The sequence below is a fragment of the Halosolutus sp. DAT137 genome (assembly GCF_059736405.1).
Genome location: NZ_JCAQID010000011.1, coordinates 57,672 through 113,159 on the forward strand (window position 1 = coordinate 57,672; position 55,488 = coordinate 113,159).

The window sequence follows — 55,488 nt, forward strand, 5'->3', positions numbered from 1 at the left end:
AAGTGATTGCCGTCTTCGACGACCAGAAGTTCGATGTCGTGGTCTTCGATGGCGTCGAGATATCGATCGTACGTCTGGCTCGTGTGAGCAACGCCAGAGTCGTAGGCTTCGCCAATGCCGTTCCGTTCGGTTTCGTAATGCTCGATGATCGCATCGTGGCCGCCGATGTGGGCGGCATGCCCGTGTGTTGCGACGAGATGATCGACTCGATCGACATCCTGATCCTCGAGGTACTCAATCACGTCCGAACCTCCTTGACGCCAGTCTCCGGAGTCGATAAGCATCGTCTCACCGGAGGGTTCGATCAGGAGCGTGGCGTCGGCCTGGCCAACGTCGATGTGCTGGATCTCGAGGTCACCGTCAACATCGGGATCATCACCTGGGTCGGGATCATCAGCTTCGCTTTCGTCGGTTTCTTCTGGATCAGTTTCGTCCCCATCGGCTGTGGTATCGTCTTCAGCACCGATCGAATCGATCTCTTCGAGGTCATCATCTGCGTCAACTGTCGGCTCATCACTCCCTGTCCCAGTTCCATCAACACAGCCAGCAAGGACGAGCATCGCCGCGACAAGAGCAATCAAGAGAAGTCGTTACATTACCTTCGTGACTCGGTTACCGCTACATGATCGTTCGGATTTCCATGGAGTGGAACCGAGATACAGACACTGAAAGCCCCTGATGCGATCGAGTCATCTGCTTTGCTATTGTCTGGTAGGCCGTCGGGTTGGGTGTTCATCGACACAATCCTAGGGCAGCTCACATCGTACACACGAAAAGGGCTAAGTAAGCTGGCTCACAATGTACACATAATGAGTAGTGATAAAAAGCGCGTCCAGTTCCGAGCGCCGCACCGGCTCATCGATCGAACCGATGCACTCGCGGACGTCCTCGGGGAGGATCGGACAGATATCCTCGTGACTGCGCTCCGGGAGTACCTCCAGGAAGCCGCTCACGACGACGCGCTCACCCAAGAAATCGCGGCCGCCTACTACGACGACGAGATTTCCTTTGAGCAGCTCAAAGCACTCGTCGGCGCTGAAGAGGCGGCGAATCTCCGGGTGTTGAAACAGCAACTAGAGAAGGACTTCATCGACGAGGTCGTCGACGCATAGATGTCGCAGCTTGTTGCAGACTCCTCCGCCCTCGTCAGTCTCGGGATCGTTGCTGACGACAATCCCAATCCACTCTCGATCTGTCTGACCCAATACGAGGTCGTCGTCCCAGCAGCGGTCATCGAAGAACTCCGGGAGATCGCCTCGTACGATGACGTGCACGGCCGTGCCGCGACTACCGTACTTAACCGAACTGATACGCTTGAGATACGATCGATCGACCTTGATGCTGAGTTTCCACTCGATGACGGTGAGAACGCCGCTGTCACCCTCGCGAACGAACTCAATGCTACACTATTTCTTTGTGATGAGTTCAACCAACTCGGCTTGATTCATGCGTCGCTCGCTGATACCCGGCTCGTGACGACTCCGACCTTGCTCTCAGTCCTCGTTCGAACTGAGCAGCTGTCAGCTTCCGATGCTCAGATGCTCCTTGATGGAATCAGCGACGCTCGCAGCTGGGACTCGAACAGCTACGTGCAGCGAGCCCGCTCATTGCTTGAGGAGCCCTGACTCAACCCCGGTGGAACCGTCTGTGAGACTGTCCCGTCGTTCATCTACTTTCAATACTGGCGCGACTCTTGAGACAGGTATGGACTGTCCTGCGTGTAGTGGTCCGGTTACGCTCGAAGTCGGGCCAGACCAGTCACTTTCGACATCACTTACTGACGCCCTCCTCGCGGCTGATGAAGACGAGTGCATCGATGTCTCACGGAACTGTTGGGATTGTGGCTGGCACGAGGTGCGACAGATTCGCGTCGAATCAATCGATACGACCGACGGGGACGAGGTCGCTGTGAAGCGATCATCTCTTATCGAGGAGATCACCAATGAGCTCGAGGCGATCGAGCGCCTCGCTACACTCGAAGACACGCTCGCTGAGGTCCGACGGCAGCGACGGTTGGAACCATCCACAGATAACACGGAAGACGGCATGACGGAGTGACTATCGATGAGTGATATCGATGCCCTCTACGCTGTTCGCGAACACACAGGAAATCCCGAGCATGCATCGGTGGATGATGTGATCGAACTCATACTCAGCCGAGCACAGAACCCACGGGAAGATCACCAAGACGCTCACATGGACCAAGCGATGGCGACAATCATCGACAGATACGGAGAGGAGCCAGTCCGAACTGTGATCCACCGTATTCTCGTCGAACACTATCCGTTTCGTACTGCCACCGTCGACCTCGAGATGAATAACATCGATGGCGTTCGAATTGGAACGACAGCTGGCTGGTTCCTTGAAGAGCTAAACGCAGACAAGAACAGCTGAATCGGCCATTGAAAGCCCCTGACGCGATCGAGTTCTACTACCTGTTTCCGTCTATGCACAAGCTATGTGCATACTGCGAAAACGTTATTGACCTGTGTGCAGAACTTGCACATATAATGAGTGCAAGTGACGATCCTCGACGTGTCCATTTCCAGTCCCCGGAGTATCTCGTTGAGCGACTCGATGCTGTCGCCAGCCTCTTCGATAAGGACCGAACTGATCTACTCGTAGAAGCCATTCGAGAGTATCTAGAGGACACAGCGGAGAGTGAAACGTTCCAGGACTTGGTTGCTGAACGGTACTATAACGACCAACTTGAGTTCGAGATGGTCAAGCAGCTAGTCGGTACAGAAACCGCACAGCGACTTCGCCTCCTCAAAGCAGATCTGGAGAGTGAGCCATTCGATCTTACACCTCCGGACGACGTCGACATCTATACTGGTGAGACCACAATGGTCGAGCCTACGAACGCGTCTGATACGTCCGGCGAGCAATGAGTAGCGAGTTGCAGCTTCGAACAATAGTCGCCGACACGAGTGCATTGGTGAGTCTGGCCGTACCTCGTGCCGATGAACGATACAATACAGATGCGTCACCGGATCCACTCCAGTATTTGCTTACCTCGTGTGAGGTCTTCGTTCCACCCGAAGTCGTTGCAGAACTCCATGATCTCACTCAGTATCACGATATCCACGGAGCGGCAGCGACGAACGTTCTCGCCGCTCAAGACTATTACGGTGTCGAGGATCCGTACGAACGATCGAACACAACTGAACCGCGTCCGACGTTTGGACTCGACGATGGCGAAACAGACGGTATTGTCCTTGCAAACGCGATCGGGGCTGATGGGTTCCTGACCGACGAGTTCGGCGGAACGAACTTCGCGCTCATACATGCCGTGCTTACCGGTCCACGGATCATCCCAACACCGAGACTCATCTGCGACTACGCCCGCAATGGCCACATGAGCCACGAAGAGGCACGAACGCTTATCGAGTCGATCAGTCCGCATCGAAGCTGGGAAAACAGTCCCTATGTGACCCAGCTTCTCACTCTGTTAGAGTGAACTGTTCAACACATCGGTGACGTCCAATGGTGATTTTGCAGGAAAAGTCGACGAAGAGGTTCGCCAAGAGTGACGAAGAACATCACGAGATTGCCCTCGGAACGGGGAAACTTGACGGATGCCGGCACGCTGAGATCTATGCAACTCTCAAGGACGATTAATTCTCTCCGGACTCTCCCTCTACGTAGAGATTGAAAGCCCCTGACGCGATCGAGTCCCGCGGCTTGCTGTCGTTCGAGAGGGCGGCGCTCTCTCGTGATGACGAAAGACGCTCGCGTCTTTCGAACCACGCTCCTCGCAGGCTGTGGTGCTTGCGTCGCCGGGGTTCCTCGATCGCGCCAGCCCCTTTCGATCCCACCTACGTGGACCGATCGGCAAGTTGGCGGTAGTGGTTGGTTCCGTCTGAGTGGCGGCACGTCCCGCTCGCCGCTTCCGGTCTCCGCTCACTCCCGCTCTTCGGGTGCCAGTATTAAGCGCGCTTTCGGTCTTCGCTGTCGCTCAGACTCGTAAACGGCTTAAAACTGGCCGATCGCTCCGATTGAAGCGTCGCGCGTTACTGGTTAGGGCGGTTATCGGCGCGTCTCGCTCGCGCCCTGACGGGCGCTTACGAAGGCGCGAGCGAGACGCGTGTGATGGATGAGTTGGACAGCGATGAGAGCCAGGGCTGGAGAGTCGTGGTGTTGGGAAAAGACGCCGAGTGAGCGCCTTTGGAATCAATTAATTCCAATGTCTAGTAAGAAGTCGGTTAGTAAGGTCGTTTCGGTCGATGAACAGGCGTACGAGCAGGAAGTGGGTCGAGCAGAGCACGAGGACGTCGTCGACGAGACTCCAGAGTTCCAGGCCACGGTGGAGATGGAAATTCAGGCGAAAGTCGATGCAAACCACCCAGACGGGATCGTTGACACGAACGAAGACCGGATCTACGGCGTGACCCTGTCCCAGGAAGAGCGCATTCGGGCCAGAGAGGAAGAAATCGAGCGAATCAGTGCACAGGCGGCATTCGGTCGACAGGAGGGACGAGCGGAGCGAACGAGAGCGGTGGTTGAACAGGCACGACGTGATCAGCGGCCAGCCAAGGAAGTCGATCCTCGAGAGAAACTTGAACGAGCGAAGCTGGGCCAGGTCAATCGGCAGGCACAGCGGTTGTCAGAGAACGTCACCGGTGGGTACACGCGAGCGGTCATCGCGAAGCGGATCGTCAGTCGGGTTCTCGAGGGCGCGGACATGTTCGAGGCAGTGATGGATACGAAAGAAGAGATGCAACACAGGGCAGGGACGATCGTGCCGATCGGGGCCCTCGAGGAGATCAGGCGAGGCGAGGTCACTGTGGAAGGTCGTGTGCTCGAACTGTGGGAACCCTCGAGTCCGAGTATCCAACAGGTTGGATTGCTCGAAGACGAGACTGGTCGGACGAAGTTCACGATCTGGGCGAAGAGTCGACAAACGATGGTACAGGAGGGTGAGCGAGTGCGGTTCCGGGCGGCGGCGAAGAACTGGTACAATGGGCGGTGTTCGATCGCGCTGACTCACTGGTCGGAAATCGTCTTCCCAGAGCGCGGCCGCTGGTGGGAGTAGCCGAACGAACTCTCTTTTTCTTAGTGCCCGATCACCCACTACCCACCTCCCCTCCCACCTCCACGTTCCGGGCAGCTCACGGCTGGAAGCCGTCTCGCTGCCGGGCTTTCGCAAATATGTCTAAAATCACATCAGCTGGGTTTATTGAACCCCTCAGAAGATGATAGGTGCTGACTGCTGCATAGAGAGCATGGGTTCAGCACGACGGCTTCGTTTGTTTCGCATCGAAGTCAATGAATCAGCCGTTCAGTAGAGAGTGCGTATCGATCGCTGAGGGTTCTGCCAATTCTGATAGTTGTTCAAGTAGTCGTGCAAACCCAAAGTGCGCATTCAGCAGCAAATCGATTACAGGACCAGGTTACTCGTCATGGTCGTCATCGATCTGTTCATGAAACCGACATACCTCGTCGAATTTCATTCCTCGCCGTACCTTGTCTTCGAACCTGTCGAACTCGACGAACCCCTCATCCGATAATTCGGGAAGTAGGACGTGATGGAGTTCGTAACAAATCGTGAGGTACTCCCCGGAGTTGAGAGTCTCTCCCTCACGAAGAATCGGGTCAGCAGATATCGAACTCTCGTCGAGGAGCGCACGTAATACTCGCCGTTGTTGCGCTGAGAGTACCCGTTTGATGCAATCTTGGTTACAGCGTTCGTCACTCACAGGTCAAGTAGTTGCTACCGATCCGGCCACGCTCGTAGTCGTTCACTCCGAATGCTCGTTCTTTTCGACTTCGGTGACGATCACGTCCCAGTCAGGATGTTCGACCCCATTCCGACATTCGAATCCGCCTTCCACATCGATTCCACTCTCGTAGGCCCTGCGAAGGAGGGCTTTCAGCTCCGCGTTCAATTCCTCCGTCGACGTAAGCGCTGTCTCTTCAGACGTCATCTCCCCGCACCCCTTTCGTATTTCTCCACTGTGAGTTCGTGTTCTGGTGTGATAGTAATCACACCGTAGCTGTGTACGGTTATTGCGTGCCCCTCGTGCGTGAATGCAACGTGGGTATCCCCGTTTGTCCCGTTGCGAACGCGAACGAGCGCATCTAATTCGTCGGCGTCAACAGTGGAATGGAGCGGGTCGAGTTCTACAGGATCAGTCTCCATTACGTCCGCCAGCGTTGCGACAACAGCCATGCTCGCTGGTGTCTTCTCCTGATCAAACTGCGTGCGAACAGTCCCAGATTCCTGAGAGTACTCGACCGCTTCGACTCCAACCCCAGATACCGTTGCGTCCATCTCGCCCGATTCTAGCCGTCTGAGTCGGTTCAATAGGTATACTGATTATACAGAGGGTTTAATACAAAGGACCTATCCGAACGATCACACCGAACTACTGAATGTCGCTCCAATGAGGCGTGGATGCCCGCGTCGAAGGCGTGAGGAGAGCGATTGCTGGGTGATGTCGAGCTCGTCAGCGATATCTTCGAGCGACACCTCGCGTGGGGTGTCGAAGTAGCCCCGCTCGTAGGCTAACACCAGCGCCTCACGTTGGGTCTCGGTTAACTCGTAGCCCTCGCCCTGGATCGGAAGCATTGCGTGGACGGCGGTGATTGTTATCGGAATGTCGTTTTCCTGGCAGTACTCTCGAAACTCGCCGATTGTCTCCTGACTCTCGCCGCGCACCTCGAATCGCCACTCGTTTTTCGTACCGATTCCGGAGAGCACGACGACGTTGGCCTTGGCCAGCGCGCTCAGGATGCCGAAGTACTCTTGTTCCCACTCGGCACGCATGAGATACTCGTCTTCGATGCTATCGACCATTCGGATGTTGCTCACGCCGGCGTGTTGTTCGAACTCAGCTTCGATGTCCTCCGTTTCCACATCGCGTACCCAGAAGTAGGGGATAATCAGCGTCTGGTGTGGAATCAGCCGCTCCAGTTCGACCGTCACACCCGGCAAGTTTTTGAACACACTCCCCAGTGGGAACTCCTCTGTCAGACTCGTAAACTCCATCACAGTCGCCATGCGGAACCCTTCGTCTAGCAGACAAATAACCGGCATGGGTGGTGTATCATGGCTTCGAGACGAGCCAACGCACAGTTGTTGGCCGGGATAGTGTATGCTGCGAGCGGGGAGTCCGTTTGATACCCGGAAAGCCATGGTACACCATGTCATCTCCTTTTGTACGACCGGGCAATCTAGTCGCACAAGCGAGCATGAGTGTAATAACGGAGATTCGCATCCCATCCGATGCTTTTGAACTCGGGCAAATCCTCAGTCTCGAGGATACGTCGGCAATCGAACTCGAAACGCTCGTCCCGAGTGGGGACGTCACCGTGCCGCTCTTCTGGGTCTACGAACCGGTCGGAAACGGCTTTCTCGATACGGTCGAGCGCTATCCAACGGTTAATAACGTCACGGAGGTGGACGTATTCGACGACAGGACGCTAATCAGGCTTGACTGGGATGCGAGCCAGGACCACCTTTTTCAGTGTATCTTGGAACACGACGGGCAGATACTGGGTGCGACTGGATCGTCGGAAGGATGGAATTTCGAGATACGGTTCTCAGACCGCGAAGCGTTTAGTCAATGCCAGACTTGTTGTGAGGATGCGCACATCTCCCTGGAATTAACCCGTATATACAATCCGACGGACCCCGATGCTGGTCCGTGGTACGGCTTGAGTGAGCCCCAACGAGAAGCGTTTTCGCTTGCCATCCGAATGGGATACTACGACATTCCACGCGGCTGTACGACCGCGGAGTTGGCTGACGAACTCGGAATTTCCGATCAAGCAGTGACGGAGCGACTGCGTCGTGCCATTGGGACGTTCGGGAGGTACGCACTTCTCACGCCTGAGTCAGCAGCGGAAATGGACTGACTGTTTCCATTATACATCATGGGACAGAGCCAGGGAGTTGAGCGTACGTTATGTGTGTATGGATGAGAGTCGAGAGCTAGGGACACGTGATATCCAGTCAATTGATGAGGTTTCCGGTTCTTCGGGGCATGAAAGACCAATCTCCCCTGATACAATTCTGTCGGTAGTAGCGAACGAACACCGACGTGCCATCCTCAACGCGTTGGACAACGCACCCGATAAGACACTGGCATACGATGCACTCGTAGAGCGCGTTGCAGAACGGGTTGGGTACGAAGACACGGACCGGGTGTCCGACGAACAACGACAACGCCTCCAAATCGCACTTCACCATACCCATCTCCCAAAAATGGAAGAGGCCCGGGTCATCGACTACGGGGCTGAAACGGGGCACGTCCAGTTTGTTGGCGATAAACTGGAACGTGATATCCTGACGTTTGTCGAGCCGTACGAGGCCTACGAGTGACAGAATATCGGATCGACTTCTCCTTCGTTCGACCTAAATCAGCCGTATTGTACGAATATGTATTGTTCGTCGTCTTCATTTTCTGTACTGACCGATTTGACTGACCCGAATTGAAAGTTGGTCCGATACTGTATTCGCGCTGTCTATTCAGCAAGACTCCTAAAATACATCACAGATCAAGGATTTCAACAGAGCGCATCAGTCACAATTCCGTAAATTTACTTGACGACCTCCCATAGAACCGGCCATGTACGACCTGACCGGTTTTCAGCGTGATCTCCTGTACGTGGCTGCTGGACTCAATGAGCCTCACGGACTCGCGATCAAAGACGAACTCGAGGACTACTACGAGAAAGAGATCCACCACGGCCGTCTCTACCCGAACCTTGACACCCTCGTCGAGAAAGGACTGATCGAGAAAGGTGAAGCCGACCGTCGGACGAACGTCTATTCTGTGACCCGTCGAGGACATCGAGAGATCGAAGATCGACGACGGTGGGAAGACCAGTACGTCGACGATACGCTGTAATTTGGGCGGAGTCCGTTCCCCAAGGCTGCTGAGCCTTTTTCCTAACTCGTCCACCGTCTCGACGCTGACCGCACGGTGGTATTTTTGAGACCCGCTGATGGCCAGCGGTCTTCTCGAGTTCGACTCGAGAGACCTGAAGTGAACATGGCTACGAGCAACAGCACCCGCGAAACGTTCGACGATTCGGACTCCCGAAAAGATGAGATGCACAGCACGATCGAAACGTGGCTCGCAGACCTCGTCTGTGAGGTCGACGACGCCGTCTCGAGCGAGCAGTTCAAAGAGTGGCTCGACGTTCAGAGCGAGTTCCACGACTACTCTCCTCGAAATACACTGCTGATCAAGCTCCAGTGTCCGCATGCGACCCAGGTCGCCGGCTACCGAACGTGGCAAAACGAGTTCGATCGGTGTGTGAGCGAAGGCGAGAAAGCAATCTGGATCTGGGCACCGATCATCGCGAAGAAGTGCCCCAAATGTGGGAACTCACCGTCGTATCATGAGCGGAGTGACTGTGGGTACGATGAGACGCCACCAGACGAGTGGTCGAAGGGTCTCGTGGCCTTTCGACCTGCACCAGTGTTCGACGTTTCGCAGACAGAAGGAGAACCATTGCCCGAACTCGATACCGAGGCATTTGGAGACGACGAGTTGGTCCCTGTGCTCCTCCAAGCAGCGTCTTCGATCGGAGTAGACGTATCGACCATGTCACCTGAAGAATGGGCTCATGGGAATGCAAAGGGCGTCTGCCAGTACCATCCAGACGATCGCCCAGTCGTCGAAGTCCTCGATCGGGAAAACCACGCTGATCTCGCTGTGACGATCGTTCACGAGTATGCTCACGCACTCTTGCACGGTGCCGTGGATGAGACCGAACGATCGAAGCGAGAACTCGAAGCTGAAGCTGTGGGCTACATCGTCGGTCGGTACTTCGGACTGGATACGAGCGGCTCTGCGTTCTATCTTGCTGCGTGGGAGGGAGATGATTCGGAGGCCATTCTCGATCGGCTCGATCGGATTTGTTCGACTGCTCAGAAAGTCATTGACGTCGTCGACGGAGCGATTGAAGAATGAGTGATAGAAGTCTCTTTCCAGAACTGCTTCTAAACTAACGATCCTCGAATGCTGGTTGCAAACCTGAACGAGAAGATTTAGGAGACAGTACCCAGACTTACTTGACATGTCTCTCCTCTTCGAGAGTGCGATCGCCGACTTCGACCTCTCGAATGCGACGCTCTCTTCACCGACAGCCGACATCCTTGAGCCAGAACAAGACGATCCGATTCCGATCGATGGAATCGTTGAGTACGCGAGCTACCACGATCGACTCGCACACCCGAAAAAGGACGACTGGGTTGCCGTTCCACTCCACAAACACGATAACGCAGAACTGTCAGGCGAGTACATTGCCTTCACCGAACACGCATTGCACGGTGAAATATTCGTCTACGACGACGGCGACGATTATGCGTCGATCGATCGTGACGTGTTCGCCAAGTCGTCGCTGGCCGAGCGCGTGCGCTTCTGGCACTCGGACTACGCACCCGAAAATCCCCCATCATATTTTGACTCGCCGATCGAAGAACGTGAACCACCTCGGAATCCACTCTCGGAAGACGATACGGATGCATTCTTCGACGAACTCGAGTCGTTTGTTCGGGCGGAGATGGACGCCCAGCGTGAGGAGAACAGAGAGAAAGCGACTGCATCGACTCCCCAATCACTCTGTGCAGAGGGGTTCGGTTCGATTCCATCGCTTTCGTCACTCGGTCGACCGAAAGACGGGAGCTATCGGTTCAGGGTCGACGACAGGGACTCCGATCGACATCACAATAAACACAGCGTCGTCCAAAGCGAGTTCAGTATCTTCGAAGGGAACGAGGTCCTCCTTCACCCACCGAACGAGGACCGTTCGCCAGACGCGTTTCCGATCCCGGCGACCGTCGATTCGATCGACGGACGAACCATCAGTCTCGCGATCGACTGGTACGAAATCAATGACCGATCGACTGTCGGTGGATTCCTCCGACAGAAGCGCCGTGGATTTGCGGTAACGCTGCTGTTGAATCCAGTCCCGTACCAGCGCGAACTCAACGCGATCGATCGCGTTCAAAGTCGTAACGACCAGCGTGATCTCCTCACGGGAGAGACAGCGGTCACGTTTGGAGATACGGCAGGTGTCAAGAGTAGCCAACAAGACGTCGAACTGAATCAAGAACAGGAGCTCGCAGTATCCTGTGCTCTTCTCGCCGATCAGCTGTTCTGTATCCACGGTCCGCCGGGAACAGGCAAGACACGAACACTCGTCGAGGTCGTCAGGCGGTCAGTTGAGGCCGGCGACGACGTCCTCGTCTGTGCAGACTCGAACCAGGCAGTCGACAACCTCGTTGCCGGTTCGAGTACGGTTGATGAAGTCGACGACCGATCGCTTCATGCCTACGCACAACACGGTGCGGACGAGTTTGTTCTCCGGCGGGTGAAAGCCCACAACTCGTCAAATGACGTCATCAGCACGCAATACGCGACCTGTGACGGCCGGGCCGATGTCGTTGCGACGACGAACAGCAGTGCAGCGACCCTCGATCGCGAGTTCGACGTCCTCGTACTCGACGAGGCAACGCAGGCGACGTGTACTGCTTCGTGTATCCCACTCTCTCGATCGAACAAGGTGATTCTAGCGGGCGATCACAAGCAACTGCCACCGTTCAGTGCGACGGAGGAGCCGCCGGAGTCCGCGGCCGGGATGTCTCTGTTCGAGCATCTCTACGCCGACGGTGGGATCTACGAGGGCGTCGGTGTCCAGCTTCGGACACAGTATCGCATGCATCGCGATATCTCGTGGTTCCCGAATCGTCGCTTCTACGATCGAGCGCTTCGCCAGGGGCGTGATGTACCGGCACTCGAGGATCGATCAGCGTTCGTGGGGTACGATATCGGCGGCAGTGAAGAAACAGTGGATCACTCCAAACGCAACGATGCAGAAGTGCGACTTGTTACTCATGTCGTCGATGAACTGCTCTCCGATGCAGATCTTATTCCGTCTGAGATTGGTGTCATTACACCATATACGGCTCAGAGAAATGCGATTCGATCGAACTTGGGGAGACATCTGGATAACGGACACGACGTTGCGGTTGATACGATCGATTCCTTCCAGGGGAGTGAGAAGGTCGCGATCGTAATCTCGATGGTTCGAAGCAATGCAGAGGGGCATACAGGCTTCCTCGGGAGACCACTTGACGGCCCACGACGATTGAACGTCGCAATGACTCGCGCCCAACGGTTCTGTGCGATTGTCGGTGACTGGTACACGTTGCGATCGGAGCCCGGCAATAACGATGTCGACCTGTACGACGACCTCTACTCGTTTCTGGAGAATACCGGGAGGCTGCAACAAGTTGAACCGGAGTTCATCCCAGTTCCCCAGTAGCAGCCGTTTGCGTTGCGGTGTGCTACAGGGACCCAAGGCCGATCGTCTGACGTTGCCGGAGTTCGTGACGAACGGAGTCAGTGATTCGTTGAGTAGCGTTTCGCAGCACGTCGTTGTTTAACACTGCTCTTCCGAGGAGGTCACCCGAAGTTGGTTGTCGACCTCATAGAAGTAGCCCCGGTCGAGCAACCGCGTAAGTGCATACTCGGCATCCTCTCGTTCGAGTTCTAATTCAGGGTTGGTGTCCAGCACGGCGATCGCGTCTTCGTAGTCGATCGATCGGGACCGGAGCTATCCTGGTGACATCGCCTACCTGAACGGACACGAACTCGTCGCGATCGACGAGTGGCTGCCAGGGAAAGCCCCGACACCATACGATATCGAACTCACCGACAGCTACGAGTACCGCACCCGGTACTGGCGTTGCAAGAAATGCGGACAAGAACGCAACGGTCGCGCCGAGTTCGCCACTCCCTGTGATGATCCACAGCCGCCCACTGCCCTCGAGGCAGGCGGGTACTCGATCGACGAGCCACGAACCCGGCGTGCACTCACTGAAGACATGGAGACCACGTTCGTCGAAGTGGGACCCATCTACGACGTCCTCAGCCAGAGTGGCGCAACGTACCTGGTCGATGTCGAGGAGGAGACGTGTACCTGCCCTGATTTCGAGCAGCGCCAACCAGACGGTGGTTGCAAACACCTCCGGCGTACTGACCTCGAAATTCGAACTGGACTCGTTCCTGCACCAGATGGGACGTTCATTCGGTAACCTTTACCTCTCGGATATTACGAACCGCTCTCAATCTATAAGTGCATGGGTCCCATATCCACTCCCAAGACCATGGATGACTGGACTGAAACGATGACTGCTCGGGACCGGATCGAAGCCGTTGCTCTCACGCTTCGTGAGCCTCAATCAGTCAACTGGATCAAAGAGCAAGCAGAGGTTGGATCCTGGGAAACGACAAAATCCCAACTCGAGTATCTCACTGATGCAGGGCAGCTTACGACCGCCGAAATAGACGGCGATACGCGCTACAAGATCGATCCGATGCGAGCGTACCTCGACCATATCCAAGAGCTCGTCGTCGAAAATACGAAAGACGAGCTTCGAGACGAGCTCGAAGCGATCGCATCGGAGATTGCAACGTGGAAGCGCGAATACGGCGTCAATTCACTCCAAGAACTCGAGGCATCACTTGGGGAAGAGCTCTTTCCAGAGGAGGTCCGGGATCGACGAAAGGTGATCACCTATTGGGAGGAAAACAAGCACCATCGGCAGCTACTCACTAACGCACTTGGGCTATACGACGATCTTTCAGCACAGGATTCCGGTTCAAATCCCAGTCATCCTCAGCACGCCGATTAAGATGGGACGGTTCACCACCGGTGGAAACCCGTACGACAAGCGACGTGTCTATCAGCGGATTCACCAGCGGCTGAGCACACAGCCGGAGTTTTCCGATGTCCAGTATCTTCCCTCTCGAAACCGCCCTCGCGAGATTCATGCCGTTGTTGACGTTGAACGGTTTCTTGATCACTCGTATCGATCGACAACTGCTCGAGTCAAAATCGAATTCGTATTCCGTCAAGACTGGAACCACTATTGGATTCAGTGGGTCGAACCAGAACGTGGCTTTTCCTGCGGATGGCATCAGGACAATACTCACATGGACTTAGGCCACTGCCACTTTCAGATCGATTATCCGGATGGTTCAGTGGATCGAGAAGAGGCTGTGTTTCTGGATGCGCATCCATTATCAGTCGTCGAAACTCGTCTACAAAGCCTACCAGAAAAGCTCGCTGAAATGTCTTCCGAGTAGTTCCAAAATATCATTTAGGACTCTCTACGCGTTTGTTCCGACATCCTTGTAGCGATCTTCTTGCCTATCCTATCAACCTCAGTTAGATCTGATACAGGAGCACTTTTGATATCAGCTATTGACTGGTAGCCGTTCTCACTGAGATTCTCGATTATATTTGTCCCTACACCATCGATTTGGCCGTGGTGAATCGCCATCCGGCTCTTGATTTCGCTAGTTGACGGCACGCTTGATGTTGTAGACGACACACATCAGGACGATTTCACGGAACTCACGATACCAGCTTCGCGCACGCACGGCGTTGCCGAGCCTGCGCTTGATCACCGAGAAGACGGTCTCAGACAACGCTCTCTGGCCGTAGAGAGTCTCATGGATCCGCGCGTTATGCGCGTGATCGATGGGACGGAACTCTCGATGTTTGATCAGCGGTCTTACGTCCTCTTCCCGGAGCTTATCACGTAACCGTTGCCAGTCGTAGCCTTTGTCAGCGGCGAGGCTGTGCAACTTGCCCGCGTTGCGGCGGGCGAGTTGCCAGCCGATCTGCGTGTCGTGACGTTTCTCGGTCGTGCAGTGAACGTCGAGGACAGCTTGTGACGCTGTATCGACGAGAGCGGTTGTTTTGAGCGTCTGATCACGATAATTCGTCCGACGACAGTAGTGTTTGCTCGCGTTTTCGCGGTCGAAAAACGTCGCGTCCATCGCAGCGTGACCAGATGGCTCGTGCAGCTGCGCCGACAGGCGCAGCAGCACTCGCCAGACCGCCATCTTGATCCTGTCAAATGCTTCCACTAGCGTCGAGTGATCAGGAAGATCGGCCTTGAGAAGGCCGATCTCCGCCAGTATTTGTGGCATCTCACTCAAGAGATCGAGCGCTTCGCGGTAGGACTTCTCCAAGTAAATCCGCAGACAATGCAGCGAAACGACGGTGTAGTCGGCGAATCCGCCGCCACCCTGCGGGGCGGCGGATTCGCCTCGACCACCAACAGCATTTTTAGCCAACGTCACGACCTTCCCGATGAAGCGGGAGATTTTGGACATAGAGCATCCGCGGTTTCCCGCTTCAACTCCCTAGTTCTGACGGATCAACTCGACGTAGTCTGGCGATTCACCAGAGCCAACTTGGTTAAAATGTCTTATCAGTCACTTATTATTCTTTTCACATAGTGAAGGCCATTATGATATTTATATTATAAATGAAAGAGGTATTCGATTCTACCATGCAACCTCTCTACGACGTCATCAGCCAGAGTGGTGCAACGTACCTGGTCGATGTCGAAGAGTAGACGTACACCTGCCCCGATTTCGAACAGCACCAGCTAGATGGTGGTTGCAAACATCACCGGCGTACTGACCTCGAAATTCGAACTGGACTCGTTCCTGCACCAGATGGGACCTTCGTTCGATAACAGTTGCAGGATGCCATAGACAGTTCGCATACCGCCCCATGGCTACCTGACAAACGGTAAGTACAGACGAAGGCGTTACCGGAGCGGCTACAAATCTCACCAATAGCTGTCAATATCGCCGTGCTGCATACAGAGCGCGAGTTTCTTATTCAGATGAGGTCTCGTTGTCGGTGAGCCGGTATTTCAGGAAGTAGCCTACACCCCCGAGTACACCGAGAGCGCTGCCGAAGCCGAAACCGGGCATGTCGTCATTGTCCGTCTCACTATTCGATTCCTCATCAGAGGTGCCGGGCGATTCCTCATCAGAGGTGCCGGGCGATTCCTCATCAGAGGTGTCGTCCCGTGATCCATCACCTGATAGATCTTCGCCAGACCACTCGTGATGATGTCCGAGCGTTCCAAGTTGAACTCGTGAGTCCTCGCTGGTGCCCGCAAGGCCCGTATCCAGCGCGTATATTGCGTTGTTGTCACTCCCGACATAAACAACCCCATCCACTACTGTCGGCGATGACCGTATTGAATCTCCGAGATGTTGAACCCACCGTTGGTCGCCTGTATTTGCATCTAGCGCATACAGATTCCAATTCAAGGCCCCAATATAGACGGTGTCACCCGCCACCGTTGGCGAGGAGGAACTCAATTCACCCAGCTTGACGCGCCACTGTTGGGCACCAGAACTCGCGTCCAAGGCATACATAGCGCCATCGGGATAATCAGTTCCAATGAATACGGTTCCATCCATTACTGTCGGCGACGACCTTACCCAAGTGGCGTCGGTCTCGAAGACCCACTCTTGATCACCGGTAGCTCTATCGACTGCATAGACATTACCTTCATCATTTCCCACATAGACAGTCTGATTGGCCACCGTCGGGGACGAATTCACCTCACCAGCTGTTTCGAAGATCCACCGTTGATCACCAGTTGCCGTATCCAATGCGTAGACAGCCCCCGTCGCACTTCCGATGTACACAGTACCATCTACCACCGACGGCGATGAATGCATCGCCCAAACCTCAAACGTCCATTGTTGAGTCCCGTCTGCTGCATCCAACGCGTAGAGGTTGCCATCAAAACTACTAACATAAACAGTACCATTAAGGACTGTTGGCGATGAATTTACATTAGCGCCAGTTTCGAAGGCCCACTGCTGGTCTCCGGTTGCCGCATCCAGCGCATATACGTTGTTATCGACACTTCCTACATAGACAGTCCCATCAACAACTGTTGGCGATGAACTCACCCTTTCGCCAGTTTCGAATACCCATCGCCTGTCACCAGTTGTTGCATCTAATGCATAGAGGCTATTGTCGTTACTTCCAACGTAGACGGTATCATCAACCACTGTTGGCGATGAGCGCACCGAACCGTCAGTTCTGAAATTCCACAATCTTTCGCCGCTATCCGCCTCGGCAATTCCGGAAATCATGCTACCGGCACTGGACATTATACCAAGGTTTACAGATATCTTTAGGATTTGACGACGGTTCAAATTAAGGCCAGTCCTTTTAAGTAATTTATTTGATGTTTTCATTCACGTATACTTATTTGACTTCTATACTTACATTAAACCCTGGGAATTGGCAACAACCACTTCATGTTTATGAACTATCATTTTGGCGATATTCAGTTAATTCGATCGCTGCTCTGTTCCCTGCTTCCCTTACAGTGAGCAATTTTTCTCCACTCGATCGGGCACCAGCGACACACTCGCGTGCTGTATTTAACACGATTCGTTGGGCGTAATCTGAACCTGGCAGAAACTCCAGTGCTCACTTCGCACGTGTAGTGAACGGGTAGTTCAGTCCGAATTGGGCGAAAAGAATGCCATACGAATCGTCCTATGACACCCTCAGAATGCCAACCCAACCGATCGTTCCAGCGGGTTTGTAACCCCCAGAAGGGGCGACGGGGAAATCAACCAATTGCCTCGTCGGAGCAATTCATGGCCACAACAAACACGTCCAGCAACAGCTTCGATCGAGAAACAGATACCAATCAGACATCGTGTTCCGAGTGCGGCGGTGCGCTCATTACCGAAAACCGCGAGACACGGTGTCACGAGTGTGGGTTGATCGTCGACGAGTACCAGATCGATCACGGGCCAGAGTGGTTCACAACGTCCGAAAACACGAACCGACTTCGGACAGGCGCACCACTTACAGGAGGACGTCACGATCGAGGGTTGTCGGCCGAAATTGGCTGGCACACTGATGGACACGGAAACGTCCTCCCTGGTCGAAAACGACGCCAACTTAATCGGCTTCGTCGTGAACACCGACGCGCTCGATGGCGATCGAAGCGCGAGCGAAACCTTGCACACGGACTCGGCGAAGTTCGTCGGCTCGTGAGTGTACTCGAACTCACAGACTCGATTTGCGAGCAGGCCTGTCTGTTGTTCCGACAGGCTCACGATCGGGACCTCTGTCCGGGTCGATCGATCGAGGGTGTCGCTGCTGCGAGCGTCTACGCAGTCTGTCGGTGCAACGGCCTTGGACGCACGATCGACGAGATCAGTCAGTATGGGCAGTGTTCGCGAGCGCAGGTCGAGTGTTCCTACGCGGCGATGAACACCGAACTCGAATTGCCAGCATCAATTCCACGCCCACAGACCGTCCTCCCGCGGCTCACGACCGAACTCGCGGTACCAGACGCAGTTCAACATCGAGCACTCACGCTCGCGATAGTCGCAGAGGAGGTAGAGATCACGATCGGGTGCCATCCACACGGATTCGCTGCAGCCTGTCTGTACAGAGCAGGCCAAGAACTGGGGCACTGGCTCACACAACGAGAACTCGCTGACGTGGCCGGTACGTCGCCAACAACAATCCGAGCCCACCGCGATCGCCTGCTCGAACTCCTCGACGATCGGAAGTAGTTACCCCATAAGGTCGAAAGAGAACGCGCCGTGGGGTAACTCGTAGTGACAGCTAGACAAACGCCTCAGCCATTCGTTGATCGGTCCCGGCTTGAGTTTAAGTAGGAGAACGCGGCCTACGAAGAGCATCGGCCGCTCGGAGAGGCACTGCCCGGTGTAGATACCGCCCTCGAGGAAAAACGAGACCGCGACCTCCGTACTAGACAAGTGAGGTATGGAAGCAGAGAAATCGAAGAGCGCGAATCGGAGTCGGACTGTCGCTCATGTGGTGGAGGACGCGTTTCGCGGTGACGATGGCGAAACAAGCGACGACTGGACACTCGACGACGTCTACAGTGATCTTGCCGATTGGGCGACTCCCCGCGAGGAAGAGCACGCTACGAACGTGTCCGCCAACAACACGCCAGTACCGACCGCCAAGAAATATGACGTACGGCGAGTGACGCTGTAAGGAAGAAACGACTATTGGCTAGCGCGCGAGAGTCTCAGAATGTGACTGATGACGTCGCGTATCCTTCGGTCGAGCTCATTCTCGGTCTCCACGAGCAGATCGTTGAAGAAGGTGACGCCACAGAACCCGGAATTCGATCGGAGGACGCAATCGAATCTGCAGTGCAGTACGTCTCTGAAGGATACTTTGGGGAGGTTCCACAGACACTGCATGAAAAAGCGGTGCATCTGATGCGTCTTCTCGTTGCAGATCATCCCTTCGTCGACGGGAACAAGCGGACTGCACTCCGAACGGTGGTTGTCTTCTACATGCTGAACGGACACACGTTCGACTACGGCGACGAAATTCGGGCCTTACTGCACCGCTTTGCGACCGATGAAGCCGCCGTCGACACTGAAACCGCAATGATTTACTTCCGAGCGTGTGCTCGTCGCAACTGATAAAGGGACACAATGAGTACGTTCAATACAGAGATGGCGTCCAGCACCGATTCCTCGGCGACGGTCGACGAAGAAGTCCGCCGACTGTACGAGCGGTATCAGGCGGCCGAGAGCGACGACGAACGTCACGGGATCGCCCTCGAGATGGGGAAGCTTGACGGACGCCGCCACGCAGACATCTACGCAGCGCTCGAAGACGAGTAACTCACCAGGATTCTCAGCGCCTCCTTAGCTATCGGCGGCTGCTTTACGACCCAGTGAACAATTCCCCCTGAAACTGACAAATGTCAGAATTTTCTACCTAATATAATCGATTCACGCTCTCATACGTCCCGCTTCCGAACTCCTCAAGCAATTTCGCTACTTACCAGAACGGTTTCTCATCCCCGGAGGGGTGAGGGGAATATAGACTCCCCTCACTGACTATGAGTTCTGAACCACCAACACCGAAACTGGGGGTCGGCTACAAGACGCCTCGAGAGATAACGGCCACGTCACGGGAGTCTCGTCGACACCTTCCTGTTCCAAACGACCGTAGCAGAGTCTCGATCGTCTCGTACGTGGAGTGGATTCTGATCGAACTCACACATGAAGGCCTCGCTGCCGAGTATCGGTCGTCACATCTCTGGGACACTAGACGCACACAGTATACCGCAGAGAATCCTCGAGGAGAGGTCTTCTCAAAACAGCACTACGATGCTCGAGTTGGTTGGCATACCGAGACACTCGATCGGGAGGAACTTCGAACAGAGCTCGTGAACAGATTGGAACGATCTCGTCCAGAGACATCAGATCCGGATCTCGATGCACTGTGTCGGTGTGACCGTTTCGTGCTCAAACCGATCAGACAACTTCCTCAGCGGGAGAATACGAAATAATTTGGAGGCATACCAAACTATTGGTCCAAGGCGACTTTAGAGCGTCCAATGAGCAATCAATCACGTTCGTGGCCAGCGGAGATGGACGCTGCTGACCGCGTCAGGCATGTTGCGTTGACTCGAACGACGCCACAAAATCAAGCACTCTATGTTGTTTCCAACCACATCACTTATTGTGTTGTGGGACGTAACAACGACCGATGGCAGACGATGATGAGGGTGCTAACCAACTCATCGAAGTGACGAAGGATTTCGGCGAGACGTATGCCGAAGTGCAGGCGTGGGCAGTTCCGCCATCTGACCGGTATCCCGACGGCATAAAATACTCAATGCAGTATGGCACCACCGACGGTAGAACCATCATCCGGTACGACAACTTCCCGGACCACCCCGGGGCAGCACCCCACCACAAACACCTGTCAAACGGTGAAATCGAGGACATCGAGTTCAGCGGTCTCGAAGCACTCTACGACCGATTCAAACAGGAGGTACGTGATCATGGAGAACACTGGTAACCCAACTGACGGCGACCGAACAATGTACATCCGATTCCAGAGCGGCGATGAAGATGGGCTACGAGATGCCCTTCGCGCGCTTGATCGCGGTGAGACACCTGAGCCTCATTTTGAGGTGATCTTCGACGATCCAGACGATATCCACCGCGTCACCCGTCCAAAGAACCTGGAACTACTCCGAACGATTGTACAACATGAGCCAGAGAGTATTCGCGAGGCAGCGCGACTTGTCGATCGGGACGTCCGCCAGGTCCACACGAACCTTGAGGAACTCGAATCGCTCCATCTAATTCACTTCGAAGAGGACGGGCGACGCAAGCGGCCGACGGTTTGGTACGACTCCCTCGAGGTGGATCTCCCGCTGCGCGCTCCGGACGTGGCTCGAGACGAAGCGAACGCATGACTCGAGTGTCGACCTACGCGTTGCGTGAATCTTCTCTGACCGTTATTTCGACAATCTCTCCAGGTTCGAGTTCTACCGGATCTAGAAGCTGGAGAAATTGATCTCCTTCTGTTCCGCTCAACACACGAGCCCTAACTGTCTCCTCGGAACGCTCGAGTTTCGTGTCAATTGCATCGAGTCGAGCCAGGAGTTCTGCCTCAAGAGACTGTTCTTCGAGTGATTCCGTTTCTGCAGGAAGCGTCTCAGTGTCAGATGCCATAGCATCGGAGTTCGTCGACGCATATGGATCTGCCGCAGTCCGTGCAAACGTTTCCTCGAGGGCGTCGAGGTTGATGCCCTCGGCCTCGAGATCGATCGATTCGCACCGGTTGACATCCAGCGAGGCATCAGCCTCAAGAGACTGTTCTTGTACTGCCTCCCAGTGGCGTCTGCGAATCCGTCTCGCAGTTGCTTCCGCGATCCACCCGGGAGCGTTCCAGCGCCCATCTTCGTAGAGTCGGTGGACGTCCTGGTCGTTTGTTCCCCAAGTAAAACACCGATCGAAACGGCGCTGAAATCGGTTGAGTGTATCGCCTCTCGCGTGTTTGATCACGACCTCTATCGGGGCGAGTGAGTGGACGACGTCGTCGATGGTCCCGAGTGTTGGGTGGTTGGACAGTCGGATCGACTGTGTCGTACATTGGGTGTTCGAGATGCCGTCACCATTGTCTGTCGCGAGCTGGATGAACAGTGCCCCTGGATCGTCGTCGATGGCCTCGAGAAGTCGACGAGAGCTTCCGGTCGTTGGCGACTCTGGCCTTGTGATCGTCACGCTTCCATCTTCGAGCACCTCATCAGGTCGCTCGAACACTTCGTGGGGAGTGACCGCTGGCAGATCATATCCAAGTGCACTGTACACTTTGGCAGCCTGTCCGACGATGGTGATCGGCAACTCGCGCTCGAGTTCCGTCACAACGCGGGCGAGTACCGTCGCGTAGTGGACGCCAGTGAGCGAACTCGTTGCGACCACGACCCGTGAGCCGGCAAACGCACGCTCGAGCACCGTCTCGAGTGACTCGTTGAGCGCGGTCGTGTACGAATCATCGCTCGAGACGTTCAGCAACACACAGTCGATATCGAACGGGTAGGAGGTCTCGAGCCCTGAAAAACCGGCACACGGTCGCGTCGTGAAATCACCGGTGACGAGGAGGTGTTGCTCACCACTGAGGGGGCCGTCACTCGAGTTCTCGTCACGAAATCTAAGTATAAATCCAGCTGCACCAGGTGTGTGCCCGGCCGAAATCGGTCGAACCTCAAGTGTAGATAGGATCGACGTCCACTCGTCGATCGGTTCGAGGGCCTCGAGCGCAGTTGAGATGTTGCCAAGGTCGTTATCCTTCTGGGCTTCAGGTAACGCCTGTTCGAGAATCGCCGCCGTCGCGGGCGAGGTGTAAATGGGGGCACTGTGGTGAACGTTTCCCGCGAGTGTTCGGTAGTGATCGATGTGGGCGTGGGTAAGCAAAATGGCGTTCAGATACTCGTCGTCTTCGAGCATGGATTCGACATCGACACCATCACCAGCATCGACAAGAACGCACGCAGGCGTGCCATCGTCGGTGGTGAAGCGCAGGAGCGTCGACTCGTTGCCGCTGTGGACGTTCGCATGTTGATAGGAGACACGCATACGTGGAGGATAACTTCAATTCACAGTTGTATGAAGTTCAGCTTTCACCTTAGATGGAGCGGACATACGTAGAAGTCACTCACTCATGGTGTGAGGATAGACCTGTTCGTGTTCCCATCTGGTGCTACCCTGTGAAGACTGAAAGCCCCTGACGCATTCGAGTCCCGCGCCTGGCGAGACGCACGCGTCTCGCTGGCCTTCGCTCGTTTTACTCACGAAGATCTCGCTGCGCTCCTCACACAGTTCAGTGCTTGCGTCGTCGGGGTTCCCCGAGCGCGCCAGCCCCTTTCGGCCCCACCCACGTGGACCAATCAGTTGGCTGTAGAGGTTGGTTGTTCCCTCCTCAGAGACGGCACGTTCCGCTCGCCGCTTCTGACCTCCACTCACTCTCGCTCTTCGGATGCCAGTATTAAGCGCGCTTTCGGTCATCGCTCGCGCTCAGACGCGAAAACGGCTTAAAACTGGCCGCTCGCTCCGATTGAAGCGCCGCGCGTTACTGGTTGGATCTGTCATCGGCGCGTCTCGCTTGCGCCTTCGTAAGCGCCCTGACGGGCGCGAGCGAGACGCGTGTGATGGATGAGTTGGACAGTGAGAGAGCCAGGGCTGGAGAGTCGTGGTGTCGGAAAGACGCCGAGTGAGCGCCTTTGGATAGGTATCCAATGTCTAGTAAGAAGTCCGTTAGTAAGGTCGTTTCGGTCGATGAACAGGCGTACGAGCAGGAAGCGGGTCGAGCGGAACACGAGGACGTCGTCGATGAGACTCCAGAGTTCCGGGCAACTGTGGAGATGGAGATTCAGGCGAAGGTCGATGCGAACCACCCAGACGGGATCGTCGACAGGAGCGACGGGCAGAGCGAACGAGAGCCGTGATTGAACAGGCACAACGTGATCAGCGGCCGGTCAAAGAAGTCGATCCTCGAGAGGAACTCGGACGAGCGGAGTTGGGACAAGTCAATCGGCAGGCACAGCGGTTGTCAGAGAACGTCAACGGTGGGTACACACGATCGGTGATCGGGAAGCGGATCGCGAGTCGGGTTCTCGAGGGCACGGACATGTTCGAGGCAGTGATGGATACCAAAGAAGAGCTGCAACACGAGGCCGGGACAATCGTGCCGATCGGGAGACTTGAATCGATCAGGAGAGGCGAGGTCAGTGTAGAAGGTCGTGTACTCGAACTGTGGGAGCCCTCATGTCCAAGCATGCAGCAGGTTGGATTGCTCGAAGACGGGACGGGACGAGCGAAGTTCACGATCTGGAAGGCGAGCAGGCAAACGATCGTGCAGGAAGGTGAGCTGGTTCGGTTCAGGGCGGCTGCGAAGAACTGGTACAATGGCCGGTGTTCGATCGCGCTAATTCGATGGTCGGAAATCGTGTTCCCAGAGCGCGGCCAATGGTTGAAGTAACTGGAAGAGGTCTTTTTTTAGTGCCCGATCACCCACTACCCGCCACCCCACCCACCTCCACGTTCCGGGCAGCTCACGGCCTACAACCGTTTTGCTGCCGGGCTTTCGCAAATACGTCCAAAATTACATCAGCTAGGTTTGTTAAACCCCTCAGAAAATGATAAATACTGACTGCTGAATATAGAGCATGGATGCAGCACGACGGGTTCGGTTGTTTCAAGTCAAAACCATTGATCGCTCTACTCAACTGTTCCGCGTATTGACTATAACAGTACGATGAATGAGATGCTGATGGCGTGCGTTTGAACAGCGGGACGCTGAACGTGAACGGCGAGTATTCGCCTACCCCGATTACGGGTTAGAACGGGAGTCCATGCTGAATGCCACGCCCTTCAGGGCGTGGTAGCTTACTAACGGCCCTGTCAGTTCTTTCGTACTCAATTCCTGTGGGTAGAAACGAAAGTGGTCTGAAAGAGAGTGATGAGTCAGTTTTTGTACTCTTCGACCTGAATGACTTTTCTGGTCTCTGTGTGAGTGAGATCACCGTCTCCAGAGACGACAGGCGCGTCCAGCTCGCGACCTACGGCTGCAATCAGCGCGTCTGGCCCATCGAGGTAGGGACCTCCAGGCGCGATTTCGTCTGCAATTTCGCCAGCCATTGTCGCCGTTCGCTCATCAACAGTGTAGACTTCGGCCCAAGAGAGGTCTGCACGTGCACCGTCGACATCGCCGTTCGGGAGATTCCCTTCGCCAACAAGGACCTCTGCGTACGCTGGGACAGGCATTACCCAGCGGACATCAGCACCACCTGCGGATTCATAGAAATCGCGGGTCTCCCCAAGACCATCCAAATAGTCGATCAGAAACGACGCATCAAGGACCTTCATGCGCTGTTCTCGGCTCGTCGTCGCATCCGCTTTTTCCGCTTCTCTTTGGCTTTCTGGCGCGCCTCGCGGACGCTCTGTGCTTCCTCGTCAGACCAGCGACCAAATCCGTCGTAGAAGTCGCCCACGACCTTCTCGCCAAGCACACGCTCAAGGACATCGTTGTAACTCTCGCCTTCGCGCTTCCGTTTCTCCAGTTCGCGTTTCACCGTATTACTCACACGGATCTGCTCATCAGCCGTTCCCATCTTGCGTTGACATTCGCGTTGACGCTATTTCGGTCTTTGGTCAGTCTCGATCGGACAATCTCATCGACAACCGATCGAGGCGCTCCTGTGCAGACTCCTTGCGAGACTGTGTGACTTCAGGAATGTATTCGGCTTCGCAGAGTTCGCTTGCTTCAACAGCGATCTCGAGAACTGCCTCTTCGTGCTGAGCCCCTGGTGGCAACGTCGTTACGTCGACGTCGAGTTGGTCGACGGTCTCGTCGTCCTCTTCGAGCAAGAGCACCGCTGTCTGTCCCTCGACGATCCGATGATCGTCGCGGTGTAGGTTTCGGTCATTAGCCGACTAGTAGTGCTGTAGGCGAGTCAATCCAGTGGGTGAACGAGGCCTGTGTGTCGTCATCGTCTGCTGGTTTCTCCTCAAGAAGATCCGCAGCATCTGTCGAGAATTCGTGTTCCGTCTCGAGCTCGACATCGCTCCCGTCAGTCGTGAGTACGACGTCGCCATGAACGGCGGTCCAGTACGTTTCGATCCCCCGATCGGTTCGAGTTCCTCGGCGACGGTCGTGGTGATCGTACCCCGGTCGATGTCGGCGTCCTCCTCGCGAACGACTTTTAGGCCGAGTTCGATTCGTCCTTCAATATCCTGCATGGCGCGTCTGAACGCCGTCTGTGCGCCGCGAAGGACGTTTCTCAGCTCTGGATCGCCTTTGAATACCATTCCGAACTGCATCGGGATGATCGTCCGACCGCCGTCGTATGCCATGATCTTCCGGAGGACATCGTCGTGTCGCTGCGCGACCGAATCACCGGCTGGCTCGAGGCCGAGCAACTATTTCACTTGATCGAACCGACCGACTGCGGAAAGACAGCACCCTCGAATTTTCGCGTCTAAACACACCCCTGCTGAAGTGATCTCGCGGTTCTCAAGTAACAGCCGACGTGAATCACCTTGGGGTTAATCTACGGGGCGTTCTCCTAGTTCGCTTATAAAGACTTTCTTCGGTTCGCCTTCGCAAGACCGAATACCGTGAAAGTACCAGCACTACGGTTAACCGCCCTACAGGAAAACCAGACCGTGTGAGAGCTACAAATAATGCCAAACGACGTGCTTCTGATCGAGAAAAGAAGCAGCTACTCCCGACCTCCTCGATCGTCTCTCGAGTTTTGGTTCGAGGATTGAAAGGGGGGGCTCATCGCAACAGCCGTCATGACGCTGTATCGGTGGCCGATTTTTCGCGCCCTTCCACCGACAGCCGAGTTTTGGGCCCAATTTGTCGGAGACGGAGAAGCTGATCAGTATCTCGTTCAGGGGTTAGTTCTCCACTTTCTCTACGGCGCCGGTGGCGGAGTGATCTTTGGCCCGGTCTTTGCCGTCCTCGATCGCCGGACACGTCTCGATCGAGAGCGATTAGGCCTCGTTACCGGACTCGTGTACGGCCTCGCGTTATCGATCTTTGGCCATCGTGTCATCTTTCGGTATATTCTCAACCAGGAGCTGGAGGACGATGAGGTGCTCGTATTTCACGTTGGACATGCGATTTACGGAGTAACACTCGGTACGTGGTTCGGATCCCGCGAACGCTTCGGCGAGGTCTACGATTGATCGGATTCGTTCCCTCGCTGAATCATAGATGTCCACGGACATACCAAGACCACTCATCCTGTGGTCCGGATGTGAGTGGTTCCATGCTATTGCACCGTCTAAGCTTATACTCTCAAGAGACCCTATTCAGACGCTTATGACGGACCCGATGAATAAGCTAACAGAAGTCGACGTCCATGACGAACTTCGAGTGGTGCTCCTCAACGGTACCTCAGTTGAAGGTAGAGCCGGACCTGTTGACTACGTGCCTGAAGATCACCTCCGAATCGAGATCAAAAAAGAAGATGAGACAGACACGACTCGATACGAGATCAGCGCGATGTACGTCGACGGTGAATGGGAACGTCCTCAAGTCCGAAGATACAAGCACGATGTTGAAGAAGATGAGTGGATATCTGTAGGGAAGGTTGGAGAGGCCAAGATCACAGAACGCGATCGAGGTAGTGACCACGCTTGATAGAAATTAAGAGTAGTTTTTGACGTTCGTCGAACCTCTTTACTGAGGAACTCGATATCGTTTTCTCGCCTAAGCATATTTATGTAGACGGAGATGGAGTGGAGAAGCGGAAACGGAGCGTGGTAGCGACGGCTAAGAAGTCTGTGTATACCACAAAGCAGGACCAACTCACTTCGAGATGTCTTATTCCAGGGCAACCGCCTCAGTGGGACGAGCTTGGCTCACTTTTCCTTAGGATGGTTGCGGAGCAAGTGTTCCTCGAGTTGTTCGCCATACTCGAGCTCGTCATGGCACACAGGACACTCGAAAGTCAGTTTCGTTGCCACACTAAGGTCAGATTCTACCTTCTCAAAAGAAGATAGCTCGCAATTGTATGCACGAACAATTTGTATTAGCCACCGATGATCGATCACTACGCAAATGATAAATACCAAATTGTGCCGAATTCAGCCCGAATGAAAGGCAGTGACTGCGATAACTGTCTACTTTGGATTGGTTATGACCACACTGTCTAGATAAGTGAAACTGCAAGACGTGAAATCGTGGAGGTGTAGCGAAACCTGTGACATTATTCTTGTCCTCACTTCGTGGGGATGACGTCTCAACAGGCCGTCGAGGCGCCAACCAGTTCGAGCACCCGATGTTGGTGATGGAGGACTTAACGTACACGAGTCCCAAGCGTATAACGGACGGAGGAGAGTTTCCATTAACCACTTTCTCTGTACTGACCGATTCCTACACTACCTGTACTGAGCGATCACCACCTTCGCAAACCGGACCCGATCTCGTACGACATTCGCGCTGTGTATCTCGCACGCCTCGCACAACCCATTCAGAAACTGGTAGAAAGTGCGTGCAAGATACAGAGGTTGGATGCAGCACGCCAACTATGTTCGATTCAGTCTGGATCGGCTGAAACAGCCGTTAGGTACGACTGCGTATTGACCGGGCCGATATCTCAACTGGATCAACTCTCGTGGGACTGTGCTGGGATCTCGTAGGCCGACGCCCACTTGAGCATCGGTTCCAAGGCAGCCTGGAGTTCGTGACCGCGGTCGGTCAGCTCGTATTCGACGCGTTGGGGCACCTCGTTATACTGCGTTCTCGTCGCCAGTCCATCGTCGACGAGTTCATGCAACCTGTTTGAGAGCGTCGAACTGCTTGCTTTCGGGAGGTGCGCTTCGAGTGTCACAAAACGCATCGGGCCGTGGGAGTCGATGACGCTGATCGTCTCGAGAGCGTACTTGTTGGCAAGGAGATCGAGCGTACCGATGAGCGGCTCGTAGTAGGTGATTTCCGGCTCGTCACAGCCACAACCACATCCAGTAGAGTCCATAAACTGACTAAGAGCGGCCGGGAGTATACCTGTTTTCTACCCTTCGCTTTGGCGGATCGAAGCGGCTGTTGGCTGCCGAACCGACTGTGGGACGGGGGACTGGACCTATAATCCGGTCCGTAACCGATTACCTGTCAATGACAGACGATTCGGTTCGCTCGAACGAATCGACCGACACGATACCTCCGACCGAGGACGCTGTCTCGGGTCCGGATCACGACGTTTCGTTCCGCGAGGCGTTCTGGATCTGGGTGCAGGTCGCCGCCTACAGCTTCGGCGGTCCCGCCGGACAGATCGGCGTGATGCACAAACTGCTCGTCTCACAGAAGCGCTGGATTAGCGAACGTCGCTTCCTCCACGCGATGAATTACACGATGTTGCTACCGGGACCGGAGGCACAACAACTCGCGACGTACATCGGCTGGCTGTTGCACCAAACGAAAGGCGGGATCGTCGCTGGAACGCTGTTTATCCTCCCCGGATTCGTCTCGATCCTCGTACTTAGCATCCTCTACGCGGAGTTCAGGGAGGTGACGACCGTCGAGGCGATCTTCTTCGGTCTGCAGGCTGCCGTCCTCGCAATCGTCGTCGAGGCCCTGATCAGAATTGGCTCTCGAGCGCTGGCAAACGCGGCCATGGTCGCCATCGCAGCGGGGGCATTCATCGGTATCTTTGTCTTCGACATCTTGTTTCCGATAATCATTCTCGCCGCGGGGCTCGTCGGCTTCTTCGGCCATCGATACGCACCGGAAGTATTTACCGTCATCACGGGTCACGGTGTCGATGAGAGTGACGAAGACAAGGAGGCTGAAACGTTCAAAAGTGAGGATGAATCGATCCTTGACGATCAAGGCGAACAGATAGCAAGCGATGAGAGCGAAACTGCGGCCGTCATCTCGGACGAGCTCGTTGCAGACCATGAACGACCGTCAACGTGGCGGGCCGCTCGCGTCACCGCCCTCTGGGGGGCGCTCTGGTTCGGCCCGCTATTGGGTCTCTACCTCGTTCTGGGCGCCGGCCACATCTTTACTCAGGAAGGGATCTTCTTCAGCCAGGTGGCGGTCGTCACCTTTGGCGGCGCGTACGCCGTACTCGCCTACATCGCTCAGGAGGCTGTCGCAACCTACGGCTGGCTCCAGCCGGGCGAGATGATCGACGGCCTGGGGATGGCTGAGACGACGCCCGGCCCGCTCGTGCAGGTCGTCCAGTTCGTCGGCTTTATGGGTGCCTACAGAAATCCGGGAATGCTCGATCCGCTCGTCGCCGGTATCCTGGGTTCGGTCGTCGTCACCTGGGTGACGTTCGTTCCCTGTTTCCTCTTCATCTTCCTCGGTGCGCCGTACATCGAGTACCTCCGCGGAAAAGAATCTCTGACGGCAGCCCTTTCGGGGATCACCGCCGCCGTCGTCGGTATTATTCTTAACCTCGCCGTCTGGTTCGGCCTCCACGTCCTCTTCGAGGATCATTGGACATACGACGGGTACGGGATGGACCTCCTCGTCCCCTTCTTCGAGACGCTCGACGTTGCCGCGCTGGTGATCGTTGTTGGCTCGTTCGTAATGATCTTCCGGTTCAAACAGGGAATGCTCCGAACACTCGGTATAGCGATGGCCGCCGGTTTGTTCTATCATCTCGTGTTGCTTGCATGATCGGGCGTGTCCCCGGACTCATGCGGTTGCCTGTCTGCGCTCGCACGATCGGTCTCCCTCTGCGCGTGTAACCGACCGATCCCCACTTCCCGCTCGAGCGAGCCAGAGTCTGTATCGACAATGACTCCGACTCCAAAATTCCAGACGCGAAATCTTGGACGGGTCGTCGACGGCGACCGTCTCCTCGAAGAGGTCTCAGTGTCGATCCCCGAATCGACCGTCCTCGTCGTCGTCGGTCCGTCAGGAGCGGGGAAATCGTCGTTCCTCAGACTACTCAACCGCCTCGACGAGCCTACCGAGGGGACGGTCCTGCTCGATGGCGAGAATTACCAGGACCTGCCCCCGAGAGACCTCCGTCGACGCGTCGGACTCGTTCCACAGGATCCCGCGCTCGTCCCCGGATCCGTCTTCGATAACGTCGCTCGTGGCCCGCTCCTCCGAGACGAGCCGATCGACGAGACGCACCTCGCGGAATTGCTCGAGCGCCTTGGACTCACCGGCTACGAGGACCGCGACGTCGAGGTGCTTTCGGGCGGCGAGAAACAGCGCGTCGCGATCGCTCGTACTCTGCTGAACGAACCCGACGTCCTCCTGCTCGACGAGCCGACCTCCCACCTCGATTCAGAAGCAGAAGAGCGCGTGGAGGCGCTTCTCGTCGATCTCATCCGTGAGCTCGATCTCACCGTCGTAATGGTTACCCACGACGAGGATCAGGCGCGACGAATCGGTGACCATGTACTGGTTCTTCGGGACGGCCACGTCGACCGCGTCGGTCCGGCCGAAGAGGTGTTGGCTTGATGGACGCCGTACTCGAGGAGTTCCTCGAGCAATTCGCCGGTCCAGTTCTCCTCACGGGGCTCGCACAGGTCGCCGTCGCGGCCGTCCTCGCCGCGCTCGTAGTTGGACTCTCACATCTTCGAGGGCTGACGCTCGAGCGCGAACTCGGCGTTGCCCTCGTCAGGGGGCTGGTCCAGATCGTCGCGATGGGATCGATCGTCGGCGTGTTGCTGACAGTGAACTTCGTCTGGAGCGGCGTCATCCTGCTGGGTATGATGCTCGGAGCGACATGGATCTCGAAGGACCGCGGCGAGGGATTGCCAGGTGTCGTCCGGGTTTCGTTCTTTGCGATCGTCTTCGGGTCGGGGCTTGTGATTGTCACGATGACGCTCGCCGGCGCGATCGAGGCGACGGTTCGGAACCTCGTCCCCGTTGGAAGTATGATAATCGCGAACGCTATGCAGATCAACTCGCTCGCACTAGACCGGTTCAAGAGCGAAATCGCATCGAACCGGGCGGAGATTGAAGCAGGACTGGCGCTCGGAGCGTCGCCGACGGCCGTGATCTCTCGGCACGTCGAGACGGGAGTCCAAGCGTCTCTCATCCCGGTGATTGACTCGCTGAAGAGCCTGGGCTGGGTCTGGATCCCAGGAATCATGGCTGGGATGATCCTCGCCGGCGAGAATCCGATCTACGCGGCGCTTTATCAGTTCGTCATTATGGCAATGATTTTCGCCGCCGGCGGGTTGACGAGTATGACTAGCAGCCTGTTGATCGGGAAGTACGCCTTCACCGACGCCGAACAGTTGCGCGACGTCGAGGCGGACTCAAGTAGCTGAACCTCTGGCGCAGACGTCATTTGACATCGTTCTCCTGTACTGAGCGTACAGCCTCTTGGATTGATCGTCCTCGGTTCGTGATGCATTCGCGCGGTCTATTCGGCAAGACTCCTAAAATACGTCACAGATCAATGATTTCAACAGAGCACATCAGTCACAATTCCGTAAATTTACTTGACGACCTCCCATAGAATCGGCCATGTACGACCTGACCGGGTTTCAGCGTGATCTCCTGTACGTGGCTGCTGGACTCAATGAGCCTCACGGACTCGCGATCGAGAGCGTCGACCACGTCGAGAGCAAGGAGAACCAAAGGATGAGGATCGATTACGAAGTGAGACGCGAGGGTCGCGGTATCCGCCCAGGCGTTGGAGCGACAAAAACACGAGGCCAACGGGAACGAACGCGTACTCAGTAGCGAATTGCCGCGTCGAAGATGCCGGCCGTTTGACCGACGCCAACGAGCGCGAGTCCGACGAGCGCGGTCATCTGGACGTTCCAGATCAGGGCGGCAGCGTAGAGCGCTGCACCGAGCAGACAGCCCACAGTACCGGCTGCGTAGATCAGGGTTCCCTCGCTGACCCGCCGCCCGGTCTCGACGAAACCGGCCGCCGGCAACAGCATCCAGCCGAAGAGGGCGGCGGCTGCGAGCGTCGGATTCACCGGCTCGAGCCAGAGCCCGACGACCCCACAGAGTGTGGCGACCGACCCAACGGCGATGATCAGCCACCACGTCCGCAGGACACCATCGCGCATATCGGCGTAACCGGTTGCCGCAAAGCCAATCAGCAGGGTTCCCATCACTACGTGGGCGATAAAGAGCGTGTGCTCGGTGACGACCTCAAGGTGGGCGGCCATCACGAACGTCCAGGCCAGCGGGACCAGCCCGGCCGGGCCGATCTCTCGAGCGCGTCTGAACATGCTGTACCGGTGTTTACCGGCGTTGTCATAAATGCGTATCCGATCCGGTAGCGGACACCCAATGTGTGTCTCGAGTCTGTCGCTCGCTACTACTGTGTCGGTGCCGTCACGACCGTTGCATCCTCGATTCGGAGTGGCTATCGAGCCCGATGGCCAGTTCGACGAATACTAACGGTCTAGATATCGATTTCGGCACTGCCAGATTCCACTTCATTCCTGACATGACTCCAGGGGACAGTCCGAAGAACCTCCAATGGGGTTTCCGACGGCTAGTGGGCAGAAGAGAAAACAGGGACCCACGATCGTCTCACCCCACCCTCTGAAATTCGTCGGCCAGTACAACGGCCCCTGGTGTCCCCGGATCGTCTCCAGAGTGCTTGCAGTCTCGATCGCCACTGGATAACAACGTAAGGGAGCGTCGTTTTGTAAACGGAACTCGTTACCGAAGTATGAGAAATCGTCCGGAGGAACTCGCAGGCGTGAGCCACATGACCTGCCGCGGGCAAACCGCGCTGATTACAGGTTCGACGAGTGGCATCGGGCGTGCTGCTGCCCTTGCGCTTGGCCGACTCGGCGCTAATGTAATCGTGCACGGACGAGATGTGAACGCTGGTAAGTCCGTCGTCAACGAACTGGAGACGATCGGTGTCAAGGCGACGTTCATTCCGGCTGACTTTACAGATATCGACGCCGTTCGAGAACTCGCCAGGACAGTTCGGTCGGAAACTGATAGTCTCGATTACCTGTTCAACAACGCCGGCGGGTATTTCCGGACAGGTCGACTCACGGACCTGGGTGTCGAGTACACGTTTCACATTAATCACGTCGCACCGTATCAGTTGACCACGGCCCTGCTCGACCACCTCACCGACGATGCCTGCGTCGTAACGACATCTTCGGCAGCACATCGCGGTGTCTCACTGGAACTGGATCGTGTCGAAACTTTCGAGTCATATTCCTCGATGTGGGCTTACAGCCACTCGAAACTCGCGAATATCCTCTTTTCCCGGGAACTCGCGCACCGGGTCGAAGCTACGGACCACTCGATCAGATCGAATAGCCTCCATCCAGGAGCCATTCCGGGAAGCAACTTCGCCCGGTTCCTGCCACGACCGCTTCCAGCGCTCATCTCGACACTCGATATGGTTCCCGGTATCACATCGGTTGTCGACGGCGCTGCAGAACTGCTGTACGTTGCTCTCTCATCCGAAGCCGCGGATGCCACTGGCCAGTATTTTGCGAACCAGTCGACCAGAACCCCTTCGCGTGCGGCTCGGAACGACGACGCTGCACGCCGTCTTTGGGAACAAAGTGCAACCCTCCTCGACATCGATGAACCGCTTGCGGCGGTCGGCGAGGACATCAATGCTCCGTCAGAGTGATTGACTCGAGGTGGCGGAGGCGGACCGGGGGGCGATGTCAGGGTCGATCTCGTGGCGATCGTGGCTGTACTCGAGCAGTGCCTGAATGACGATTCGGCGTCTGCGAGTGGTCGCGAAGACATCACTGTCGTTCGCTGCGGCTATTGTTATAAACCCACGTCCGTATGCGATATTCAGATGAATACAGATGCAGTATCCCGAATCAGTAGTCTTCAACCTATAAAGTGAGGTGCCATTTCCGACCTTGTTTCGCCGATTCGATAGTGACCCCGTCGAAGTTAGTGAAGGCTTCAAAAAGAACATACAGCAGTCGCTTCGCTCGAGATGTAACGCCAAAAACGCAGTCGGCAACATCGTGCCTAGGGTGCAGTGGGACACTCGTCGTAGCGAACCGAGAAACACGGTGTCAAGCGTGTGGGTCGATCGTCGACAAAGATTACGACGACTAGTCTGGGCGATTGATGCGGCAAAACGTACAAGTCATTATCGTGCTAATCATTAGATAGAGTATGACCTTTTACGATCGGGACGACGAACTCGATATATTGGAGGCTGCGTTCGATTCTCCCGACTACGAGTTCTATGTCGTCTACGGACGGCGTCGTGTCGGGAAAACAGAGCTCCTCAAAGCGTTCTGTACCGATCGACCACATATCTACTTCCTTGCAGCTCAGGAGGCCGAACACCGCCAGCGTGAGAAGTTCGTTGAACAGGTTGCCAGTACGTTTGGCGACCGAGTCCCGCGCATCGATGGCTGGGATGACGCATTCGAGTATCTCGGTGAAAAGCTCGCATCGGAGCAACGTGTCGTCGTCATCGATGAGTTTCCCTATTTGGTTGGAGAAAACGACTCGGTGCCGTCGTACATGCAGGCGTTCGTCGACGAGCAGCTCCAACACACAGACTCCGTGCTCGTACTCTGTGGGTCGAGTGTGAGCACCATGGAGTCCGAAGTGCTCGGTCACAAAAGTCCGTTATATGGTCGTCGAACAGGCCAGATCGATCTGCAACCGTTTTCGTTCTACCAGGCCCGCGAGGTTATCTCGTACGGTCTCGAAGACGCGATTCGATCGTATTCGATCACGGGCGGCACACCGATGTATCTCACTCTCTTCGACTACGACGAGTCTCTCGCCGAAAACATTCAGTCACAGATCCTTTCACCGACAGCTGTCCTCTACAACGAACCGGAGTTCCTGTTGCGGACCGAGTTGCGAAATCCCGCTCGGTATATGAGCATCCTCGAGGCAATTGCGTTAGGCCATACGACGCCAAACGAGATTTCGGGTGCAACGGGAGTCGATCCGGGCCCGCTATCGAAGTACCTCCAGACACTCCGGCAACTACGACTCATCGATCGCGACGTGCCAGTTACCGCCTCCGGACAGAAATCCAAACGCTCCCGATATCGTGTTGCCGATGAGTTCCTTCGATTCTGGTTCCGATACGTCGAGCCAAACCGTTCGAGCATTGAAGAAGCGCCGGCGGTCGTATTCAGTGGGACGATCGAGCCTGATCTTCCCACACACGTCGCAACTACATTCGAGGATATCTGTCAGGAAGCCATCTGGGAGGCGATCCGACGCGGCATCATGGAGCCATACTCGGAGGTCGGTCGATGGTGGTATGGTAAAGAAGAGGTCGATGTCGTCGGTCTCGCTCCAGAGGACGATCGCATCCTGCTTGCGGAGTGCAAGTGGACCGCAGATCCTGTTGGGCATACACTCGTCGAAAGCCTTCGAACGAAGGCTGAAAACGTTCGGTGGGGACCAGGAAATCGAGACGAACAGTTCGCCCTCTTTTCGAAAAGCGGGTTCGTTGATGGACTTGAAAGTGACCTCAGCGATAGCTGGTCGCTCTTCGATCTCGAAGACCTCACGACGCTTTTTTCGACTACGTGAATCCTGTGTTGCAAGGTCTAGCTCCTCGAGTCGATCGAGACTCGCTCAGACATCGTCGGATCGAAATTCAACTCGAGAGCCGACAGACAGTACCTTAGTTTTTGTTACACGCTAGAAAAGAACCGGCCGTGAAACCCGAACGGGATGGCATGCGGCAGCGGCGCACGCGCTTTCTCGACAAGTGTTTCCGCATCAAACACGAGCAATATGGACCGCTCCCGTCGGGTATCTAGCGCTGGTGCGATCACGACGCCGTCGTCCTCCGCCGACGTGCCCGGGCGTTGAACCATCCGCGGCTCTTCGACGTAGACGCCGCGTTCCCACCACTCCGTTGCGGTGCCGCGCCCGACGTCGAGTTTGACCAGCCCGTTTGCTCCCCGCCTGTCGGTTGCCTGCGCGTACGCGTATCGATACCGGCGGCCCCGGACCCGTTCTGGCACAGTCGGCAACTCCAACCCGCCGTCGTATCGCTCGGCGCTTCGAACTCGTTCGTCACCAGGAGAGAATCGGCATCTGACGAACCGTCCGTCCGGAGCCGCGGCGAAGGCATCTTCCGAGAGGGCGTCGAAGGTGAGCGCTCGGACGATCTCGTCATCTTCGAATGCAACGAGATCGACTACCAGTTCGCCGTCGTCCTCGTAGGCGTTGACGTGGTGAAACGTAAAGAACGGCGACGTTTCGGGCGTTGCAACGACCGTCTCCGCGTCGCGGTCGACGACGATGAACCGGCTTGCGGCCCCCTCATCGTACTCGAGGAGATCGAGAAATCCTTCGTTCCACGGCATCAGTGCCTTCGCGACTGCAATCCGAAGCGGCGTTTCCACGATGACAACGTAGGAGTCGGTGACCGAACAGTCGTGAACGTATCCGGGCCCGGCGGCCGGAACGGTAGCGATGTGCTTTCGATCGGCACGCCCCCAGGGAATCCGATAGAAGTGATACTTCGGCGTGAGACCGAGCTCCGTGCTGTAGCCGATCGTTTCCTTGCGGTTCGGATCGACTCGGAGGTGAGCCGTTGCCAGATGCTCCGGGATGTCGTCGCGCCACCGGAACTCGCCGACAGTCTCGAGCGTCGCTGGATCGAACGCGATCCGTCGCGGTGCCTCGGTGAGCGCGACGAAGTACTCGCCAATCCGGGCGACGTGGACGTTTGCGTTGTCCGTGGGTTCGGGCGGTCCGAGCGACCGAAGCCATCGTAACGTCCGGCGGAGCGAGTTTCCTCCGGTTGCGAACTCCGACGTACCGTGTCCGGCGTCAGCGGCCGCACGCGCGTCGGTCCGCAAAAATCGGTTCGTATACCTAACGGCTCCGTCCTCGAACCCATAGCGACGGAGCATCGCAAGCCCGTCGAACCAGTGGGTCGCACGCTCGCCGCCGAACTCGAACCGTCCCGGTCCGTTCCGGATTACCGCCCCGGAAAGCCACGCCGGGACGGTTCCCTCGACTGGGAGCCGGCGGTCGGCGTACTCTGTCTCGACCGTTCGAAACCCGAGTTCGTAGGCGCGATCAGTTCCGGTCGACATACCGTTAGATTGGGCGGAGAACCAATCAATCCGCGGATAACGGATACGAACGCCGCGGACACGAGTTACAGCGACGCGATCGGTGACCCTCTGACCGATGATTCGGTCAAATTCAAGCATCGCTGAGAATCTGGCCAGGCAATTCGAACCGACACGTTGCCGGACACCGAACAGTTGAGGCCGTGGGCCGCTAATTACGATCGATACCTGTGTCGAACACTGACCGGAAGCACGAACTCGTCGTCTGGGGTGCAACCGGCGTCGCTGGCCGCCTCGTCTCCGAGTACCTCACTGAACAGTACACACCGGAGACACTCTCGCTCGCGATCGGTGGACGCAACGAGACCCGACTCCGCGAATTGGAATCGACACTCGTACAGCGGCGCGCTGAGTGGGAGAACATCCCGATCGTAATCGGTGATGCGACCGAACCCGATAGCCTGCACACGATCGCCGAAAGCACCCGTGTCATTTGCACGACTGTCGGTCCGTACACGAGATACGGAACGCCCCTTGTCGAAGCATGCATCGCGGCCGGAACGGACTACTGCGACCTGACTGGAGAGGTAAACTGGGTGCGGGAGATGATCGATCGATACCACGACGACGCGATCGATGCGGGCACTCGTATCGTCCACAGTTGCGGCTTCGATTCGATCCCCGCGGATCTCGGCACGAAGCTCGTGCAGTCGTTTGCCATCGACGAGTTCGGTACACCGTGTGACCTGGTTCGAGTCTATCTGGAAGACGGCCGCGGAGGGGTGAGTGGTGGGACGTTGGCCAGCATAATCGAAGTGTTTCAGGCTGCGTCTACCGACCCAATAGCCCGGCAGACCCTTCGAAATCCGTACTCATTGGCACCGCCCGGCGAGCGTCACGGCGTCGACCGCGGCGCACAGCCCGTCCCGAGAAAAGACCCACTGCGGGGGGAGTGGACGGCTCCGTCACCGATGGCGATCGTGAACGAGCGAGTTATTCGAAGAAGCAACGCCTTGCTCGGGTATCCGTGGGGCCGCGAATTCGAGTGCACGGAGGTCGTCCCCACCGGACCGGGTCTCATCGGTATGATGGGTGCAGGCGCCGTCTCAGCCGGACTCGGGCTAGCTACTGCAGGAATGGCCTTCGGTCCGACGCGGGAAGGGCTCCGTCGGTTCGTGTTCCCCGATCCGGGTGAGGGACCGACGAGAGAAGCGATCGAAAACGGGTATTTCACGATCCGCGTACTCGGCCGCGGGACCGCCACCGATGGCCCGTTCGTAGTGGAGAGTCGAATCAGCGCCGACCAGGACCCAGGGTACGGCGCGACCGCGAAGATGCTCAGCGAAGCTTCGATGTGTCTCGTGCGCGACCAGATCGATTCACCACTCGAGGGCGGCATCCTCACACCGGCATCAGGCATCGGTGATCCGCTTGCTGACAGGCTTCGTCAGGCAGGACTGGTTGTGGAAGTTGGCGAGTGGGACCGTCGCGCCGCCTAAATCAGAGCGAGCCGTATCAACGACGCCAACCCACCATCAGCAGTGAATATCTGCTCATCACGACACACAGACTTATTGTACGATAACGTAACCTCTGTCCTGTGTCAATTAACCGATCGAAACCGATCGATCGACTCTACAGGGAGGTGGCAGGGTACGATCTCGTCGTCGTTCCAGACGCACCGTTAGCGAGTGCGCTCAATCGCCGGCTCGAGCGTTCTCACTTTGGCCCGTTCGCAATCACACCACGTCGACTCGCCGCACGTCGTCGAGAAACGGCAGAAGACCGACTCGCCTTTCTCGAGGTAATCGAGCAAACGACGCTCAGCTGGAAGCACGCATCCGAGGCGATCGGAAACGTGTTGCAGTGCTGGGAGTACGAGGGACGTCCGGACGCCGTTCTCGAGTATGATGGGTTCGATACACCAGTGACACGGTCCGTCGTGAACTGTATTGCACCGCTAGAGACGACATCGCGAAAACTCACCGACTATCGGATCGCCCGCGAGGACGACGAGTCGGTCGCCGTCATTGGCGAGCGACAACTGACGAATCTCGAGCGATCGATTCTCCCCGAAGAGTACGACACAGTCGATCGGTTCTGTAGTGACGGGTTCGACCTTCCACCGGTTCGAATCTTCGACTCTCCTGGGGCGATCGTCGACGCAGTGCTCGATACGGTTACACCGGGGAACGCCGAGGATATTGCGATCGTTCTCGATGCGAGTAGCGAGTATTCACCCCTCGTCGAATCAGCGTTCGAAGCTGCGGATATCCCGTATTATGGCGGGCCAGCGTTCATCGACGAACGGGACCATCGGGGCTTCATTCAGCTCCTCCGATGTACTGTTGCGGGGTCAGATACCCGCGTCGGGACCGTGAAACCACTCCTCACGTGCCTGGGTGCAACAGTCGCTATCGATCACGACGAAAAGCGTCTCTTCGAGGTCGAAGATCCCGAACTCGACTGGCTCTGTGACTTCTGTGATCGAGCGTCGACGCTGACGATCGGGGATGCGCTGGATGCATACGAAGAGCGAGCACAGTGCTCGCTCGAGACGTTCCGTGACGAACTCGAGTTGATCGGACTTCTCGACGAGCCGATCACCGAGGGCGTCATCGATCGACTCACGTTCTACCTCGAGACCTACGACGTCCCGATCGATCGGGAGAACGAGGGGGTCCTGCTCGCAGATGCGAAATCGGCCTCGTTCGTCGATCGGCCGGTGATTTTCTACCTCGGACTCGACGAAGGCTGGACGCACGACTCACCACAGCGGCCCTGGGTCGATCAGGACGACGCGTTCGACCGGAACAGAGACCAGTTCCAGTCACTTCTCCAGAGCGGCGGCGAACAGTACTACCTCGTCCAAGACACTGCTGGTGGAACAGCCGTTACACCCTGTTTGTACTTCGAGGATCTCCTCGAGAGAGAAGTCGAGCGATTCAGTGATCTGGAGTCGATTCGATACTCACGGACGTTCCGATCGACCGGCGATGGATTCGAGGCGGAACCGATCGGTATCGACGCTAAACAGGAAACGACGGTGAGCCAGTCGAGTCTCAACTCGTATGCAAACAGCCCACGAGATTATTTCTTTGGACGGCTGGTAGACAACCCCGAGAAGGATTACTTCGTCGAAGGGAATCTGTTCCACGACTTCGCGGAGTTCGTCGTCAACCATCCAGCGTTCGTCGACGAGGACGTTATCGAGGACGTCGTCGACGTTATGCTCGAAGAAACGCGACCGTTCCATCGCACCGTCGATCGTCCCATACGCAAAACGACGTACCGTGTCGGACTCGAGACGATTGTCGAGTATCTCGAAGAGAATGCGCCCTCGGAGACCGACTTTCTTACGCCCGCGAGTGGCTGGAGTGACAATTTCTTCGAGGACTATTTCGATCGACCAGTCGACTCTCCAGCGACTGAGCGCTGGTTCGATGACGAGGCTCTCGGCGTCAAGGGGAAAATCGACCTCGTGCAGTCACCGACACAGCTCGTCGATTTCAAAAGCGGACGCAAGAAGTCGTCTACACAGATCACGAAACACGCAGCGATCGATCCACCCAGCGATCAACCGAACTTCCAGGCGTTGTTGTATCTAACCTACTATCGAAGTCAGCAGCCGGACGAACGTCTCGAGTTCACCTTCTTCCATTTCCTCGAGACCCTCGACGATGTTGTTACTGGGAACGGAACGCTCGACGATTGCCTGACCACGGTTACGTACCATCCGATCGCGTTCGACGAATTCGTTGGGTCACGGGACATCTTCGACGAACTCTGTGAAGACGCGGCGAACGATTGCAACAAGACGTTCTCCAAGACGAGCTACGAGGAGTATCACGCTGTTCTTGACGCTCACGAGGTTCCGAGAACGCGAGATGCAGACGAAATGGCTGAGTCTTCGTTCGGGGACGCACTCCGTGAACGAATGGTCGCAGACGTTGGGGACTACAAGTACGTCACGAACGGCTGTATGCAGGCGTTCAGACACCTATGTGGCTACCGGAAAGACGGGTTCTTCGTCGAGGACCTCGACGAGTTCGAGCGCTTTCTCGACGAGCAACTCGAGGAACTGAACCGATACCGGCGTGGTGAAGACCGCTTCCCCGTCGAGGGACGAGCCGGTGAGCCGAACTACCGGTACGTGAACAACCGTGACATGATTCTAACCGAAAGGCGTGCAGTCGACAAACAGGAAGACACCACGGAGGTGAGCCGATGACATCGCCGAATTCGAAACAGCGAGAACTCATCGACGGCACCGACGGGCTATACCTCGTCGATGCTGGCGCTGGAACCGGAAAAACGTTCACCGTCACGCGTCGCTACGCCGAAATCGTCGCCCAAGACGACATCGAGCCGGACGACGTCCTTCTGATCACGTTCACCCGGAACGCAGCGACGGAAATGAAAGACCGCATCGTCGCCAACTGTGAGTACAGCATGCGAGCGCTGAAGGACGCACCAATTCAGACGTTCCACAGCCTCTGTAACGATATCCTCGAGGAACATGGCTTCGATGCGCCGACTCACCTGGGTATCGACGATGCGATCACCGGCTCGACACAGATCCTCGAAAACGAGACGATCGAGCGCGAGTACTTCCGGGAATTTATCGCCCAGTTCAGCGATGCGCATTCGGAATACGACGACCTGTTCAGGTGTGTTTCGGATCCGGCCGAACTGCTCGATCTCATCAAGAATCTCGCATCGAAAGGCGTCTTTCCGACTGCCGATGGCTGGTATCGCGATTGTGAACGATATCTCGAAGGCGACTTTGCTGCGTTCAAAGCGGTGTTTGACGAGCTGAATCAGCCTCGAAACGGCGGCAGTAAACAGTCGAAGCTGCGATCGAAACTCGGACGATACGGCAAAAATAAGTGTTATCTTCCGGCGGCCCCCGATCGATCGGCGGTGCGAGGAGACCGTGGCACGAAGGCAGTTCCTGCAGAGGTAGCCGAACGCGTATTCGATGAAGATCGCGAGCACCTCATCGAATTCGTCCACGACGTCTACATCGAGTACCTCGAGTTTGCACTTCGGCGAAACTATCTGAACTTCTCGTTTCTCCAGTTGTTCGCGTTCGTCCTTCTCTGTGAGGACGACGAACTCCGACAGTCACTGGCGTTCGAGTACGTGACGATCGACGAGTTCCAGGACTCGAGTGAGATCCAGTTCAAACTCGCGCTGTTGCTCGCTGGAACGGACAATATCTGTGTCGTCGGGGACTGGAAACAGAGCATCTACTCGTTCCAGTATGCAGCCATCGAGAACATCACCGAATTCGAATCGCGTCTCGAACGGTTCGCAGCCGAATTGAACGACGATGCAGAACGCGTTGGATTCCCGGTCTCCCCCGTCAGAACGATCGAACTCGAGCAAAACTATCGATCGACCCAGGAGATTCTCGATTTCGCCGAACATGCACTCGTGACGCCGGCGAGTAGCCGCGAATCGATCGATCGAGAGTCGATTCTCGATCGAATCGTCTCGCTGTTTTCGAACACCGAGCACGAACACTCACGAATCGAAGCGTTCCAGCACGACAACGAACACGAGGCAATCCTGACGAAAGCCCAGTCGATCGTCGGCAACGATGACTACCTGGTCGAAGACGATGGTGAACTCCGCACGCCGGAGTACGGCGATATCGCGGTGTTGACCCGAACACGTGATTTCGGTCGAAACTTGCTTTCTGTTGTCGAAGAATACGATCTGCCGATGGCCTACGAGGGTGGCATCGAACTCTTCCGTACTGATCAGGCGAAACTCCTGCTCGCCTGGCTTCGTATCCTCGAAACCGATGCGGACAGAGGCTGGGCGGTTGTTCTCGAACGTGCTGGCTATACGCTCGACGAAATTGCGCACATCCTCGAGAACGACGCATATCCCGACAACATCGCTATATTCCGGACAGAGCTTTCGGAACTCGAAACGACGAACGCCATCGCACGGCGCGTATTCGATCGCTACGGGTACGACGGCTCGACAGCAGACGTCATTCTCACGACGATCCAGTCGGTTCACAGCGCGACGACGATGACGCTCGGTGATCTGATTCGCGTCATCGAACAGGGGATCGAGTCCGGATACACCCAGGAGGTGAACACTGCTGCTGGAACTAACGCGGTCACCGTCCAGACGATCCACTCGGTGAAAGGCCTCGAGCACCCGATCGTGATTCTCGGGAATATGAACAGCGGGAAGTTCCCTCCCGCAGGAGGCCGTGGAGGGACGATTACGTACTCCGAACTCACAGGAGTTCGTCAGCGAACGTGCTACGCAGCGGTACACGGTGACCCCCATCTCTACGACAACTGGCGATGTGATGTCCTGAGACGGTGTCAACCGACTGGGTCCGACGAAGAGCGTAGATTGCTCTACGTCGCGATGACACGAGCGAAAGATCACCTGCTGTTTTCGGCGGGAGAGGAACCGAATGCGTTCATCGAGGAGTTACCCGTCGAGCTGGAATCGATCGAGCCAGCAGTTGAGCCAGATCGTGCCAGCGATACCGTCCAGTCTCAACTCTCCGTGTCGATTCCACAGCCGGACGGACCTGACGGCTACTCACCGCACTCACTGATGAGTGACGACGTCTACGAGGACGTAGCTGATGGCAGGGGAATGGATTTCGGTTCGTCAGTCCACGAGTTCGCCGAGCGGTACGCCCTCGGAGAGGACGTGACTCCCCGAACTGACGAGCCGGACGAACGGAACCTCAAAGCACTTCTCGATTCCCTCGAAGGGACCGTCAGAGTTGAAGAACAGGCCTATCTCTCACTTGCAGTCGACGGTGATCGAGTAACGATCGCAGGCGTTGTCGACCTCGTCCATGTGACGCCCGATCGTGTCGAGATCATCGACTACAAAACCGACCGTGGACGGCACGCAGAATCGGAGTATCGAACACAGCTCAGCGTGTACTATCATGCGCTCGACGACTGGTTTGCCGATCGAACTGTGAGTGCCTCGATATACTATACAGTGACAGACGATCGAGTCGAGATCGAACCGATCTCACGGAAGAAGCTTTCCACGTTACTGAAAAGGCAGGGAGAGTAATCCGGTAGACTGGTTCAGAGTCGACCCAAACACCACCCAGTTACCGTTCTTGAACTAATTCAGCAGTGGCTTTGGGTAGTTACCCCACCCGTCTCAATAGTCGAGGCCATGGGGTAACCCTGTGGCTCGCCCGGAAAAGCTCCGCTCTTTTCGAGACTGGACTGTGACAGCAGACGCCGCAAGTCGTTTTTTGTGCGCCGACAGGCGTGAGGCGCAACCAGTGTGTCTCGAGGTTACTGATGAGTACAGATCATCCACCTCAGAGCGAGCCGCAGCGAGAACACCGAACCAAACAGAAGCACACGATCGATCGAGATCGCAGCTATTCAGGTGACATCGCCAACCTGAACGGACACGAACTCGTCGCGATCGACGAGTGGCTGCCAGGGAAAGCCCCAACACCATACGAGATCGATCTCACCGGCAGCTACGAGTACCGCACCCGGTACTGGCGCTGCAGGAAATGCGGACAAGAACGCAACGGTCGAGCCGAGTTCGCCACTCCCTGTGATGATCCACAGCCGCCCACTGCACTCGAGGCAGGCGGGTACTCGATCGACGAGCCACGAACCCGTCGTGCACTCACCGAAGAGATGGAGGTGACGTTCGTCGAGAGAGGACCAATCTACGACGTCCTCAGCCAGAGTGGTGCAACGTACCTAGTCGATGTCGAAGAGGAGGCGTGTACCTGCCCTGATTTCGAGAAGCGCCAGCCAGACGGTGGTTGCAAGCATCTCCGGCGTACTGACCTCGGAATTCGAACTGGATTCGTTCCCGCACCAGATGGGACCTTCGTTCAATGACAGAAGCAGGGTGTCACAGAACAGTTCGCATACCGCCCCGTGGCTACCTGACAAACGGCAAGTACAGAGTACCTACCTTCCGCTGGCTCGTTCACCGGCGTTTTGGATTTTACCGTAGGCAGGTGCAAGCACATAATCCGCTACACCGAGCACGACGATCAATCCCGCCAGTCGGAGTCCGCTGAAGCCGGCGTCGGTCCATATCTCCATGAGAGCGACCAGTCCAGCCACCCCGATTCCGAGCCCGATCCCGACAGTCAACTCGCTTCGATATTCGCCCCACCAGACGATGATACCAGCACCCAGCAGCACGATACCACTCACAACCGCATCAACACCGAATGACAGCCCACCGAAGGCGAGCCCACCCAGTATCAGGCCGATCCCAACCCGTCGAAGTTGTTCGACTGGATCGAGTTCTTGTTCACTCATTGCAGAAATTTCAGCGGGAGATCACAAAGCATTACTGGAATTATAGAACTCTTTGCGGTCAATACGCAGGTATAGTGAACGGGTAGTTCAGTCCGAACCGGGTGAAAAATGCCATGCGAGTCGTTGGCTCTGTTGAAACCCTCAATGGCTGATAGGATTCGGGTGCTGAATATAGAGGATGTATACAGCAAATCAAGCCTGTTTCTACCAATAGAGTAGTGCTATTTCAGTTGAACAATAGACTTGTGAACAGTGTATTGGCATCGGTCCAGAGAAATCCTGTTTGGTCGCTCGCGGACATGAGTTAGTGTGAGCTGAGAACTACGGGTTCGAGAGGGTTTTACCTATACCGACGTAACCCGCGTATGGCCATTGAAGCATCGTTCATTGCCGCGTCAGACGATTTCCCGCTCTCTGAAATATTCTCAATATTCCCCAACGGGAAAATCGAGTTAGATGGCACTGTCTAGTTTAGCACCTCCGCTGGCGTCTGTCCGTTGAGTGACTGGTGTGGTCGCTGTGTGTTGTAGTAGTGTACGAACTGTTCAAGCCATTCTCTGACGCTCGCCCGACTGCCGACCCACGAATTATGGAAGTGGTCGATCCGCATTTTGAGCGTGTGAAACCACTTTTCGATGTGGTTTCGATCAACGTAATCGAGGTGACCGCTCAATCCCAATCGGGAGAGGGCAGTCAGATAGCCAGCACCATCGACGAGAAACTCAGCGTCGGAGAGATCGTGTTTCTCGGTGAGTCCATGCAGAAACGCAGCAGCTGGATCGGTCCCTCGCCGTCCAAAGAGAGCGACGTCGAGAATGAGTTTCGTGTCGGGGTCTATTGCAGCGTACATCCAAGATCGGTCGCCGTTAATCCTGACAACGGTTTCATCTACCGCGACCCGCGACGGCGAAGCCGTCGGCGGGTCTGGCACGCTGTCAGCCAGCCGATGTACCCAGTGCCAGATTGCTTGATGAGAGCGTTCAACGCCGAGTGAGCGAAGAATCGCTTGTATCTCTCGAAGCGAACAACCAGTCGCGTGGAGCTGGACAGCGAACACCCTGACGGGCGTCGCCGTCCGCTCACGCTCCCAACATTCATCAAATTCCGCCGCGTACCTCTCGCTGAGCAGGTCTGCGAGCATTGATCCAAACTAACTCTACGACCTGCTCGTTCCTCAAACTGCGCTAACTAGACGGTGCCGGGGTCGTTTTCTTTACGTTCATCCGACACCAGACCCTCCACAAACACGGTGTCTTCGGGTGGCCGGTTCAGAGAGAACCAGCTGCGAAGTTGTATAACACTCGCGGTGAGTAACCGACGGGACGATAGTTCAGCGCGGCGGTTAAGACGGTTATATCGGCCTCGCTATCGAGAATTGCGGTAGGCGATTGTATGGTTGAAGAGCTACGAGTGCAGGAATTGACAGCGCGCGACGCGGGAAAAGGAATCGTCCGATTGAGCCGAACCGTCATGAAGACACTTGAGCTTACTGCGGGCGATATCGTACAGATCACCGGTCGACGGCGGACGGTCGCAAAGGCGGTCCTTGGCTATGCGGACGACCCGGACGATGTCATCCGGATGGATGGGAACCTGCGCGCAAACGCGAACGTCGGAATCAACGATCGTGTCGAGGTAGTGAAAGCGGACGCGAACCCTGCGAAGTCGATCACGGTCGCACTGCCACAATACGTGATGCTCCGCGGCGCGGAACCGTTCCTCAAGCGCCATCTCGTCGATCGCCCCCTCGTGAGGGGAGATTCCGTCCACATGCACCTCTTAGGTCAACCGATTGTTTTTCTCGTCACACGAACAGCCCCATCGGGTCCGGTCACGATCACGGACCGAACGACGGTCACCATCCGCGACGCGCCAATCACTGAGGAGGACCTCCGCGGCGAGCGGACCGAAATCCCGGATGTGACCTACGAGGATATCGGCGGCTTAGAGCGCGAACTGGAACAGATCCGCGAGATGATCGAACTGCCAATGCGCCATCCCGAACTGTTCCGGCGCCTCGGCATCGCTCCGCCGAAAGGGGTCTTGCTATATGGTCCGCCGGGAACCGGAAAGACGCTACTGTCGAAGGCGGTCGCGAACGAAATCGATGCCCACTTCGAGACAATCTCCGGGCCGGAGATCATGTCGAAGTACTATGGTGAGAGCGAACAACACCTCCGCGATATCTTCGACAACGCTCAGGAGAACGCTCCCGCGATCATCTTCATCGACGAGATCGACTCCATCGCACCCAGTCGAGACACAGTGACGGGCGACGTCGAACGCAGAGTGGTCGCGCAACTGCTCAGTCTCATGGATGGCTTGAACGAGCGCGGCGACGTGGTTGTGATCGCGGCGACTAACCGTGTCGACGCTATCGATTCCGCACTCCGTCGGGGCGGTCGGTTTGACCGTGAGATAGAGATCGGAACCCCCTCGCGGGACGGCCGGATTGAGATCCTTCAGATTCACACCCGGGGGATGCCCCTCGCCGAGGACGTGGCCCTTGAGGACTTCGCCGACAGAACGTATGGATTCACGGGTGCCGATCTCGCGTCACTGACCAAAGAAGCCGCCATGCATGCTCTCCGCCGGGTGCAGGTCGACATCGATCTCGACGTCGAGGTCATCTCATCCGAGGTTCTCGATCGGATCTCGGTCACGGGGGACGATTTTGAACGGGCGCTCCGATACGTCGAGCCCAGTGCGATGCGAGAGGTCTTCGTAGAAATCCCAGACGTCACCTACGACAACGTGGGCGGCCTCGAACCGGTGAAACACGAGCTAGTACGAGCCGTCGAGTGGCCGCTCGCGTACCCGCAGCTGTTCGAGACGCTGCACACCCGCCCGCCGCGTGGCGTCCTCCTGTACGGCCCACCGGGAACCGGAAAGACGCTGCTCGCCCGGGCGGTCGCCAACGCGAGCCAGGTCAATTTCATCTCAGTAAAGGGGCCGGAACTCCTCGACAAGTTCGTTGGTGAAAGCGAACGCGCTGTCAGGGACGTGTTCCAGCGGGCACGACAGAACGCGCCGACGATTGTATTCTTGGATGAGATCGACGCGATCGCGCCGGAGCGGGGTGAGTCGTTTGACTCACGCGTCACCGAACGTGTCGTCTCACAACTTCTAACGGAACTCGACGGCGTCGAGGACCTACAAGGCGTGTTCGTCCTCGGGGCGACTAATCGCCCAGATATCGTCGACCGCGCGCTGTTGCGCCCGGGTCGTCTCGAAAAAAACATCTATGTTCCGACGCCGGACCGTAGCGCCCGACGCGAGATTTTTCGCATTCACACCAATGGCGTCCCGCTCGCCAATGATGTCAACCTCGACGAACTGGCTGACGAGACCGACGGATACACCGGCAGCGACATCGAGGCGATCATTCGCGAGGCGAGCATACTCGCCATGGACGAGGTGGTTGCAACGCTCGAGACCGACACAGCTGACGACATTTCGGCCGCCGCTGACGACGTGACCGTAACTCGCGCGCACCTCGACCGCGCGCTGAACAGGATCACTCGGTCAGTCTCTGACGACGCGCAGGAGTTTTACGACTCCTTGGTCGATCGCCTCGGCGGCGATACAACCAGCGATGCCGACGACTCGATGCTCGGCTTCCAGTAACGGTTTCGGGTACCGACCGTCGCGCTCCGGCCAGATATCAGCCTAATGCTGTCGGATATCGAGCGCCACCCAGCACGCGTCGTACCGGCCTCGTTGGTTGTCGTCCCCGCGTTTCTGCCAGTTGAACTCGAGGACAATTGTCGTAGTCAGTCACAGCTCGTTTTTCGTGAGGGACGACCAGGTCTTTCCGTCGGGATTAGGGTATCGGATCAGTCGTCAGGACGGGTCGCTTCTGGATACTCTCGGGTGATCACCTCGACGACGACCTTCGTGATCCCGAGGAGGATGGGGCCGATGAACAGTCCGACAGGCCCCAACAGGACAATCCCACCGAAGATGCCGACGATCACGAGCGCAGGGTTCAGCTCCGAGCCATGCTGGACGACGAGCGGTCTGAGGAGATTGTCGATCGTGCTGACGACGAGTGCCCCATAGAGCAGGAGGCCGACGCCGGCGACGGGACGGCCGGTCGCGAGCAGGTAGAGCCCGCTGGGCAGCCAAATGATCGTCGCGCCGACCGCGGGGATGAGCGATGCAACGAAGGTGACGACGATCCAGAAGACGACGCCCGAGATGCCGATGATCAGGAAGGCCAGCCCAATGAGCAGCGACTGAGCGACCGCGACGACTGCCGCGCCGGCGAGAACGGACCAGAGCAGGCGATCGATTTCGCTGAGTAGTTCCTCGAGGATCCGCGTTTCAAGCGGGAGTACGGTCCGGAGCCACGTCGCGACGCGGTCGCCGTCTTTGAGCAGGTAGAACAGCACGAACGCAAGGACAATGAGTCCGATGACCAGTTCCGGAATTCCGCCGACAATGCTGAGGACGTTTCCCGCGAGGCCTCGGCCACCGGTCGTTCCGGCCGCAGAGAACGACTCTTTGAGCGAGGCGAAGTCGACGGCGAGCCCGGTTCGGCGCTGGATCGCGTCGTCGAGTTGACCGATGTCTCCCGGATCGAACTGGCCAGCCAGGTCGCGCGCCTGCACCGCCGCGACGCCGAGCAGGAGCGCGATGGGTGCCAGCACCACCAGAATCCCGACGAGCATCGTCGCCGCTGCAGAAAGGCCAGAGCTGAGATGACTTGAGAAACGGGCCTCGATCGGCCGGAGGATGTACGCTAGCAGGACGGCTGCTAAGATCCACTGGATGAACGGGAGAACGAGCAGCGCGGTAACCACGAAGAGGGTCACGGCCAGCAGACTCAGAAAGAACGCGGACCGATCGGAATCCCACCAACGGGGCGTCATGGGTCGATACGGACCCGAGGCAGGAACGTGATCCTTGGTGTGGCAGTCGCAGGGGCACGATTCGAATCAGACCGCCGTCAGTCTCTGGATATCGGTGTTTCGGACGTTCGCGGAAACCACTGAAAGAGATCCGAAACGTGATAGACGAACGCGTTGTTCGTGAATTCAACGCGAGGCGGAGGCCGCCAAAGAGTGAAAGTGGAATTCCGTGGCTCCACTCCAGATTCCCAGGATTTCGTCGAGAAATCCGGGTCACCATCAAAATGCAACGATGCACCGACCACCATTCTGGCGCTCCGTTGGTGTAGTGAGCAAACTCGAACTCAAATCATGGGATCGAAATTGTCCGCGTTGCCCATGCAAGGAGACGGTTGATTGTAGCGACCGCCTATCTACCGCATGGAAGCTGTATCGACAACCAAGTCAGTAGTCAGCCGGGCTCGAGACGAACAAATCAGCCTTCTCGCGGCGAGCATTGCCTACTACGCGTTCTTCTCGATTATTCCGCTCTTGCTACTTGTTTTGGCACTCGGGTCGTTCCTCGGCGGGCAGGCGTTTGCCGATCGGATTGTTGGACTCATCGGAACGCAGTTGTCATCGCAAGGGCAGACGGTGGTTGAACAGGCACTTACCAGTTCCGCTGGTCGAGGCGGCGCATCAGTAGTCGGCATTATCGGCCTACTTTGGGGTGGCCTCAAAGTATTTCGGACGGTCGATGTCGCCTTCGACCAGGTGTATGAGATAGGCGAGGATTCCTCATTACTGCGTCAGGCTGTCGACGGGGTAATCGTTCTCGGGTTGGTCGGCCTCGCGGTGGGTATCATGATCGGTCTCGGAACGGTGATCCGACGGGCCGGACTGCTCGGACTCCCCGGAATCGATCTCTTAGGGTGGATTGGTCTGATCGTCGGACTGTTCGTGGTGTTTCTGCCGCTGTTCTACGTGATGCCACCGGTCGCAGTGAGTCTGCGAGAGGTCGTCCCCGGAACGCTGTTCACGGTCGTCGGCTGGGTCGTCCTCCAGGCAGGGTTCCAGCTGTACGCTACGAACGCAGGAGACTATCAAGCATACGGGTTGCTCGGAGCTGTGCTCCTGTTCCTCACATGGCTGTACTTTGCGGGCGTTCTCGTCCTCCTCGGCGCGACGATCAACGCCGTCCTCGCTGAACGGGGCTCCACAGACCGGTCTTCGAACCCCGAAGCGTCGATGACTCACAACAGTGAACAGCGGTCATAACGCTCGAATCGGCCGATAACAGCGTTGGTTACAGCGAATTTAACCGTATCATCTGGCATTCAGAATGAAATTGAGAGTCTCATTTCGTATCTGCTGCTCTTCGTCGCGATCGTCACCGATTCCGTCTATCGTATCGCCGCCGTTCGACCGCCCGGGCTCGCCGGTCGGTGTCCCACTCCTCGAAGAGGCCGTAGTCGGTCATCGTCTCCATGCCCGCGATCGCTGCGGTGAGTTTGATCCCGATGAGCGGAATTTCCGCGACGGAAACGATCACGTCCGCGCGGACGATTGCTCCGTCGCGGAGCAGGACGTCGAGAACGTCGACGAACGTATCCTCGTTTTTTTCCGGTTTCATGTCACGTATCTTTGTTTCCTAGTTCTGGCGCGAACGTATACGGTGGCCACGGCCCGCTGAACCGAACCTCGACTCCGGGTGTCGCCGCGATGTCGTCCAGTACCGAGCCGACCGCCGTCTCGTCGTCCTTGTGAGCGAGCAGCGTGAGCCGACAGAGCGTTTCACCGTCGTCGGCTACCTCCGAGACGAACCCTTCGACGGCGGCGGTCGGTGACCGGTCGAGCGCGTGTACCTCGCGGACGACGTCCGCGAGCCGCTCATGGAGATCGTCGGCGAGCGACTGCCGGCGTGCTCGTCGAAGGTCAGTCGTGCGCTGTTCGTACTGCTTCTCGAGGAGGAACTTTTGCCCTTCTCCGGCATCGGCGATCTTTTCGTCGAGTTCGCGCAATCGCTCATCCCGCTCGAGCAGCGTCTCCTCGTCGATCGGCTCGGTTTCGACGACTTCAACTCGGTACTCCCAGTGGTCCATTAGTTCCGTCAGCGCTCGCTCAAGCGTCGGAGACTCCTCACGAAGCCATTCGTGAACGTCGTCGTCATTGCCACGAAGGATTGTGTCGAACTGGAAGGGGATCGGCGTGCCGAAGGTGTCGCCGGCTTCGTCGACGACGGTCTGGTGTCGAACGAGCCATCGCCTGACCTCGGTGAGGTCGGCCGAGTCGTAGATTCCGTCGCAAGCATGGGCGACCGCACCGATACCGTCGGCATCGACGACCGAGACGGGTTCGTCGTCGACGCCACTCGTCTCGAAGTCGGGATCGTCACCGACCCGGACGACGCAGTAGAGGTACCGTCCCTCACCGATATCCGGTAACTCGGCCTCGTCCGGCTCATCGAGCACGTCGAGATCCTCGAGGCCGGATCCGGGACCGCCGGAGTCGGCGGTCATTTGTCCTCACCTCCGAGCACCGAGTAGCCGGGTTTTCGGTGTTTGGCCGGATCCGCATCCAGCCGTTCGATCGCGTCGGTAACGAGCCCGTCCAGGTCCCCTCGGAGGTCGTCGACGCTGTCTTCAATCCCCTCGTCGCGCTTGATCTGGTCGATCTCCGCCTCGATGGTCGCCAGCTGGCGACCGAGGCGATCGATCTCCTCGTCTGTGAGGTTGCCTGACTCCATCCGACGGATGGCCTCGCGCTCAAGGGTCTCGAGGAGGATTTCGACGATGCTAACGATGAGGGTCATGAGCCCGTCTCGCGCGTCGTCACCGGAGCCGATGTCGATCGCCGTCACGATCAGTCCTCCTTCGCTTTGGCTTCGGCCGTCTCCTTGTCCTCTTCGTCGGCTACATCCTCGTCGGTTTCGTCGTCCTCCGCCTCGGGATCCGGTGTGACGTTGACGCCGCGCGTCGGATCGATCACCGGATTCGGTCGGTCCATCTCCGCAATTTCGGGGTCTCCGACGGCCTTGGCAAGCCGTCGCATGTCCGTTCCCTCGGGGAACTCGAGGCCGTACTTTGCGGCCGTCTCGAACGAAGCGATGGCAGCTCGGATCTGGATACCGAGGAGCTGCGTGTCGCCGATCGAGACGGCGATGTCCGCGTTGATAACGATCCCTTTGTCGAGCAACATCTCGACGACCTCAGCGAGGTCGGCCTTCTGTCGACTGGGCTGGAAATCATGCGCCACGGCACTCACCTCGGTTCGTCTCACCGGTTTCTCGCTTCGGCCGAGTCGATCCCGGGATGCTTGCACTCGCCGTTCGGGCGGGCCCGATCAATGTGCTCGAAGCGGTCGTTACTTGATTCTGTCGCCGGTCGTGCGTGAAGTCGTTCATTGTTCTTTCTTTCGTCGTTCGCGTTCGACCTCGGGTTCGATCGTCACGGTGAGCACGCCGTTCTTGATCGTCGTGTCGACCGTCCTGTCGTGCCAGGGAACGTCAACCCGCTCGAGCTCGCTCCCGGAGACGGCGACGATGAGCGTCGAGTCATCGAACCCAACGGTGACGTCTTCCGGGTCGGCCCCGCCGACGTCAGCCGCGACTACCAGTTCGTCGTCGTAGACGTACGTCGCGGAGTGGTGCGCGTCCGACGGTGCCCGGCGATGTCGTTTCCGCGGCCGGTCGGCGACGCCGTCTGTCTCGCCGGACCGGATCGAATCGAATTCGGTGCCGATCGAACGATCGAGGCCAGTGTCGACGGAGACGTTGTAATCGACCGTCGTGCGACCGCCGTGTCGGCGTCCCGATAGCCGTTCGTCGTTCTGCTCGAGCGACTCGAGCGCCGACAGCAGCGCCGACAGCCAGTGTTCGTCCTCCGGTGCGTCCGATTGTTCGTTGTTATCGTTGTTCATTATCGTTTCACCCCTACGCGGCCGCTCGAGAACTGTTCGTGAACCTCGCGAGCGATCTCGATCTCTTCCTCAAGTTCTCCCTTCCGACGCCGATACTCCTCTTCGGGACGTCCGCTGAGTTCGTACAGCAGCTGGTTCTCTTTGGCCTGGTCCTCGGGAGCATCCGAGTCGTACAGTTCGTCGATTGCGAGTGAGTGGAGAGCGTCGACAATACCGACGAACGGTCGAAACAAGATGTCGTCGAGGACAAACATGGGTTATCCCTGCGTTCCGATTTTGACGTTGACGAAGCTGTACGGCGCGAACGGCCCGGTGTACTGGAACAGGAGTCCGTCACCGTACTTCTCCTCGAGGCTTCCGATTGCCTCGTCGAACGTCTCCTGATCGTCTTCCTCGACGAGGTACGAGCGGTTGAGCACGAGCCGGTCGCTGAACAGGTCATCCGGGACCGACTGCGCGGCGATCGGCTCGAGTTCCTCGGCGACGGCCGTGGTGATCGCACTCCGGTCGATGTCGGCGTCCTCCTCGCGAACGACTTTGAGGCCGAGTTCGGTCCGTCCTTCAATATCCTGCATGGCGCGTCTGAACGCCGGCTGTGCGCCGCGAAGGACGTTTTTTAGCTCCGGATCGCCTTTGAACGCCATTCCGAACTGCATCGGAACGATCGTCCGACCGCCGTCGTATGCCATGACCTTCCTAAGGACATCGTCGTGGCGCTGGGCGTCCTCGTCGGTCCGTTCCGGATCGGTCGTATCGATGTCGGAGACGATCGCCGCGAACCGGCCGTTGGGCACGGTATAAACGCGA

At 56.8% G+C, this 55,488-nt stretch carries 58 protein-coding genes and 6 pseudogenes (2 of these 64 running past the window's edge); 39 read left to right on the forward strand and 25 right to left on the reverse strand.

Annotated features, from left to right (window positions below; all coding sequences use genetic code 11):
• Positions 1-560, reverse strand: partial view of an MBL fold metallo-hydrolase gene (locus AC6I6L_RS17370; RefSeq protein WP_497919040.1) — the 5' portion only. It extends 142 nt beyond the left edge of the window; 560 of the gene's 702 nt are visible here — the first part of the coding sequence; its start codon is at positions 558-560; its stop codon lies beyond the left edge, outside the window.
• A 249-nt stretch (positions 561-809) separates the two neighbouring features.
• Here AC6I6L_RS17370 and AC6I6L_RS17375 point away from each other — a divergent pair, with 249 nt between their 5' ends.
• From AC6I6L_RS17375 to AC6I6L_RS17410, 8 genes are all read left to right on the forward strand, one after another.
• Positions 810-1,112: a hypothetical protein gene (locus AC6I6L_RS17375; protein WP_497919041.1), complete on the forward strand. Its 303-nt coding sequence runs from the start codon at positions 810-812 to the stop codon at positions 1,110-1,112.
• Complete coding sequence (locus AC6I6L_RS17380) at positions 1,113-1,625, forward strand: PIN domain-containing protein (RefSeq protein ID WP_497919042.1); 513 nt, start codon at positions 1,113-1,115, stop codon at positions 1,623-1,625.
• Positions 1,626-1,704: 79 nt separating this feature from the next.
• A complete protein-coding gene (locus AC6I6L_RS17385) occupies positions 1,705-2,058 on the forward strand; it encodes a DUF8105 family protein (protein WP_497919043.1) in 354 nt (117 codons plus the stop codon).
• A gap of 6 nt (positions 2,059-2,064) precedes the next feature.
• Positions 2,065-2,394: a DUF8158 family protein gene (locus AC6I6L_RS17390; protein ID WP_497919044.1), complete on the forward strand. Its 330-nt coding sequence runs from the start codon at positions 2,065-2,067 to the stop codon at positions 2,392-2,394.
• A gap of 116 nt (positions 2,395-2,510) precedes the next feature.
• On the forward strand, positions 2,511-2,891 hold the full coding sequence (locus AC6I6L_RS17395; protein ID WP_497919045.1) for a hypothetical protein: 381 nt from the start codon (positions 2,511-2,513) through the stop codon (positions 2,889-2,891).
• The gene (locus AC6I6L_RS17400) at positions 2,888-3,460 is read left to right on the forward strand and encodes a hypothetical protein (RefSeq protein ID WP_497919046.1); all 573 of its coding nucleotides are present in this window, start codon (positions 2,888-2,890) and stop codon (positions 3,458-3,460) included. Before AC6I6L_RS17395 ends, AC6I6L_RS17400 begins: the two co-directional genes overlap by 4 nt.
• A gap of 26 nt (positions 3,461-3,486) precedes the next feature.
• The gene (locus tag AC6I6L_RS17405; RefSeq protein ID WP_497919047.1) at positions 3,487-3,621 is read left to right on the forward strand and encodes a hypothetical protein; all 135 of its coding nucleotides are present in this window, start codon (positions 3,487-3,489) and stop codon (positions 3,619-3,621) included.
• 565 nt (positions 3,622-4,186) lie between these two features.
• Positions 4,187-5,035 carry a DNA-binding protein gene (locus AC6I6L_RS17410; RefSeq protein ID WP_497919048.1) on the forward strand — a complete coding sequence of 283 codons (849 nt, stop codon included), beginning with the start codon at positions 4,187-4,189 and terminating at the stop codon, positions 5,033-5,035.
• Between the two features lie 706 nt (positions 5,036-5,741).
• Here AC6I6L_RS17410 and AC6I6L_RS17415 read toward each other — a convergent pair.
• From AC6I6L_RS17415 to AC6I6L_RS17425, 3 genes are all read right to left on the reverse strand, one after another.
• A complete protein-coding gene (locus AC6I6L_RS17415) occupies positions 5,742-5,927 on the reverse strand; it encodes a hypothetical protein (RefSeq protein WP_497919049.1) in 186 nt (61 codons plus the stop codon).
• Positions 5,924-6,274 (reverse strand): HalOD1 output domain-containing protein, encoded by a 351-nt coding sequence (locus AC6I6L_RS17420; RefSeq protein ID WP_497919050.1) that lies wholly within the window; start codon positions 6,272-6,274, stop codon positions 5,924-5,926. The genes AC6I6L_RS17415 and AC6I6L_RS17420 overlap by 4 nt, the downstream gene beginning before the upstream one ends.
• 84 nt (positions 6,275-6,358) lie before the next feature.
• A complete protein-coding gene (locus AC6I6L_RS17425) occupies positions 6,359-7,003 on the reverse strand; it encodes a helix-turn-helix domain-containing protein (protein WP_497919051.1) in 645 nt (214 codons plus the stop codon).
• 191 nt (positions 7,004-7,194) lie between these two features.
• Here AC6I6L_RS17425 and AC6I6L_RS17430 point away from each other — a divergent pair, with 191 nt between their 5' ends.
• The 7 genes from AC6I6L_RS17430 to AC6I6L_RS17460 all read left to right on the forward strand — a co-directional run bounded on the left by AC6I6L_RS17430 (position 7,195) and on the right by AC6I6L_RS17460 (position 13,654).
• On the forward strand, positions 7,195-7,860 hold the full coding sequence (locus AC6I6L_RS17430; RefSeq protein ID WP_497919200.1) for a helix-turn-helix domain-containing protein: 666 nt from the start codon (positions 7,195-7,197) through the stop codon (positions 7,858-7,860).
• 58 nt (positions 7,861-7,918) lie between these two features.
• Positions 7,919-8,326: a DUF7344 domain-containing protein gene (locus AC6I6L_RS17435; RefSeq protein ID WP_497919052.1), complete on the forward strand. Its 408-nt coding sequence runs from the start codon at positions 7,919-7,921 to the stop codon at positions 8,324-8,326.
• Positions 8,327-8,573: 247 nt separating this feature from the next.
• Positions 8,574-8,855, forward strand: a complete 282-nt coding sequence (locus AC6I6L_RS17440; RefSeq protein WP_497919053.1) for a PadR family transcriptional regulator — start codon at positions 8,574-8,576, stop codon at positions 8,853-8,855.
• A gap of 144 nt (positions 8,856-8,999) precedes the next feature.
• The gene (locus AC6I6L_RS17445) at positions 9,000-9,926 is read left to right on the forward strand and encodes a DUF955 domain-containing protein (protein ID WP_497919054.1); all 927 of its coding nucleotides are present in this window, start codon (positions 9,000-9,002) and stop codon (positions 9,924-9,926) included.
• 106 nt (positions 9,927-10,032) lie between these two features.
• Positions 10,033-12,282 carry an AAA domain-containing protein gene (locus AC6I6L_RS17450; protein ID WP_497919055.1) on the forward strand — a complete coding sequence of 750 codons (2,250 nt, stop codon included), beginning with the start codon at positions 10,033-10,035 and terminating at the stop codon, positions 12,280-12,282.
• A gap of 274 nt (positions 12,283-12,556) precedes the next feature.
• A complete protein-coding gene (locus AC6I6L_RS17455) occupies positions 12,557-13,054 on the forward strand; it encodes a hypothetical protein (RefSeq protein ID WP_497919201.1) in 498 nt (165 codons plus the stop codon).
• Positions 13,055-13,099: 45 nt separating this feature from the next.
• Positions 13,100-13,654, forward strand: coding sequence for a DUF7342 family protein (locus AC6I6L_RS17460; RefSeq protein ID WP_497919056.1), 555 nt, complete (start codon positions 13,100-13,102; stop codon positions 13,652-13,654).
• Positions 13,655-14,122: 468 nt separating this feature from the next.
• Here AC6I6L_RS17460 and AC6I6L_RS17465 read toward each other — a convergent pair whose 3' ends face one another.
• Both AC6I6L_RS17465 and AC6I6L_RS17470 read right to left on the reverse strand, forming a co-directional pair.
• Entirely contained in the window at positions 14,123-14,305 is a 183-nt protein-coding gene (locus tag AC6I6L_RS17465) for a helix-hairpin-helix domain-containing protein (protein WP_497919057.1), read from the reverse strand.
• 16 nt (positions 14,306-14,321) lie between these two features.
• On the reverse strand, positions 14,322-15,146 hold the full coding sequence (locus tag AC6I6L_RS17470) for an IS5 family transposase (RefSeq protein ID WP_497919058.1): 825 nt from the start codon (positions 15,144-15,146) through the stop codon (positions 14,322-14,324).
• A gap of 176 nt (positions 15,147-15,322) precedes the next feature.
• Between AC6I6L_RS17470 and AC6I6L_RS17475 the strand changes: the two are divergent.
• Positions 15,323-15,514: pseudogene (locus AC6I6L_RS17475) on the forward strand (hypothetical protein); the annotation flags it as partial.
• Positions 15,515-15,659: 145 nt separating this feature from the next.
• Here AC6I6L_RS17475 and AC6I6L_RS17480 read toward each other — a convergent pair.
• Positions 15,660-17,048: a beta-alanine-activating enzyme beta-propeller domain-containing protein gene (locus AC6I6L_RS17480; RefSeq protein WP_497919059.1), complete on the reverse strand. Its 1,389-nt coding sequence runs from the start codon at positions 17,046-17,048 to the stop codon at positions 15,660-15,662.
• A 411-nt stretch (positions 17,049-17,459) separates the two neighbouring features.
• Here AC6I6L_RS17480 and AC6I6L_RS17485 point away from each other — a divergent pair.
• The 8 genes and pseudogenes from AC6I6L_RS17485 to AC6I6L_RS17520 all read left to right on the forward strand — a co-directional run.
• Positions 17,460-17,579 (forward strand): annotated as a pseudogene (locus AC6I6L_RS17485) (transcription initiation factor IIB family protein); the annotation flags it as partial.
• Between the two features lie 148 nt (positions 17,580-17,727).
• Positions 17,728-17,865, forward strand: coding sequence for a hypothetical protein (locus AC6I6L_RS17490; protein ID WP_497919215.1), 138 nt, complete (start codon positions 17,728-17,730; stop codon positions 17,863-17,865).
• Positions 17,862-18,392, forward strand: a complete 531-nt coding sequence (locus AC6I6L_RS17495; RefSeq protein WP_497919202.1) for a transcription initiation factor IIB — start codon at positions 17,862-17,864, stop codon at positions 18,390-18,392. The genes AC6I6L_RS17490 and AC6I6L_RS17495 overlap by 4 nt, the downstream gene beginning before the upstream one ends.
• Positions 18,393-18,884: 492 nt before the next feature.
• Positions 18,885-19,283 (forward strand): type II toxin-antitoxin system death-on-curing family toxin, encoded by a 399-nt coding sequence (locus tag AC6I6L_RS17500; RefSeq protein ID WP_497919060.1) that lies wholly within the window; start codon positions 18,885-18,887, stop codon positions 19,281-19,283.
• A 33-nt stretch (positions 19,284-19,316) separates the two neighbouring features.
• Positions 19,317-19,487, forward strand: a complete 171-nt coding sequence (locus AC6I6L_RS17505; protein WP_497919203.1) for a hypothetical protein — start codon at positions 19,317-19,319, stop codon at positions 19,485-19,487.
• A gap of 221 nt (positions 19,488-19,708) precedes the next feature.
• Positions 19,709-20,161 carry a DUF8030 family protein gene (locus tag AC6I6L_RS17510; RefSeq protein WP_497919061.1) on the forward strand — a complete coding sequence of 151 codons (453 nt, stop codon included), beginning with the start codon at positions 19,709-19,711 and terminating at the stop codon, positions 20,159-20,161.
• A 200-nt stretch (positions 20,162-20,361) separates the two neighbouring features.
• Entirely contained in the window at positions 20,362-20,676 is a 315-nt protein-coding gene (locus tag AC6I6L_RS17515; RefSeq protein ID WP_497919062.1) for a toxin-antitoxin system TumE family protein, read from the forward strand.
• Positions 20,660-21,079: an HVO_A0114 family putative DNA-binding protein gene (locus AC6I6L_RS17520; protein ID WP_497919063.1), complete on the forward strand. Its 420-nt coding sequence runs from the start codon at positions 20,660-20,662 to the stop codon at positions 21,077-21,079. The genes AC6I6L_RS17515 and AC6I6L_RS17520 overlap by 17 nt, the downstream gene beginning before the upstream one ends.
• A 13-nt stretch (positions 21,080-21,092) precedes the next feature.
• Here the strand turns inward: AC6I6L_RS17520 and AC6I6L_RS17525 are convergent, their stop codons facing one another.
• Positions 21,093-22,742, reverse strand: a complete 1,650-nt coding sequence (locus tag AC6I6L_RS17525; protein ID WP_497919064.1) for an MBL fold metallo-hydrolase — start codon at positions 22,740-22,742, stop codon at positions 21,093-21,095.
• Positions 22,743-23,401: 659 nt separating this feature from the next.
• On the opposite strand from AC6I6L_RS17525, the pseudogene AC6I6L_RS17530 reads away from it, so the two are divergent.
• Positions 23,402-24,144, forward strand: a pseudogene (locus AC6I6L_RS17530) (DNA-binding protein).
• Positions 24,145-24,629: 485 nt separating this feature from the next.
• Here AC6I6L_RS17530 and AC6I6L_RS17535 read toward each other — a convergent pair.
• The 4 genes and pseudogenes from AC6I6L_RS17535 to AC6I6L_RS17550 form a co-directional block, all read right to left on the reverse strand.
• Positions 24,630-25,031, reverse strand: a complete 402-nt coding sequence (locus AC6I6L_RS17535; RefSeq protein WP_497919065.1) for a PIN domain-containing protein — start codon at positions 25,029-25,031, stop codon at positions 24,630-24,632.
• On the reverse strand, positions 25,028-25,276 hold the full coding sequence (locus AC6I6L_RS17540; protein WP_004216260.1) for an antitoxin VapB family protein: 249 nt from the start codon (positions 25,274-25,276) through the stop codon (positions 25,028-25,030). Before AC6I6L_RS17540 ends, AC6I6L_RS17535 begins: the two co-directional genes overlap by 4 nt.
• Positions 25,277-25,316: 40 nt before the next feature.
• Positions 25,317-25,591 (reverse strand): annotated as a pseudogene (locus AC6I6L_RS17545) (DUF3006 domain-containing protein).
• Positions 25,592-25,598: 7 nt separating this feature from the next.
• A pseudogene (locus AC6I6L_RS17550) lies at positions 25,599-26,060 on the reverse strand (GvpL/GvpF family gas vesicle protein); the annotation flags it as partial.
• A 387-nt stretch (positions 26,061-26,447) separates the two neighbouring features.
• Between AC6I6L_RS17550 and AC6I6L_RS17555 the strand changes: the two are divergent.
• Positions 26,448-26,858, forward strand: coding sequence for a hypothetical protein (locus AC6I6L_RS17555; RefSeq protein WP_497919204.1), 411 nt, complete (start codon positions 26,448-26,450; stop codon positions 26,856-26,858).
• A gap of 28 nt (positions 26,859-26,886) precedes the next feature.
• The gene (locus tag AC6I6L_RS17560) at positions 26,887-27,315 is read left to right on the forward strand and encodes a hypothetical protein (protein ID WP_497919066.1); all 429 of its coding nucleotides are present in this window, start codon (positions 26,887-26,889) and stop codon (positions 27,313-27,315) included.
• 967 nt (positions 27,316-28,282) lie between these two features.
• On the opposite strand, the gene AC6I6L_RS17565 is transcribed toward AC6I6L_RS17560, so the two are convergent.
• A complete protein-coding gene (locus tag AC6I6L_RS17565) occupies positions 28,283-28,651 on the reverse strand; it encodes a winged helix-turn-helix transcriptional regulator (protein WP_497919067.1) in 369 nt (122 codons plus the stop codon).
• A 137-nt stretch (positions 28,652-28,788) separates the two neighbouring features.
• On the opposite strand from AC6I6L_RS17565, the gene AC6I6L_RS17570 reads away from it, so the two are divergent.
• The 4 genes from AC6I6L_RS17570 to AC6I6L_RS17585 all read left to right on the forward strand — a co-directional run bounded on the left by AC6I6L_RS17570 (position 28,789) and on the right by AC6I6L_RS17585 (position 32,334).
• On the forward strand, positions 28,789-30,300 hold the full coding sequence (locus AC6I6L_RS17570; protein ID WP_497919068.1) for a chromate transporter: 1,512 nt from the start codon (positions 28,789-28,791) through the stop codon (positions 30,298-30,300).
• Between the two features lie 120 nt (positions 30,301-30,420).
• Positions 30,421-31,098, forward strand: a complete 678-nt coding sequence (locus AC6I6L_RS17575) for an ABC transporter ATP-binding protein (protein WP_497919069.1) — start codon at positions 30,421-30,423, stop codon at positions 31,096-31,098.
• Positions 31,098-31,916 (forward strand): ABC transporter permease, encoded by an 819-nt coding sequence (locus AC6I6L_RS17580; protein WP_497919070.1) that lies wholly within the window; start codon positions 31,098-31,100, stop codon positions 31,914-31,916. Before AC6I6L_RS17575 ends, AC6I6L_RS17580 begins: the two co-directional genes overlap by 1 nt.
• Before the next feature lie 199 nt (positions 31,917-32,115).
• The gene (locus AC6I6L_RS17585) at positions 32,116-32,334 is read left to right on the forward strand and encodes a PadR family transcriptional regulator (RefSeq protein WP_497919071.1); all 219 of its coding nucleotides are present in this window, start codon (positions 32,116-32,118) and stop codon (positions 32,332-32,334) included.
• Here the strand turns inward: AC6I6L_RS17585 and AC6I6L_RS17590 are convergent.
• Complete coding sequence (locus tag AC6I6L_RS17590) at positions 32,328-32,837, reverse strand: hypothetical protein (RefSeq protein WP_497919072.1); 510 nt, start codon at positions 32,835-32,837, stop codon at positions 32,328-32,330. The genes AC6I6L_RS17585 and AC6I6L_RS17590 overlap by 7 nt on opposite strands.
• A gap of 488 nt (positions 32,838-33,325) precedes the next feature.
• On the opposite strand from AC6I6L_RS17590, the gene AC6I6L_RS17595 reads away from it, so the two are divergent.
• Both AC6I6L_RS17595 and AC6I6L_RS17600 read left to right on the forward strand, forming a co-directional pair.
• Positions 33,326-34,219 (forward strand): SDR family NAD(P)-dependent oxidoreductase, encoded by an 894-nt coding sequence (locus AC6I6L_RS17595; RefSeq protein ID WP_497919205.1) that lies wholly within the window; start codon positions 33,326-33,328, stop codon positions 34,217-34,219.
• 509 nt (positions 34,220-34,728) lie between these two features.
• Positions 34,729-36,120 carry an ATP-binding protein gene (locus AC6I6L_RS17600; protein WP_497919073.1) on the forward strand — a complete coding sequence of 464 codons (1,392 nt, stop codon included), beginning with the start codon at positions 34,729-34,731 and terminating at the stop codon, positions 36,118-36,120.
• 104 nt (positions 36,121-36,224) lie between these two features.
• On the opposite strand, the gene AC6I6L_RS17605 is transcribed toward AC6I6L_RS17600, so the two are convergent.
• Positions 36,225-37,643, reverse strand: coding sequence for a carotenoid oxygenase family protein (locus AC6I6L_RS17605; protein ID WP_497919074.1), 1,419 nt, complete (start codon positions 37,641-37,643; stop codon positions 36,225-36,227).
• 209 nt (positions 37,644-37,852) lie between these two features.
• Here AC6I6L_RS17605 and AC6I6L_RS17610 point away from each other — a divergent pair, with 209 nt between their 5' ends.
• The 4 genes from AC6I6L_RS17610 to AC6I6L_RS17625 all read left to right on the forward strand — a co-directional run bounded on the left by AC6I6L_RS17610 (position 37,853) and on the right by AC6I6L_RS17625 (position 45,499).
• Entirely contained in the window at positions 37,853-39,121 is a 1,269-nt protein-coding gene (locus AC6I6L_RS17610) for a saccharopine dehydrogenase family protein (RefSeq protein WP_497919075.1), read from the forward strand.
• A gap of 101 nt (positions 39,122-39,222) precedes the next feature.
• Positions 39,223-41,853 carry a PD-(D/E)XK nuclease family protein gene (locus AC6I6L_RS17615; RefSeq protein ID WP_497919076.1) on the forward strand — a complete coding sequence of 877 codons (2,631 nt, stop codon included), beginning with the start codon at positions 39,223-39,225 and terminating at the stop codon, positions 41,851-41,853.
• Positions 41,850-44,696: a UvrD-helicase domain-containing protein gene (locus AC6I6L_RS17620; RefSeq protein ID WP_497919077.1), complete on the forward strand. Its 2,847-nt coding sequence runs from the start codon at positions 41,850-41,852 to the stop codon at positions 44,694-44,696. The genes AC6I6L_RS17615 and AC6I6L_RS17620 overlap by 4 nt, the downstream gene beginning before the upstream one ends.
• Before the next feature lie 239 nt (positions 44,697-44,935).
• Positions 44,936-45,499, forward strand: a complete 564-nt coding sequence (locus AC6I6L_RS17625; protein ID WP_497919078.1) for a hypothetical protein — start codon at positions 44,936-44,938, stop codon at positions 45,497-45,499.
• Between the two features lie 72 nt (positions 45,500-45,571).
• On the opposite strand, the gene AC6I6L_RS17630 is transcribed toward AC6I6L_RS17625, so the two are convergent.
• Both AC6I6L_RS17630 and AC6I6L_RS17635 read right to left on the reverse strand, forming a co-directional pair.
• Positions 45,572-45,931 (reverse strand): hypothetical protein, encoded by a 360-nt coding sequence (locus tag AC6I6L_RS17630; RefSeq protein WP_497919079.1) that lies wholly within the window; start codon positions 45,929-45,931, stop codon positions 45,572-45,574.
• A 466-nt stretch (positions 45,932-46,397) separates the two neighbouring features.
• Positions 46,398-47,072, reverse strand: a complete 675-nt coding sequence (locus tag AC6I6L_RS17635) for an IS6 family transposase (protein WP_497919080.1) — start codon at positions 47,070-47,072, stop codon at positions 46,398-46,400.
• Positions 47,073-47,323: 251 nt separating this feature from the next.
• On the opposite strand from AC6I6L_RS17635, the gene AC6I6L_RS17640 reads away from it, so the two are divergent.
• Positions 47,324-49,558: a CDC48 family AAA ATPase gene (locus AC6I6L_RS17640; RefSeq protein WP_497919081.1), complete on the forward strand. Its 2,235-nt coding sequence runs from the start codon at positions 47,324-47,326 to the stop codon at positions 49,556-49,558.
• A 209-nt stretch (positions 49,559-49,767) separates the two neighbouring features.
• Here the strand turns inward: AC6I6L_RS17640 and AC6I6L_RS17645 are convergent, their stop codons facing one another.
• Positions 49,768-50,805 carry an AI-2E family transporter gene (locus AC6I6L_RS17645; RefSeq protein ID WP_497919082.1) on the reverse strand — a complete coding sequence of 346 codons (1,038 nt, stop codon included), beginning with the start codon at positions 50,803-50,805 and terminating at the stop codon, positions 49,768-49,770.
• A 399-nt stretch (positions 50,806-51,204) separates the two neighbouring features.
• On the opposite strand from AC6I6L_RS17645, the gene AC6I6L_RS17650 reads away from it, so the two are divergent.
• Positions 51,205-52,041, forward strand: a complete 837-nt coding sequence (locus AC6I6L_RS17650; protein WP_497919083.1) for a YihY/virulence factor BrkB family protein — start codon at positions 51,205-51,207, stop codon at positions 52,039-52,041.
• Between the two features lie 112 nt (positions 52,042-52,153).
• On the opposite strand, the gene gvpM is transcribed toward AC6I6L_RS17650, so the two are convergent.
• The 7 genes and pseudogenes from gvpM to AC6I6L_RS17685 form a co-directional block, all read right to left on the reverse strand.
• Entirely contained in the window at positions 52,154-52,396 is a 243-nt protein-coding gene (gvpM, locus tag AC6I6L_RS17655; protein ID WP_497919084.1) for a gas vesicle protein GvpM, read from the reverse strand.
• A 1-nt stretch (position 52,397) separates the two neighbouring features.
• Positions 52,398-53,282, reverse strand: coding sequence for a gas vesicle protein GvpL (gene gvpL, locus AC6I6L_RS17660; RefSeq protein WP_497919085.1), 885 nt, complete (start codon positions 53,280-53,282; stop codon positions 52,398-52,400).
• Positions 53,279-53,623, reverse strand: coding sequence for a gas vesicle protein K (locus tag AC6I6L_RS17665; protein WP_497919086.1), 345 nt, complete (start codon positions 53,621-53,623; stop codon positions 53,279-53,281). The genes gvpL and AC6I6L_RS17665 overlap by 4 nt, the downstream gene beginning before the upstream one ends.
• A 23-nt stretch (positions 53,624-53,646) precedes the next feature.
• A pseudogene (gene gvpJ / locus AC6I6L_RS17670) lies at positions 53,647-54,027 on the reverse strand (gas vesicle protein GvpJ); the annotation flags it as partial.
• Between the two features lie 135 nt (positions 54,028-54,162).
• A complete protein-coding gene (locus tag AC6I6L_RS17675; protein ID WP_497919087.1) occupies positions 54,163-54,681 on the reverse strand; it encodes an Hsp20/alpha crystallin family protein in 519 nt (172 codons plus the stop codon).
• Positions 54,681-54,935, reverse strand: coding sequence for a gas vesicle protein GvpF (gene gvpF, locus AC6I6L_RS17680; RefSeq protein ID WP_497919088.1), 255 nt, complete (start codon positions 54,933-54,935; stop codon positions 54,681-54,683). Before gvpF ends, AC6I6L_RS17675 begins: the two co-directional genes overlap by 1 nt.
• A 3-nt stretch (positions 54,936-54,938) precedes the next feature.
• Positions 54,939-55,488, reverse strand: partial view of a GvpL/GvpF family gas vesicle protein gene (locus tag AC6I6L_RS17685; protein WP_497919089.1) — the 3' portion only. It continues 80 nt past the right edge of the window; 550 of the gene's 630 nt are visible here — the last part of the coding sequence; its start codon lies beyond the right edge, outside the window — the gene reads right to left on this strand; the stop codon is at positions 54,939-54,941.

What these genes read in the sequence shown, in the direction of transcription:
- AC6I6L_RS17375 (WP_497919041.1), top strand. Translation starts at nt 810, where the DNA reads ATGAGTAGTGATAAAAAGCGCGTCCAGTTCCGAGCGCCGCACCGGCTC.
- AC6I6L_RS17380 (WP_497919042.1), top strand. Translation starts at nt 1,113, where the DNA reads ATGTCGCAGCTTGTTGCAGACTCCTCCGCCCTCGTCAGTCTCGGGATC.
- AC6I6L_RS17385 (WP_497919043.1), top strand. Translation starts at nt 1,705, where the DNA reads ATGGACTGTCCTGCGTGTAGTGGTCCGGTTACGCTCGAAGTCGGGCCA.
- AC6I6L_RS17390 (WP_497919044.1), top strand. Translation starts at nt 2,065, where the DNA reads ATGAGTGATATCGATGCCCTCTACGCTGTTCGCGAACACACAGGAAAT.
- AC6I6L_RS17395 (WP_497919045.1), top strand. Translation starts at nt 2,511, where the DNA reads ATGAGTGCAAGTGACGATCCTCGACGTGTCCATTTCCAGTCCCCGGAG.
- AC6I6L_RS17400 (WP_497919046.1), top strand. Translation starts at nt 2,888, where the DNA reads ATGAGTAGCGAGTTGCAGCTTCGAACAATAGTCGCCGACACGAGTGCA.
- AC6I6L_RS17405 (WP_497919047.1), top strand. Translation starts at nt 3,487, where the DNA reads ATGGTGATTTTGCAGGAAAAGTCGACGAAGAGGTTCGCCAAGAGTGAC.
- AC6I6L_RS17410 (WP_497919048.1), top strand. Translation starts at nt 4,187, where the DNA reads ATGTCTAGTAAGAAGTCGGTTAGTAAGGTCGTTTCGGTCGATGAACAG.
- AC6I6L_RS17415 (WP_497919049.1), bottom strand. Translation starts at nt 5,927, where the DNA reads ATGACGTCTGAAGAGACAGCGCTTACGTCGACGGAGGAATTGAACGCG.
- AC6I6L_RS17420 (WP_497919050.1), bottom strand. Translation starts at nt 6,274, where the DNA reads ATGGACGCAACGGTATCTGGGGTTGGAGTCGAAGCGGTCGAGTACTCT.
- AC6I6L_RS17425 (WP_497919051.1), bottom strand. Translation starts at nt 7,003, where the DNA reads ATGGCGACTGTGATGGAGTTTACGAGTCTGACAGAGGAGTTCCCACTG.
- AC6I6L_RS17430 (WP_497919200.1), top strand. Translation starts at nt 7,195, where the DNA reads ATGAGTGTAATAACGGAGATTCGCATCCCATCCGATGCTTTTGAACTC.
- AC6I6L_RS17435 (WP_497919052.1), top strand. Translation starts at nt 7,919, where the DNA reads ATGGATGAGAGTCGAGAGCTAGGGACACGTGATATCCAGTCAATTGAT.
- AC6I6L_RS17440 (WP_497919053.1), top strand. Translation starts at nt 8,574, where the DNA reads ATGTACGACCTGACCGGTTTTCAGCGTGATCTCCTGTACGTGGCTGCT.
- AC6I6L_RS17445 (WP_497919054.1), top strand. Translation starts at nt 9,000, where the DNA reads ATGGCTACGAGCAACAGCACCCGCGAAACGTTCGACGATTCGGACTCC.
- AC6I6L_RS17450 (WP_497919055.1), top strand. Translation starts at nt 10,033, where the DNA reads ATGTCTCTCCTCTTCGAGAGTGCGATCGCCGACTTCGACCTCTCGAAT.
- AC6I6L_RS17460 (WP_497919056.1), top strand. Translation starts at nt 13,100, where the DNA reads ATGGGTCCCATATCCACTCCCAAGACCATGGATGACTGGACTGAAACG.
- AC6I6L_RS17465 (WP_497919057.1), bottom strand. Translation starts at nt 14,305, where the DNA reads ATGGCGATTCACCACGGCCAAATCGATGGTGTAGGGACAAATATAATC.
- AC6I6L_RS17470 (WP_497919058.1), bottom strand. Translation starts at nt 15,146, where the DNA reads ATGTCCAAAATCTCCCGCTTCATCGGGAAGGTCGTGACGTTGGCTAAA.
- AC6I6L_RS17480 (WP_497919059.1), bottom strand. Translation starts at nt 17,048, where the DNA reads ATGAAAACATCAAATAAATTACTTAAAAGGACTGGCCTTAATTTGAAC.
- AC6I6L_RS17490 (WP_497919215.1), top strand. Translation starts at nt 17,728, where the DNA reads ATGGACACGGAAACGTCCTCCCTGGTCGAAAACGACGCCAACTTAATC.
- AC6I6L_RS17505 (WP_497919203.1), top strand. Translation starts at nt 19,317, where the DNA reads ATGGCGTCCAGCACCGATTCCTCGGCGACGGTCGACGAAGAAGTCCGC.
- AC6I6L_RS17510 (WP_497919061.1), top strand. Translation starts at nt 19,709, where the DNA reads ATGAGTTCTGAACCACCAACACCGAAACTGGGGGTCGGCTACAAGACG.
- AC6I6L_RS17515 (WP_497919062.1), top strand. Translation starts at nt 20,362, where the DNA reads ATGGCAGACGATGATGAGGGTGCTAACCAACTCATCGAAGTGACGAAG.
- AC6I6L_RS17520 (WP_497919063.1), top strand. Translation starts at nt 20,660, where the DNA reads ATGGAGAACACTGGTAACCCAACTGACGGCGACCGAACAATGTACATC.
- AC6I6L_RS17525 (WP_497919064.1), bottom strand. Translation starts at nt 22,742, where the DNA reads ATGCGTGTCTCCTATCAACATGCGAACGTCCACAGCGGCAACGAGTCG.
- AC6I6L_RS17535 (WP_497919065.1), bottom strand. Translation starts at nt 25,031, where the DNA reads ATGAAGGTCCTTGATGCGTCGTTTCTGATCGACTATTTGGATGGTCTT.
- AC6I6L_RS17540 (WP_004216260.1), bottom strand. Translation starts at nt 25,276, where the DNA reads ATGGGAACGGCTGATGAGCAGATCCGTGTGAGTAATACGGTGAAACGC.
- AC6I6L_RS17560 (WP_497919066.1), top strand. Translation starts at nt 26,887, where the DNA reads ATGTCCACGGACATACCAAGACCACTCATCCTGTGGTCCGGATGTGAG.
- AC6I6L_RS17565 (WP_497919067.1), bottom strand. Translation starts at nt 28,651, where the DNA reads ATGGACTCTACTGGATGTGGTTGTGGCTGTGACGAGCCGGAAATCACC.
- AC6I6L_RS17570 (WP_497919068.1), top strand. Translation starts at nt 28,789, where the DNA reads ATGACAGACGATTCGGTTCGCTCGAACGAATCGACCGACACGATACCT.
- AC6I6L_RS17575 (WP_497919069.1), top strand. Translation starts at nt 30,421, where the DNA reads ATGACTCCGACTCCAAAATTCCAGACGCGAAATCTTGGACGGGTCGTC.
- AC6I6L_RS17580 (WP_497919070.1), top strand. Translation starts at nt 31,098, where the DNA reads ATGGACGCCGTACTCGAGGAGTTCCTCGAGCAATTCGCCGGTCCAGTT.
- AC6I6L_RS17585 (WP_497919071.1), top strand. Translation starts at nt 32,116, where the DNA reads ATGTACGACCTGACCGGGTTTCAGCGTGATCTCCTGTACGTGGCTGCT.
- AC6I6L_RS17590 (WP_497919072.1), bottom strand. Translation starts at nt 32,837, where the DNA reads ATGTTCAGACGCGCTCGAGAGATCGGCCCGGCCGGGCTGGTCCCGCTG.
- AC6I6L_RS17595 (WP_497919205.1), top strand. Translation starts at nt 33,326, where the DNA reads ATGACCTGCCGCGGGCAAACCGCGCTGATTACAGGTTCGACGAGTGGC.
- AC6I6L_RS17600 (WP_497919073.1), top strand. Translation starts at nt 34,729, where the DNA reads ATGACCTTTTACGATCGGGACGACGAACTCGATATATTGGAGGCTGCG.
- AC6I6L_RS17605 (WP_497919074.1), bottom strand. Translation starts at nt 37,643, where the DNA reads ATGTCGACCGGAACTGATCGCGCCTACGAACTCGGGTTTCGAACGGTC.
- AC6I6L_RS17620 (WP_497919077.1), top strand. Translation starts at nt 41,850, where the DNA reads ATGACATCGCCGAATTCGAAACAGCGAGAACTCATCGACGGCACCGAC.
- AC6I6L_RS17625 (WP_497919078.1), top strand. Translation starts at nt 44,936, where the DNA reads ATGAGTACAGATCATCCACCTCAGAGCGAGCCGCAGCGAGAACACCGA.
- AC6I6L_RS17630 (WP_497919079.1), bottom strand. Translation starts at nt 45,931, where the DNA reads ATGAGTGAACAAGAACTCGATCCAGTCGAACAACTTCGACGGGTTGGG.
- AC6I6L_RS17635 (WP_497919080.1), bottom strand. Translation starts at nt 47,072, where the DNA reads ATGCTCGCAGACCTGCTCAGCGAGAGGTACGCGGCGGAATTTGATGAA.
- AC6I6L_RS17640 (WP_497919081.1), top strand. Translation starts at nt 47,324, where the DNA reads ATGGTTGAAGAGCTACGAGTGCAGGAATTGACAGCGCGCGACGCGGGA.
- AC6I6L_RS17645 (WP_497919082.1), bottom strand. Translation starts at nt 50,805, where the DNA reads ATGACGCCCCGTTGGTGGGATTCCGATCGGTCCGCGTTCTTTCTGAGT.
- AC6I6L_RS17650 (WP_497919083.1), top strand. Translation starts at nt 51,205, where the DNA reads ATGGAAGCTGTATCGACAACCAAGTCAGTAGTCAGCCGGGCTCGAGAC.
- gvpM (WP_497919084.1), bottom strand. Translation starts at nt 52,396, where the DNA reads ATGAAACCGGAAAAAAACGAGGATACGTTCGTCGACGTTCTCGACGTC.
- gvpL (WP_497919085.1), bottom strand. Translation starts at nt 53,282, where the DNA reads ATGACCGCCGACTCCGGCGGTCCCGGATCCGGCCTCGAGGATCTCGAC.
- AC6I6L_RS17675 (WP_497919087.1), bottom strand. Translation starts at nt 54,681, where the DNA reads ATGAACAACGATAACAACGAACAATCGGACGCACCGGAGGACGAACAC.
- gvpF (WP_497919088.1), bottom strand. Translation starts at nt 54,935, where the DNA reads ATGTTTGTCCTCGACGACATCTTGTTTCGACCGTTCGTCGGTATTGTC.